Here is a 45,439-nt window from a genome sequence, read left to right on the forward strand (position 1 = left end):
TCGGTACGACAAACTCGCCGTCCGCTACGAAGCGACCGTGCTGGTCGCAGCCATCAACGAGTGGCTGTGACCAGCACTTTCACAACAGACCCTAGCCGAGCTCACCGCCACCCGCAAGGTCATCGACGGCCTTACCCCGCCCGACCACGAAACGGCCTCCGTGGAGACCGGCACCGTCTACCAGCACATCGTGACCACGTTCAACGAGCACCCCGAGAAGGTGTTCCGCGTCCGCGACCTGCACGAACACCTCGGCCTGCCCACCGACGAGCCCTCGATCAACGTCACCCGCTCCCGCCTGGGACGACTCACTCGCCAGGGCTTCCTCACCCAGCCCGGACGCGGCCGCTACCAGAAACGGACTTAACGCCCTCTGAGATCGCTTTGGCGGGTAGGACCGCCCACGACGTCGAACCTAGCGCGGCGCGACGGGAGAGGTCAGGGTCCGGGTGGTGGTCCGGACATGGCTCCTGTCGCGCGCGGTAACGTTTGATCCGCTTGATGGCCCGTCGGTAACGTTCTTCACCGGCCGTGACACGTCCGAGTGTGCTCCACCGTACGGGCGAAAAAGTCGGCGCCCGTTGAACGGGCGCCGACTTCATGTTCATGATCGGTGGTCGCCGCCAGTGCTTTACTTAGCGCTGTCTACCGGCCTTGGCATAGCGACGCCAGGCGAGTGACGATCCTGCGACCACAATGAGTACTCCGCCAGTCCACAGCCACGCCGTTACTGTTCTCCAGTTCGATGTCCATGGGAGCATCAACAGCATGACGGTGAGGAAAACGCAGGCGCACCATATGACTACCCCCGCCCTCCTAGACTTTTCTGTCATGGCTACACCAACCTCCGCCTCCCGGTCGTCACTTGTTCATCGGGCCCCTCGTGCTCTTCCCTTTTAGCGCAGTCCCGGGAACGAGGGCATGAGCGGGCTGAGTAGGCCGCCACCCACCCCAGACATAACCGCACTTTGCGTATCCACGCCCAGAGCCGCAGCAGTCCCGCCAGCAGCGGCACCACCCCACAAACCGGCAGTCACAGATCCAGCCGCTATACAGCCGACACCAGCGGTTCCTGCGCAGGCGGCGCCCACCGCCAGAGCCGCAGCACCCACTGCCGCTGTGGTGGCTACCCCAACCGCGAACGACTTCCAGTCGAGTAGGCCGGAAGGATCAGCGTTACTGACGAAGTCGCCGTCGGCGTAGAGGTATGCGTTGGTTTCCTGCCCCGACGGGTCGGGCTGGGTGAAGCGGCCGAGAGACGGGTCGTAGTAGCGGTGGCCCATCTTGTACAGGCCCGTCGGATCCAGGTAGGCGCCGGTGTAGCGGTGGGGCTGGGGGACTGTTTCGGTGGTGGTGCCGCGGGGCAGGCCGGTGGGGCCGTAGGTGTAGGTGTGGGTGCGCTTGCCGGTGGCGTCGGTGAGGCCGAGGACGTTGCCGGTGGCGTCGGTGAGGTAGTAGTAGGACTTCCCCCCAGTCGTCATGGAGTTCAGCGTGCCCGCCGGTTCGCGGATGAATCCGGTGTCGACCCCGTTCGTCGTGGTCGAGGCGAGACCGAGTGCGGTGTGGTGGAACCAGGTCGGACCCAGCTTGGTGCGTTCGGAGTTGTCCGTGCCTGCGTGGACCAGGTCGTAGGACTTGCCGCCCGTGGTGATGGAGGAGAGCTGGCTGTGGTCCGTCCAGGTTTCGTTCGTGCGGGCGGTGGTGCTCGCGCCGGCGGTTTCGTTGCCGAGCTTGTCGTAGGACCAGCCGGTGGTGGAGCCGTTCTTGGCGGTCAGTTCGCTGGCGTCGTCGTAGGTGTAGGTGGTACCGCCGGGGCAGGCGTTCTTGCTGCCGTCCTGGGAGGTGAGGTTGCCGGCCTTGTCGAAGCAGTACAGCCACGACGCCTTGCGGGTACCGGCGGAGTCGGCTTCCAGGGCGTAGTGGAGGCGGTCCTGGGAGTCGTAGTCGTAGGTGGTTTTCAGCTTGGTGAGGTTGTCGGTGCGGGTGCGGATCTTGGTGGTGTCCTTGCCCGCGGTGTTTTTGTAGTCGTAGGTCAGGTCGATCAGGGTGGTCGTGCCCGAGGTGGTCTTGATGGCCTGGGGGCGGCCGTTGTCGTCGATCGTCACCGACTGCGTTGTGCCGCCGGGGTAGACGGTCTTGGTGCGCTTGTCGTTGTCGTCGTAGTCGAAGTCGGTCTTCTTGCCGTCCGGGGCGGTCAGGTGGTCCAGGCGGCCGGCCTTGTCCCAGGTGTAGTCGGTCTTGCCGGTCGGGTCGGTGTAGTGGTCGACCTCGCCGCCGGGGGTGTAGGCCAGCACCGTCTGGGCGCCGTTCTGCAGCGTGCGGACGCTTTCACGGTTGAGCTCGTCGTAGGTCCAGCCCGTGCTGCCGGAGGCGTCCGTGCGCGTCCTGACGTTACCGTCGCCGTCGTAGGTGAACTTAACGGTGGAGTTGGTGGAGGAGACCTCGCGGACGCGGTCGCGGTTGTCGTAGACGTAGACCGTCTTGATGCCGCGTTCGTCGGTGGCGCTCTCCACCCGGCCGAGCGCGTCGTAGGTGTAGGTCGTCTTGCCGAGCGGCGCCGGTGGCGTGACCGTTTTGAGGTTGCCCTTGGTGTCGTACTCGAAGGAGGTGACCTTGCCGTTTGCGTCCTTGGCGGTGCAGCGCTGGCCCTCGAAGCCGCCGCAGGTCGGGGTGTCCTTGTTGTAGGTGTACTCGCGGGTGCCGCCGGCCGTGCCCGAGGTGGTGACCGACATGGTGTTGCCGTTGGTGTCGTACTTGAAGGTGTCCTTGCGGCCGTCGGCGGTGGTGAAGTCGTTGGGCAGGTCGGTGCCGGCGATTGTCTGGTACGCCGTCACGGACGCCGTGGCGCCGAGCGGGAGCTTTTGGGAGAGGGCGTTGTTGCGGCCGTCCCAGCCGTAGGTGGTGGTGTTGCCGCCGGTGCCGTCCGCTCCCGTGCCCATCGCGTCGGTCGCGCTCTGCAGGAGGTGGCTGGTGTACTTGGCGTGGCGGGAGTGGCCGAGTGCGTCGGTGGCCTTGGTGACCTCGCCGTCCGCGTTGTGCGCGTGCTGCGTCGCGTCGCCGTCGGGGTCGGTGACCGTGGTGGTGCCGGCGTCCTTGGGGGTGGCGGCCGTGTAGTCGTAGCGCCAGGTCGGACCGGTGTGACCGGTGTTCGTCGCTTCGGTGGCGCGCTGCATGGACCTGACGCGGTTGTGGGCGTCGTAGGTGAACAGCGTGACGGTGCCCTCGGGCGTGGTCACCTTGGTCAGGCGGCGTGAGGAGTCGTAGGCGTAGGCGGTGGCCTTGCCGTCGGTGTCGGTGACCTTGGCCAGGTTGCCCCCCGGGTCCAGGTCGAAGACGGCCGTGCGGCCTGTGTGGTCCTTGGCCTGCCACTGGCTGGCGTCCGTCTTGACCAGGTCGATCCAGCGGCCGGAGCGGGTCTCGGTCAGCTTGAAGCCCTTGTGCTCGCTGCCCTCGTCGTGCTGGTCGACGGTGATCGTGCCGTCGTTCTTGTCCGTGACCTTCGTCAGGGTGCCGTGCTGGTTGTAGGTGTCACGGCTGCCGGACTTTCGGTCGGTCAGGGTGTAGGTGCCGTCCGTGTTCTTCTTCAGGTCCTTGGAGTAGCCGGCCGGGGTGGTGTAGCCGCCGGTGAACGTCTCCTTGAAGCGCACGGCGTCGCCGGTGGCGTCGTAGACGACCACCTCACCGTCACCGGCCTGGAGATAGCGCTCGTAGGCCTGCCACCAGCGCTGCGACACCTTCCCCCACGGCGCTTCGAGGGAGTTGTAGGTGCGGGTGAGCTGGAGTTTCTGACCCACGCCGGCGATGTCGAAGTCGGTGGCCGCCAGCATCAGGTTGCCGTTGGAGAGGTTCACCCGGGCCACCAGGGCGTCGTTCAGGCGGGTGTCGAGGATGCGGTGCCAGGGCACCTCGCCCTGGCCCTCGGGCACGTACGTCATCTCGGCGGCCTCGGCGCCGGCAGCCCTGCGGGCGGCTTCGCTCGTGCCGGTGGTCCGGGCCTTCTGCGCCGCCCGCCACGCGGCGATCTCGGCGGACGGTTCGGCCTCCGCCTTCGATTCCGCGGGCTGGGTCACCCCGGCCGGCGTGGCCGGGGCCTCGACCTTGGTCGGCTTCGTCCACGGGCTCTCCGGCTGCGGTAACTCCGGTTTCGCCGCCGCCAGGCCAGGGGCTGCGGTCATCACCACGGCGGCGGTGGTGATCGCCGCGACAAGAGCGGTTCTGTGTGTTCTCCGGGCACGCCACAACGGCGCGCGCACAGCACGCGAGTGCATCAGCTTCCCCCACAGGAAGTCGGAAATGAGGCAGACAGCCAGAAGCGGTGACACCAACGGTCACCGCTGTCACACAATCTGTCACACGAAGCACACAAGCCGGCGCTCCTTGCCCTCGAACACATGATCCATGCGGGCCGGAATCAGCCCCGCCGCTTCCGAGAGGCAAATGCGGACAACATCACGCGAGTCATCTCGCATAACGATCGGAATTTTTCATTCCGCGCGATCTTCCATTGACGCATTGACCGGAAAAGTTCGAAAGACATTCCAATCGACGCGCTTTTCGCGCTCAGTGATGCTTTTCGGCCAGTTTGAAGCCCGGTCGGCGAGCACGCAGACAGCGCTTGCCATGCCTGAGCGGCGGTTTCGATGGCGGACGCCTGACGGCAAGTTGTCTCAGAGGTCGCACCGACCGCACGGGCGTTCCGCAAAACCCCCTTCACCGCGGGCACACTTGCGGCGTTCGGTCCGTCCAGCCGCACCGACGCCCCGCGCCGACCCTCGTGAAGGACTCCCCCGCCATGAGCGAACCGGGCAGAGCCCTGCCCTCCCGCCCCTCCCCCACCCAGCACCATCCCCGCGCACAGCGACCGGCCCGCGCCGTCCGCCGCGTCGGACGCCTCCTGTGCTGGAGCCTGGCCACCGCCATGACCAGCGCCGGCACCGACCTCCTCTTCAACCCGCAAACCCACTGGTGGAACAGACTCTGGCCACTGCCCTGGTACCTCACCTGCGCCGCCGCCCCCACCTGGGCAACCCTGCGCGCCCACGAGAAAACCACCCGCCAACCGCCCGATGACGACCCCTCCGCCGACGAGTTCCAGCAAGCCGCCTGACCAGACCGCCAAGACCGAAACCAACACGCTGCCCGACAGTGGCCGAAGCCGGCGACCACCTAGATCAGGACCTGTTCGGCCCGGCAGTGGCGATCGAGGAGCCAGTGTGGGAAGTAGCTGCCCTGCCTCAGCTTGGGAACGGCAAGCTCGACGGCGCCGTCCCTCGTGTCCCACTCGCGCGGGCGACAGCCGTTGCGGTGGTTAACCCTCTCGTCGCTGACCTGCCCATACTCTGCGTTGCAGAGGGCGTCGGCCTCGCCGACATGAGCGCGCCGGCGAACGTCTTGACCATCGCGCGCAGCAGATCGGGACTCGCCGCGGCGAGATTCTCCTCGGCGAGGGCGTGCAGGGGCAGACTGTCGGATGCGGTCATCGTGCTGATCTCCTTCAAAGACTTGGTCGTCTTGAAAGATCAGCCGCTGGCCATTCACATATCCGGGCCCTCACTCCGACGCCGGGCCAAATGCCCGGATCAGGTGGGAACCCGTACACCACTTCCCAGGACGCAACCCCGACGTGGCGGGCGGAGCTGCGCCAGAAGAGAATCGGGGGCCGCACGGCCGTGCGACTGCGGGCCGGGCTTCCACAAGCCGGGCCGCGCAGGCGAAATCGCAGATCAGGGCAGGTCGTCAAGGGGCACTGAGCGCGCCGACTACTTCCTTGTGACACCCCTGCCAGACGCACCGGGCCGCAGGTCGCACCCTGAGTCGTGCTCTGGGCCACCTCCTGGGTCGCGCCCCGGGTCCCGTCCTAGGTCGCATCCTAGGTCGCGCCGGATGCCGTCCCGGAACCCCACAAAACCCCAGCTCAACACCACAATTTCCGGACGGCCCGGCACGCCGACTACTTCCCTGGGCGGCTCCCTGGCGAAGCACCGGCCCGGTTCCGCCGGTCCCCGGACCGCACCGGCCGTGCAAATGCTGCGCCCCGCACCGGCCGCGCCGAATCCGCCGACGACGACGGCCAGGAGCACGAGCTGCTGCCCGGCGCGGCCGGGGAAGTGCACCGCCTCGCACGCGCGCGTCACACACGCCTTGGGCCGGGCCGGAGCGCGGCACCGGGGCGGTGAAGAAAAACTTGTTGACCGTCGCAATGATCGGGCGAGGACCCACCGCCGCCCACTGGGCACCGGAACCGACCGCGCCGAGATGTCCCGCACGCGAGACACCGATACGGTGCCGGCGCCGCGCGCGGCTCGCCGCCGAACGCCTCACTGCCGTCCCGGCCGCCGGGCCCCGCGTCCTCGGGGCCGGCCCCGCCGCGCCGGACGGTGACCGCGGCTGTGACGGACGCGGTGACACCGTGCTGTGACAGCCGCCGGCCCGCCCCGTACGGCCACGCGTCACCACACGCAGGCGGCACGCTCGCCCCGCAACACGCCTCGGCGCCGCCCGGCCCGGCTCCCCCGTTATGTTTTCCGCGGCTCCGCAATGGGGCCGCTGGCCTCCGGGCCCGGTATGACTGTGTCCCCCTGTCGAAGGCATGACCTGGGGGGTGGTGTCACCGGGCCCGGGAGGTGCCGTCGGAGACGCTGATCAGAGGTCCGGCCACCGCCCGGTCCGGCGCAATGCCGGACAGCTCGCGGGCGGCAGGTCTGCATAACGTGGATGCGCGCGTACGACACCACTGCCGAGGCCGGCACCGGCAACGTCCCTGGAAGGGTGCGATGTCCGACACGGAAGACGTAGGTGTGTTCCTCGGCCTGGACGTCGGCAAGAGCGCTCATCACGGCCATGGGCTCACCCCGGCCGGGAAGAAGGTCCTCGACAAGCAGCTGCCCAACAACGAGCCGAAACTGCGGGCCGTCTTCGACAAGCTGACCGCCAAGTTCGGCACCGTCCTGGTCATCGTGGACCAGCCCGCCTCCATCGGCGCCCTCCCGCTCACCGTGGCCCGCGACGCGGGCTGCAAGGTCGCCTACCTGCCGGGACTTGCCATGCGCCGGATCGCCGACCTGTATCCGGGCGAGGCGAAGACCGACGCGAAGGACGCCGCGGTGATCGCGGACGCGGCCCGCACCATGCCGCACACCCTGCGCTCGCTGGAACTGACCGACGAGATCACCGCCGAACTCACCGTCCTCGTCGGCTTCGACCAGGACCTCGCGGCCGAGGCCACCCGCACCAGCAACCGGATACGCGGCCTGCTCACCCAGTTCCACCCCAGCCTCGAACGCGTCCTCGGCCCACGGCTCGACCACCAAGGCTGTCACCTGGCTCCTGGAGCGTTACGGATCCCCGGCCGCCCTGAGAAAAGCCGGACGCCGCAGACTCGTCGAGCTCATCCGGCCCAAGGCCCCACGCATGGCCCAGCGGCTGATCGACGACGTCTTCGACGCGCTCGACGAACAGACCGTCGTCGTGCCCGGCACCGGCACCCTCGACATCGTCGTGCCCTCCCTGGCAGCCTCGCTCGCCGCCGTCCACACCCAGCGCCGGGCCCTGGAAGCCCAGATCAACGACCTGCTGGAGGCGCACCCTCTTTTCCCGGTCCTGACGTCGATGCCCGGCGTCGGCGTCAGGACCGCCGCAGTCCTGCTGGTCACCGTCGGCGACGGCACCAGCTTCCCCACCGCCGCCCACCTCGCCTCTTACGCCGGCCTCGCCCCGACCACAAAGTCGTCGGGCACCTCCATCCACGGCGAACACGCACCCCGAGGCGGAAACCGGCAGCTCAAACGCGCCATGTTCCTCTCCGCCTTCACCTGCATGAACGCCGACCCCGCCTCCCGCACCTACTACGACCGCCAGCGAGGCCGCGGCAAAACCCACACCCAAGCCCTCCTCCGCCTCGCCCGCCAACGCATCAGCGTCCTGTTCGCCATGCTCCGCGACGGCACCTTCTACGAACCGCGCACGCCCACGGACGTCGAGCTCGCCGCATGACCCCAGCAAGACCAAATGACCCCAAAACCGACAGGGGTGCCTTGACGAAGGACATAGAGGCACCCCCCCAGCCAGGTCGTCCTGATCAGCCGCAAGGGCGACCCGAATCCAATGATCAGGAATCTCCGACTGGCTGCCAAGGCCGCTCTGGCCGCCCCGCCATCCGAGCCGGAACCAGGCCGGGCGATGACCATGCGCGTGAGCTTCCCCCGCTGTGCGGGAGGCGCTGACTAGCTGGTCAGGAGGGGTTGGCGGGGTTTCAGGTTCACCGGTTCGGCCGTTGCCTGGTCGGCGTAGTGCTTCTCCTCGAACTCGATGGGGACTCCAGAAGGCGCCTCTGACCAGCAAAGACAGCGAACCGCGACTGGAGCGCTGAAGGCGGCGCACCCCGCCGCGCCGATTACCGGGGCACCGTCGATCAGGGCACGGAGCCCGGCCGTGTCGGGGCCGATCCCCGCCTCGGGCGGCCCCGCGGTCACCGGTTCCGTCCGGCCCGGACGGCCGGGACGTCGCTCCGGCGGACCCGCTCCGGTCGCCGTCCGCCCAGTGTCTCCCTAACGTGATCGCGTACTCGAGCGTGTGCGCCAGCCGGGCTGGCGCACACGCACCGGGTGGACGACGGGTTCCGTCGTCCACCCGGCCGCTCCGGCCCAGGGGACGGTCATGCTGCTCGCACGGACGATGGGCGCCGCTTTCGGCGCTGCGGGGAAAAGCGGCACCTTCGTGCCGGCGGCGCCCCCGGTGCGGGGCGAGTTCTCCGGCGTGCTGACCTACACGGCGGGCGAGTACCGCATGGTGCAGTACGCCCTGATGGCAACCGCTCTGGCATTGTTGGCGGGTTCCTTGCACGCCTTCGTCACCCGGAGTGAAACGGCCCCGCGCTACCGGGCGGCGAGCGACGCCAGCGCCCTGCTCCAGCTGCTGGCCTTCCTCGCCTACGTGGAACTCTTCATCAGCTGGAAGACCTCCTTCACCCTCCGGGGGGAACGGTATGTACCGGTGGCCGACACCGAGTTCGACGGTGGGATGCGGTACGCGGACTGGTCGGTCACGGTGCCACTGCTCGCCGTGGAACTGCTCGCCGTGTGCGCCGTCGCCGGACGGCGGATGTCCGTGCTGCGCAGCACGGGCGTGGTGGCATCCTTCCTGATGGTCCTCGCCGGTTTCCTCGGCGCCCAGGTACTCGACAACGGCAACCGGGTGCTGTGGCTGGTGGTGTGGGGCGCGATCAGCACCGTGTTCTTCCTCGTGCTGTACGCGGTGCTGGGCTACGCGGTGCTGGCAGGCCGCGACGAGCTGCCGCCGGAGGCGTACACCGTTCTGAAACGGGCGACCGTCCTGCTGCTGAGCGTCTTCGGCGCCTACCCGCTGATCTACCTGATCCAGCAGTCCGTCGGCCCCGAATCCCACCTGGTGGCCTGGGCTCTCGTCACCCAACTCGGCTTTTGCGCGGCCGATGTCGCCGCCAAGGTCTGGTTCGGCATGCTGATCCACAAGGTGGCCAAGCTGCGCACCGCCGACGACATCCGCAGCGGCACCGGGACCCACCCGGAGGAGGTGTGGATCTCGCACGTCAAACGGGCCGATGCCTGGCCCCCGGTGGCGGCGGCCCTGACCGGGCACAGCGCCCGCCCCGCCCCGCTGCCGGTGCGCGAGGGTGGCGGGGACGGCACCGGCGGGGACCACGGCCGCGGTGGCACCGGCACGGCCCGGTGACACCCGGTGGCCGCTCCCGGCCCGACGGCCCGCGTCCTGGTGCCGGCCGACCGGATCTCCACCGGTGCGGTGGCGGCTGTGCTCGCCGTTGGCCTGGTGGCACCGCAGGTGTGGTGGCGCTGGGGGGTCGCGGTGTTCCTGATCGGTCTGGTGGTCGGCCTGCCGCACGGCGCCGTCGACCACCTGGTGCCCGGCTGGTTCCAGCGCGGCTCCCGGCCCGCGGCCAGGCACCGGACGGTCGTCCCGCTCGGCTACGCCGCAGCGGCAGCGGCCGTCCCCACCGTCGCCCTGACCGCGCCGGCCTGCGTGTTCTGTGTCTTCCTGGCAGTCTCCGCACTGCACTTCGGCTACGGCGACGCCCGGTTCTGCGCCCTGCGCGACGGTCCGACGGATCCAGCTCCGCGGGCGGTGCACGCCCTCGCCCACGGAACGGTCACCGCCGTACTGCCCCTGGCGCTATGGCCCGAGCAAGTGCGCCCAGTGGTGCGGCAGCTCGCCCCCGGCGCCGACTGGCTGCTGGCCGCGCCGGTGCGGACGGCCACTGCGGTACTGGCCGGAGCAGCCGTGGCGGTCTGCTGCGGGACGGCACTGCGCGACGGACGGCACCGGCAGGCCGCCGAACTGTTGCTGCTCACCGCGCTGTTCGGCCTGGTACCACCCCTGGTGGCGTTCGGCGCCTACTTCGGCGCCTGGCACTCGGTACGGCACATCGCCCGGCTGCTCCTGGCCGACCCCGCCAACGCACCGGCACTGCGGGCCGGGCACACCGCAGCGGTGCTGCGCAGGTTCGGCCGTCAAGCGGCCGCCCCCACGGCCGCCGCGCTGGCCGCCCTCGCCTCCCTCACCGCCCTACCCCGTGCCTTCCTGACGGACGGCCGGACAGCGGCCGGCGGAGTGGTCCTGCTGGCCGCCCTCACCTTCCCCCACCTGATCGTCGTGGCCCGCCTGGACCGTGGTGAGGGGCGCCCGGAGCCGGGGCCCGGACGCCCCTCACCACCGCGCGCCGCACGGCGCGCAGCGGCCGCCCGATCACCGTCCGGCCGCTGCCGGGACGACGGGTGACGCGAGATCTTCCGAGGTGCACCAGGGACTCAGAAAGCTGATGTCTGGCAGCGGCTCTCCTGCGGTGACGGGGCGAAGAGCCCGCGCGCTCATGACTGGGCCGGGGCCAAACCGCCCGCCGACTTCGTCCTAGACCCCGACCCGCCCACCCATCATCACTGGTGATGGCCCACCGCAGCCTGCCCGACCCCGCCGAGCCCGAAGAGGACAACGTCGGCCCCGGGCACAGCCCGTCCGGAGGCGCTGTCACGTTGCTGCGGGGGTAGGCGTCTGATGGTGTGTTGCGGCGTGGTGGAGCCCGGTTCCGGGCTGTGGTCAGGCCGTGGCGGCGGAGCCGACGACCCCGGTGATGTGCTTCCAGATGGCGAAGCGGACGATCAACTCGGCTCGGTAGTCGTGTGCGGGCATCAGGTGGCGGCGGGGCCGGAAGTGGGGTGAGATGCCGCTGAACGCGGCCAGGAACCGGTGTGCTCCGCCCACGGAGCGGAAGCCTTTCATCGCCCGTTCGCGTTGCCGGGTGGGCTGGTGGCTGTTCTCCGCCCGGTTGTTCAGGTACTTCGACTGTCGGTGCTCGACGCAGGGCATGACCTCGCGGAGGGCCGCGCCGTAGGAGCGGAGCTTGTCGGTGACGGCCACCCGCGGTGGCGTGCGGGTCTTCTTGAGGAGCCTGCGGAAGAAGCATCGGGCTGCGGCCTTGTCCCGCCGGTTCTGCACGAGGATGTCGAGGACGTGCCCGTCCTGGTCGACGGCCCGCCCCAGGTACTGCAATCGCCCGTTGATCTTGATGACGACCTCGTCCAAGTGCCACTTGTCCCCGAACTGGGGCTGTCGACGGCGCAGCGCGCCTGCGTAGGTCTGCCCGAACTTGCTGCACCAGCGGCGGATCGTCTCGTAGGAGACGACGATCCCGCGCTCGCGCATCAGTTCCTCGACCTCGCAGAACGACAGCGGGAAACGGAAGTACAGCCACACACAGTGGGAGATGACCTCGACCGGGTACCGGTGACCCTTGTACGACGGCGACGCGCTCCTCACGGACGCCCCTTCCCAGGTTGATCAACCCGAAGGTCATCCCACCGGTCAGCCAACGTGACAGTGCCCGCGGTCGCAGTGGTCGCCGGTTCGCGGTCAAGCCGCATCGAGCCGCCGGTGCCGCCGGCTGGAAGTGCGGAGCGTGCTTGCCGCCTGTCTACCGCCGGAGATCAGGCGCAGGTGCCGACGTCGGGCGTGGCGGGGTGGCTGTGTGGTGCGGGCGAGCCATTCCTCGATGCGGCTCGTGGTGTACAGCAGTACGGTCATGACCGGCAGCAGCAGGCACGCGGTCCAGATCACCGGCTCCTCCTTCCGGGGAGGCGACCTGTAGGCGGGTGCCCTGGCCGGGTCCGGCGATGGCATGCAGGTGTGAAGATGCTGCACCTATTGCCCAGTTGACCTGATGGTCGCCGCCGCGGCGGCTTCCACGAGCAGTAGTTGCCTGTCGTCCCGCTGCTGTTGGCGGTTGCGACGGGAACGCCGTGCGCCTGCTGGACTTGGGCAGCGACAAGTCGCACTCAGGCAGTGTCTTTCAGATCATCCCGCGGACGCCGTGGTGCGCCACTCCAGGTCACGCGGGGCCGTCACCCGAAAGTGGGTGACAGTTCCCCGCACCATCACCGTCTGCCGGACGTGTACGCGCAGCGGTGCAAGCGGACTACGGCCTCGGGCGGAGGCTCCGGCCTGGCCGCTGCCCGTCGCCTTCGCACCGGGCGACGGGCCCCGCTCCTTGCCTGTGCCGCCTGGGAGCGGCTCAGAGGCAGGGCATGCTCATGTAGAGTGCCTGCTCACCCTTGGAAGGGGTGCCTTCGTAGAGGGTGGTGTCGAGTCCGCAGAAGGCGAAGCCCATGCGTCGGTATGCGTGGATCGCGGGCGCGTTGATATTGGTGACCTCCAGCCAGAGGTGGCCGGCGTCCCGCTCGCGGGCGAACTTCTTCGCGAGTTCCATCAGCGCGCGGCCTACTCCCCTGCCCCGGTGCGGTGGGGCGACTACGATGTTCTCGATGGTCAGTCGGCGGTTCCAGCCGGAGTAGGAGACGGCGGCGAACCCGGCCAGGTCACCAGCGGCGCCGTGGGCGACGAAAGCGCGGGAGTCCGCGTCGTCCTCGTCGTCCGGCTCGTTCTTAGGGAACACCTTGGTCAGGGGCGGCTCCACCGGGATCTCCCGCAGCGCGAACGCCTCCTCGGTGACGGTCACCCGGAAGACGGTGTGGGTGGTGAAGGAGTCGTCCAGGGCCCTGATGGCCTCGATGTCCCCGGCGGCGGCGATGCGGTACCGATAAGCTGTGTCGCCCACAGTGGTCATGGCACGACGCTACGACCGCTCCCACCACGGCAGGACGGGTTTCGGCCGGTCACGCCCGTGCCTGCCAGATTCAAGGCTCCAGGTCGCCGGGCACCTCACATCCCCCACGCCCGCGGCGGTTTCGTTCCGGCCCCGGGCAGGACGCCGCATGAAAGAGCCTGTGCCAAACGCCCTCGGCGGCCCAGGCCCTTACGTCCAGCCAACTCCTGGGAGCGCGCGCAGCCCTGGTAGAAGATCGTCGATGCTGGTCTTGTGCCAGTCTCCCCCGCTTCAGCCAGGGCAGGGTGTTCACCCGGGCAGCGAGGGTGATGCCCCGGCTTGCCGGCGGGCGTGGCACCTTTGTGGCCCGGTTTGAGAAGGTGGCCGGTACCGCCTCCTCCACGCGGGTGAACTCGATCGGCATCCGGCCGGCTGGCCGCCCGGGGCCGCTATCTCTTGAGCGTAATCAAAACCCTGATGCGCTCCGTGGCGGTCTCCGCCCTGGCACTGCTCCCCCTGAGCGCTCCCACCTCGGCCGCCGGCGAGAGCGGCGCGGCACGCGTCGGCATCGGCTGCCCGTCCGGCTACGTGTGCATCTACCCGGAGATCGACTTCGGCGGGCAGCCCTGGGTGCGGCGTGCCTCGGATGGCAGTGTGAAGGATCTGCCCTCCGCGATCCGTGACCGCGGCAGCTCGATCCGCAACAACTCCGACCGTACCGCCCGCGTGTACGAGAAGCGCAACCACGCCGGCCGGTGGGTGTGTGTGACCCGCAGCGGCGGCTCCATCCACGACCTGCGCGGCTACAACCTCAACGACCAGACCCGCTCGTTGAAGATCAACCGCAACGACTGCGGCTGAACACCTCGGCGAGCGGATACGAGGAAGACCCCCGACCCTGAAACAGCAGGGTCGGGGGTCTTCCTCGTGGAGCGCCGGGCAGGCCTTGCACCTGCATTTCCCCGCAGGAAGCGGGGCGTCTTTCCTTGGACCACCAACGCACAGCCCACCACCGGTAAACCTGGCGGCGTTCTCAAGATCCACTCTACCGCAGTCTCGGCCCTGTTCTCGTATAGCTGCGGCGAACGGACGTGTAGCGCTACGTGATGCTCGGGGCCTGGCCGGCGTGAGGGCCGGTGGTACAGCGGTTGGCGGTAGCGGCCATCCCGCTTCCCTGTCGGTTTATCGAACTACCGGCCGCTCACGGCCTGCCAGGGTGGTGCCGCAGTAAATACCGGATTTACTGCGGCGGAGCCCCTACCGTGATCATCGCGACCTGCGGCGGACCACTGCGGCCGTCAGGGCGAGGTGTACGCATTTACTGCGGCAGGGCCGGAAGGGCAGGGCGGGCGTGGCGATCGAATCAGTGATCGAACTCGGAGCAGGGGGCGTGCTTCGGTTGCCGCGCGCCCGCGTCGTGCCTATGTCCGCCGCTCCGGCCACGTACACCGCGGCGGTCGATCGGTACCTCACCGGCGCGGGCATCGCGAAGTCCTCCGCGCGGATCTACCGGATCTCGCTGACGACGTGGGGGTGGATGTTCGCCGGCGAGCGCGCGCCGACCGGGCCCGCCCGACGCGGCGCGAAGCCGCCCCTAATCCCCATCGATGCGATTGACAACCCGATGCTGCCGGAGGTCCTGGCCGAGCTGGCGGCGGCACGGGCGGACGAGATGGACGGCGACACCGTCAACCGGGAGCTGTCCATCGCGCGCAAGGCGATCGGCTGGTGGCAGCGCCAGGGCTGGATCGCCTGCGACCCGACGATCGGCATCGAGCGGCGCCCGGCGCCGCCGGACCGCACGAAGGCCCTCTCGGAGAACCAGATCGCCGCCCTTTGGCACCTGGACGTCGCGCTGCGGGAGAAGACGCTCTGGAAGATGCTCTACGAGCCGGCGGCCCGGGCGGAGGAGATCCTGTGCCTGGACGTCGAGGATCTGCACCCGGGCGACAAGCGTGGCCGGACCCTGGCCAAGGGCGGGGCGACCGAGTGGATCCACTGGCAGTCCGGCGCCGCCCAACTGCTGCCCCGGCTGATCGCCGGCCGGAGCCGCGGCCCGCTGTTCCTCACCGGCCGCAAGGCCCCAGTTGGGACGCCGACGTTGGACGTGTGCCCGGAGACCGGCCGGGCCCGGCTCTCCTACCGCCGGGCCGAGGAGATCTTCGAGGAGCACACCCGGCTGCTGGCCAACCCCCTCGCCTCGCCTGAGGACATCGAGGACCTGGACGGCTGGACCCTGCACCGGCTCCGCCACAGTGCGCTCACCCACGACGCCGAGGGCGGCACCTCCACCCCGATGCTGCTGGCCCGCTCCCGTCACGCCTCCGTCCGCTCCCTGGAGCGGTACGCCCGCCCCGGTGTGGACGCGGTCGCCCGGCACGTCGCCGAGCGCGACCCGGCCGTCCGCCACCGTAGGTGAGCCCTCGAAAGTTGGCCTCGCGGCTATTTGCTCCCTGGTGTCCGAACCAGGGCTACTGGACCGTGATCCAGGTCTTGTGGCGCTCTTGATTGCGCTTGCGTTCGTTTCCTGTCTCCTCGATCACACGCTCTCTTCCCGACGGACGGAGAAGGCGCCCGCGGCAGCCGCCAGGACTGCCGCCTCCGCGGCCCGTTCCGGGAGTTGCGGGTCCGGATCGGCACGCAGGAGCACTAGCTGGTGGTAGAGCGGCGCCGTGGCGGCGATCAACAGGCTCCGCGCGTCTGTGTGCTGTGCGGGGAGTTCACCGCGCTCGATGGCGCGCTCGACGAGGATCTCGCACTGGGCGTACCGGTCCGTCCACAACTGAGTCTGGGCCCGCGCAGCCTGTTCGGAGTGGAACGAGGCGGCCATCAGGGCGACGGCGAGCGATGGTTGTACGACCAGGGATTCCTGGATCTCCTGGTTGAGGGCCGTCAGATCGCCGCGCAGGGAGCCGGTGTCCGGCGGCTGCCAGTCGATCTCGCCGGCGGCGTCGATGACATCGACGAGTAGGCCGCCGACATCGCGCCAACGCCGGTAGACCGTGGCGCGGTGCACTCCGGCCCGCGTCGCGACACCCTCCATCGTGAGTCCTTCGTGACCGCCTTCAGCGAGTTCGGTGCGTACCGCATTGAGAACCTGGGCGCGGATGCGGGCGGTGCGACCGCCCGGACGGCGGTCCGACGTCGTGTCCAGTGGGTCTGTCATCGGCAATCAGTATCCGGTTGATCAAGGCGGCAGGGCTGTGCCAGCATCTTAACGCGACAGTTGTCGCTCCAGGTCCGCTAGAGAGGAACCGCCTCCGCGATGCCGCCCGTTCCCGCTGACCCCACCGTGCTCCACCCGATGCCCGAGCACCCGCGCGTGGTTCTGCTCAAGCCGCTGGTGACGTCGCCGTTGATCGAGGTCGGTGACTTCTCCTACTACGACGATCCGGACGACCCGACCGCGTTCGAGACGCGCAACGTTCTCTACCACTACGGTCCCGAGCGACTTGTCATCGGCAAGTACTGCGCGCTGGGGACGGGCATCCGGTTCCTCATGAACGGCGCCAACCACCGTATGGACGGTCCTTCCACCTTCCCGTTCCCCACGATGGGGGGTTCTTGGGCGGAGCACTTCGACCTGATCACCGACCTGCCCGGCCGGGGCGACACGGTCGTCGGCAACGACGTGTGGTTCGGGCACGGCGCCACAGTCATGCCCGGCGTACGGATCGGCCACGGCGCGATCATCGCCGCCGGCGCCGTGGTCACCGGCGACGTCCCCGACTACGGCATCGTCGGCGGCAACCCGGCCCGGCTCATCCGCACCCGCTACGACGCTGCGGACATCGCCCGGCTCCTCGCCGTGGCGTGGTGGGACTGGCCCGTGCAGTCCATCACCAGGCATGTACGGACGATCATGTCGGGGACCGTCGCCGACCTGGAGGAGGCCGCCGCGCAGATCGACCAGCCCTGACGCCGCGTCCTCGCCACACCGCCCGCACCCGTCCCGCGCCAGAAACGAGTGATCGCCCATGTCCCGTCGCCGCGCCCATATCGCGATGGTCGGCGTCCCCATCGTCAGTCATGTCCTGCCCAGCCTCGCGCTCATCCGTGAGCTGGTGGCCCGCGGGCACCGGGTCACCTACGCCAACGACCCGTTCGTGGCCGACCGGATCGAGTCCGCCGGCGCGGAGCTGGTGCCCTGCACCTCCACGTTGCCCGTCGCGGACAACGACTGGCCTGCCGATCCCATCGCCGCGGCGAGCCTCTTCCTCGACGACGCCGTCCAGGCGCTCCCGCAACTGCGCGCCGCCTACGACGACGATCCGGCCGACCTGTACCTCTACGACATCGGCGCCTATGCCGCGCGCGCCCTCGCCGAAGCGCAGGGCCGTCCCCTCGTGCAGCTGTCCCCGACGTTCGTCGGCTGGGACGGCTACCAGGAGGAAGTCGCGGCGCATCTGCGGAAGCTGCCGGGCGCCGACGCGTACCGGGACAGGTTCGCACGGTGGCTCGCCGACTGCGGTGCGACCACCACGGACGTGGACACCTTCTCCGGCCCGCCCGCCCGGGCCCTCGCCCTGATCCCGCGAGCGATGCAGCCGCACGCCGATCGAGTCGACACCGACACGGTGACCTTCGTCGGCCCCTGCTTCGACACCCGAGCAGACACGGACGGCTGGACCCGCCCGGCGGCCGCGGACAACGTGCTGCTGATCTCGCTCGGCTCCGCGTACACACGCCAGCCCGCGTTCTACCGCCAGTGCATCGCGGCCTTCGGCGACCTGCCCGGCTGGCACGTCGTACTCCAGATCGGCAAGTACACCGACCCCGAGGAACTCGGCACCATCCCGTCCAATGTCGAGGTGCACTCCTGGGTCCCGCAGCGGGCGATCCTGGAACAGGCCGACGCCTTCGTCACCCACGCCGGCATGGGCGGCTGCAGCGAAGGGCTCCTCGCCGGCGTTCCCATGATCGCCGTGCCGCAGGGAGCCGAGCAGTTCATGAACGCCGACCGGCTCGTGGAACTCGGCGTCGCCCGCCGTGTGGACACCGCTGACGCCATCGCCGAGACCCTTCGCGCGGCGCTGAACGACCTGGTCACGGATCCAGAACGCGTCGACCGGTCCAAGCAGTTGCAGGCCGCCGCCCGAGCCGAGGGCGGCACCCGGCGCGCTGCTGACCTTATCGAGAACATGCTGGCCGCCGCCGAGGGCCCCGCGCTCTGAGCACGGCCGCTTCCCTTCCCCGGCTGGCGCCGTCCTCATCCGAGGATCTGTACCTGCAGGGCAAGCGCGGGGAAGATCACCGTCAAGGGCGGGGCGGCGGAGTGGATCCAGACGATGTACGCGCAGCGGCGCACCCGCCCGGCCATGCCTCCACCGTGCGCCCGGCTCTGGTCAGGTGGATGTCGTGGCGCCCTGGCCCTCGGGAGCGCGCGGGCGGGGCACCGTCGCTGCTGGGGGCAACTCCAGGCCCAGGTCGAGGCGGCTGTTCATGTCCAGCTCGAACCTGCCGTACGGGTTCACGTGCGTCCAGAACAGCGGCGACAGCGCCCGCCGGTCTGCATCGGTGAGCGTGTCGGCCCACTGCGGGTCGGCGAGGACCTGCTGCATCAGCAGCGTGTTGACGTGGACCAAGGCGGACTGGAGCAGGTGGAGGGCGAGCATGGACACCTCCTGGGACTCCTTGTCCTGCCCGGCGAGGTCGCCGTCCTTGCCGTAGAAGAGGTCTTTGTTCGCGCTGTTCCAGTTCTCCACGACCTGCAAGCCCTCGTGGATCTCCTGCCGCAGCTCGACGTCGGCGAGGTAGTCGCAAACGAAAGCCGTCCGCACCGCCCGCCCGAGTTCCTCGATCGCCTGATAGGTGGGGTGCTTGGGCCCGCCGCGCGTGAAGCGGCGCAGGACCTGCTCGGCCTCCGCGGTGCCCAGGCGCAGGGCGGTCGTGTACTTCACGATCTGGTCGTACTGCTGGCGGATCAGATCCCAGTTGATCATCTTGGTGGACAGTACGGGCGCAAGGTTCGGCCAGTTCTCGTCTTCCCCGGCTGCCGGCCGGTACAGCTTCGCGGAGCCGATGTTCTTCAGCCTCGGCATCAGCTTGAAGTCGAGCATGTGGGCGAAAGCGAAGCCGACGATGGACGCGCCATGGGTGTCGGTGTACTGCCGGTCTACTTCCATGTCGGTGCAGTGCCGCAGCACGCCCTCGATCATCGAGGCCACCTCGGAGGCCGAACAGGACTTGAGCTGGGAGTAGATGCACACCGACTTCCGCTCGACGTGCCAGTAGATCATCACGCCCGGGCCTCGGTAGCGCTGGTGCCACTCGGTCATCAGGTTCGAGGACCAGGCCCCGAACTTGCGGCTGTCGGAGGCGCAGGCGGTGCCGGTACCCCACCACATCTCGTCGCGAGCGGCGAAGGTGGCGTTCACCAGCTTCACCAGCGCGGCGCGCATGTTGGCCCGGTTGACGAACAGGTGCCGCACCCTGCGCAGCGTCGCCTCAGACTCGCCGTGCTTGCCGGTCACCGCGACCCGCTTGATGCCCATGTTGGTGCCCAGCCCGAACAGCACCAGCAGCAACCGGCGCCGCAGCACGTCCTTGGACAGGTTCTCGCGGGTGGCGACCGAGGTGAACTCGGCGATGAAGTCCGTGTCGAACTCGGCGTACTTCAGGATGTCCAGCAGGTCGATGGTGCCCCAGCGCCGTTCGATCTCCGCCTTGATCGCCACCAGCGACTCCGGCTCCTCCTGCTTGCCGCGCGGGGAGACCCTGATCCACGGCTCGCCGTGCTTCTTGACGATCGCGACCCCGCCCGTGGTGCCCTCGGCCAGGGCCTGCTCAAAGCGGTCCAGCGACGCCCGCAGCTTGCTCTGGAGAGCGGTGATGAATTCGCCGGCGTCCTGCGGCTGGCCCAGGGCGGCGTAGTGGACGTCTCGGTTGTCCTCGAAGTCGGCGGGCAGATCGTCCTCCGGATTACGCCACCAGTTGGCGCCACGACCCAGATCTCCCGCCGTCGCAGCGCGTCCCGCAAGCTGACCAGCACGCACAGCTCGTACGGGATGCGCTCGACGCGGCCCTTGTCGCCGACGACCGCCGCCCACCACTGCTCGGGCACCACTCCGTCCAGCGGCACTGCCTCGGCCGCATCGAAGAAGGCGCCCTCCTTCAGCGGCTGCTCCAGGTACCGCTTGAGCAGGTCGATCGCGTCCATCACCGGCCGGTAGGCGGTGTTGTTGCACTTCAGCTCCAGCACCTTCAGCAGCGGCGACAGCATCCGCCGCCAGTGCGCCAAGTACGACGACCGCAGCACGGTACGCACCCGCGCCTTGTAGCGGGCCTCGTTCGCCGCGGCCTCTGCCGCCAGCGCCTTGAGCGTCTTCTCCCCGCCGACCACCGGGAAGATCACCCGCCGCACCGTGCCGGACGGTTCCGACAAGGCCGCCTCCGCGACCCGCAGCAGCATCGCCTCCTTGCCGCGGACCTTCTTCAGCTCCGCCCCCAGCTCCTTCTCAACCTTCCGCTCCGCGCGGGTGTTGATCTTCAGTACGAGCTGGATGAACAAATCCACCAGCGAGTCGGTGATCTCCGTCTGCCGGACATGGCACAGCGTGGCCAGCAGCGTCAGCCGCCGCGGCGGCTTCATCCGCTCCAGGTTCGCCGGGTACTCCTTCGACGCACGGGCCCGCCAGGCGTCCACCAGCTTCTCCGACACGTCCGCGAACAGGTCCGCAGGCAGGTTCAGCCGCCGCACCCGCTCCAGCTTGTTCACCTCCGCAAGCAGGCTCTCCAGGCCCGGGGCGCCAGGGTCCGTCTTCAACTCGGTGAAGTGCGACCGCCCGCCCCCAGCCACCGCGCCCTCGCCGTCCGCGCCGTGCTCGGTGCCGTCACCCGCGATCAGATCTTCCAGCCGCGATCGGGTCGTGTGACTGAGCCGGTCCAGCGTGCTGCGACAGAACCGCTTCTCGAAGTCCTTGATCGCCTTGCCCACCAACCGCCGCACCTGCCCGGGCGCCGGCGGCTCGATATGGTCATTGCGGCACCGTGCCACCACGGCTGCCGCAAGCCGGGCACGGGACAGCTCCACCGGGCACAGCTCGGTAGCCAACCACGCGGCCAGCCGGTCCTGGTCCTCCTCGGTGTTCGCCCGGAACCCGTACGCCGCCCGAATCTCGCCCCGGTGTCGCTGAATCGCCTTGCTCTGCCAGTCGTAGTCCGCCCACGCCTCTGCGGGAACCTTGACCTGCTGGGCTACGTACTCCACCGCGGCGGTCGGCACCTCCTGGGCCGACTCGGGGAACCGGGCCTCCACCTCGAAAAACTTGAGCAGCAGCGCGAACCCGAGCCGAGTCGCCCCGGACTTGTTCCGCACCCGCTTCATGTCGTCTTCCAGCAGCGTCCAGACCTCGATCAGGTCCTCCGGCTCCCAGTCCTGCCGCACCCCGTACTCCTCGCCCCACGCCCGAGATCACTCGTTCAGCTCAACGAGGCGCCAGGCAAGGGGAAACGACGACCACAGCAGTCACACAGCGCTACATGTCCGTTCGCCGTAGCTATACGAGAACAGGGCCGAGCAGATAGGCGCGGGCACTCGCCCGCGGCTCGACCCGGCCGAAACGTCCCGCGATCCGGGCCATGGCCTGGTCGAACATCGTCCGCCAGCGGGCAGGGTCTACGCTATGGCCCGCGGCCACCGCACGATCTTCGTTTGTCCACACACCAACCGATGATCACGCGGTGGTCGTACCCCGTTCCCGGCCGGGTACGGCCGCAAGATCGCGAAACCAGACTGGAGTATTAAGACGTCGTTTCTTATGGCTGTCAGAGCGGCATGAGAGCCTCCGGCCATGAGCTACGACCTTGCTGTCTGGGAAGGCGAGAGGCCGGTGGATGACAAGACCGCCGGCCGAGTCTTCAGCGACCTGTACGACCGCTACATCGACAGCGAGGTGGAAGAGCCTCCGTCCGAACGCATCGCGGCCTACGTCGTCGCGCTGCTTGAGCGGTGGTGCGACCTCACCGAGGACGACGATGACACCTCTCCTTGGTCGACTGGGCCGTTGATCGACGAAGCCAGTGGTCCGCTGATCTACTTCCCCGTGCGGTGGAGTATGGCCGAGGAGGCGTCGGCCTACGCGGCAGCCGTCGCGCAGTCCATGGGGCTGGTCTGCTTCGACGTGCAGCAGGACCGGCTCAGGCCGTGAGCAGGGTGTTCAGGCGGCGGTAGCCGATCAGAGTCGCTGCTATGCCGACGAAGGCGAGGAAGTGCTCGGCCTTGCGCTCGTAACGACGGTGGAGCCTTCGGCAGCCGGCCAGCCAGGACACGGTTCGCTCGACCACCCAACGGTGCCGGCTCAGCCGTTTCGAGGACTCGATGCCCTTGTGGGCGATGCGGTGGCGGATGCCGCGCTCGCGGAGCCACCGGCGCAGGTGGTCGTAGTCGTATCCTTTGTCGGCGTGCAGTTTCGCCGGGCGCCGGCGGCGGGGCCCGCGGCGGGAGCGGATGGGCGGGATGCCCCGGACGAGCGGCTCCAGGCCCTGGCTGTCGTGCATGTTCGCGCCGGAGATACCCAGGGACAGCGGCAGTCCGTTGCGGTCGCAGATCAGGTGGATTTTCGATCCGGGGGCCTGACCCCGGAAGTTGGACACGGGGTTATGCGGCTTGCGTCAGCGTAGTTGATGTTCGGTCGAGCGCGTGTTCGTAGGTGATGGGGCTGCGGTGTCCCAGGCGGCTGTGGCGGCGGACGGTGTTGTAGCGGTGCAGCCAACGGAAGAGTTCGAGGCGGGCTTCGCGCTCGCTTGACCAGCTCTTTCGGTTCTGGAGGGTCTCGCGTTTCATGGTCGCGTTCCAGCTCTCCGCCGCGGCGTTGTCCGCGCCGGAACCGACGGCGCTCATGGACTGCCGGACGCCGGCGCGTCGGCAGGCATCGGCGAAGGCCCGGCTGGTGTATTGGGCCCCGTGGCCGGTGTGCATGATCGCTCCCGCGAGGCTGCCGCGGGTCCGCTCGGCGGTGGCCAGGGCGTCGACGACCAGCTCCGCGCGCATATGGTCGGCGATCGCCCAGCCCGCCAGCCGCCGGGACGCGAGGTCGATCACGGTCGCGAGATAGCAGAACTTCCCGCCGCCGACCGGCAGATAGGTGATGTCCCCGACGTACTTGGTGTTCACCTCGGTGGCGGTGAAGTCCCGGCCGATCAGGTCAGGGGCCTTCGCCGCGGCCGGGTCCGCAACGGTGGTCCGGTGCTTCCTGCGCAGCCGAAACCCGGCGATGCTGGCGGTCTTCATCAGCCGGGCGACCTTCTTGTGGTTCACCGACTCGCCGCCCGCCTCGCGGAGCTCGGCGGTGACCCCGGGGACGCCGTAGGTGCCGTCCGAGGCGGCGTGGACAGCGGCGATCTTGGCGGTCAGCTTCTCGTCGGCCGCCTGCCGGGCGGCCCTGGCCAGCGAGGTGGCCCGCCAGTAGCAGAAACTCAATCGAGCGATCCCGAGGACCTGGCACAACCGCTTCACGCCGTGCTCGGCGCGCAGATCGGCGACACACTGGAAGCGGTTCACCAGCGCGTCGCCCCGGCGAAATACTTCGCCGCCTTCTGCAGGATGTCGCGCTCTTCTTCCAGCTCACGCACCCGCCTGCGCAGGGCGACGAGCTCGGCCTCCATCCCCTCGGCCGCCACCGGCGCGGCCGGGCGCGGCGCGGTGTGGCCGCCCGTCCGCCGGCCGTCGGCCGCGCGCATCCAGTTCCGCAGTGTCTCGGTGTTCACGCCCAGGTCCGCGGCGACCGACTTGATCGTCGCTCCGGGCCGGGACCGGTACAACGCGACCGCGTCCGCCTTGAACTCGGCCGGGAAGTGCTTCATCGCCATCAGTACAGGACTCCAGTCCTCAGATCCTCAAGATCCAAGTGTCTCTGGTGTCCGAGATCCGGGGTCAGTCTCCCCGAGTTTGCCGCGGTCGGTCGGATTCGGTCCCGTCAAAAGCCCCCTTTTGCCGCCCGCAGACTGACCGAGTCGATCGCACACCGCGACCAGTCCAACTCGCCTCGTGCTCCGAGTTCGTCGAGGATTACCCGGTGGAGCCGGGCCCAGACCCGGTCCCGGCTCCACTGGGCGAACCGCCGGTAGACCGTCTGCCAGGCCGGCCCGAACACCGGCGGCAGTTGCCGCCACGTGCAGCCCGAAGTCGCCACGAAGATGATCGCGGCCAGGGTTTCGCGGTCACCCGCCCGACGCCGGCCACCGCCCTGCGGACGTATCACCTCAGTCGGTGGTACCACCCGCCGGAACAGCACCCACAACTCGTCCGGCACCAGTCGCTCCACAAGATCCGCCATGCACGGATCAACGAACGATCACGCCATAAGAAACGACGTCTAAGTCCCAGTTCCTCGCCCACTGTCCTGACCTGCACCGGACCGTCCGCAGCCCGTACGATCGCCAGGATCTTGCGGTAATCGCCGGGCAACGCGGCCTCATCAAGGCCCTCGCCGCGGTGCGGGATCAGCAGGACGGCCCTCCCCGCCACCCGGGCGGGCGCCGTGGAGGCGACCCCGGCGGCTTCCGCTTCGGCCCGGTCCGCTTCGGCCAGCCGGTTCAGGACCCGCTCGGCAACCAGCAGTTCCTCCCGCTCGGCCCGGACCTCCTGCAGCCGCTTGGCCAGCTCCTCGGCGAGGGCGTCCAGTTCACTCCGGCGAGCGATGATCCGCTCCAGGTCTCCCATACCCTGCACCCTCCCGCGATCTCACCGCGTACCGCCCCGGTCACGGATCGTAGGAGCGGTCCCGCGACGAGCGCAGCAGAACCCGAGAACCGCCTCAGCCGACAGGGGCAGACGGTCTTCACCGTGGACACCCGCCGCCGACCAGCACGAGCACGGCAACTCACCCGCACACCAGCCCACCTCACCTGCACGTTTCACGATGCACGGGGCTCAATGAGGTGGACGGGCTACAAACAGCCGTCGGCCTAGAGGGCCGGAGCCACCCGGTGGAGGCGCCGGAAACAGAAGCGGGGGGTCGGGCTGGTTGAGTACTTGTCGATCGAAATCGTCAATAACGACAGAGAGCAGCGGTCCGTGCAAAATCTCCGTCGTGAGGCTGTGGCCGACGCGCCGGGCGATGGACCTGAGAGACGCCGCTACCGGGCCCAGTCCGTCCGCGACGAGTCCGTGTATCTCGTCGGCGTAGCCGTGCGGGCTACGGCCTTGAGTGCTGGGTGGGTAACCGGGCTCGAATCGCTCGACCACTTCGCCGTCCACAACGCTGGAGAACAGCGTCAGCCCTTTCGCTGTCGTGAGCAGAACGAGGCATTCAGTCTGCGCCGACAGGTCGCGCATGATAGCATACGTGGACCCGATAGGGTTTTCGAACTCGATACAGAAAGCCCACTCGCCCAAAACACCGGCACGCAGCGAGGTGCCCGATCGGGGAGCCTCGGGGGCCTCTCGTGCAGGCACCCAAATGAACCTGTCCGCGTCGGCTCCGTAGATGCCGACGACCTCTTCTGCACTCCTGCGTAAACTAACAGTCAGGCAGAAGTTCTGCGACATTTCCAAAGTCCAGGAACCGGCCATTTTATTCCAATCAATACTTATGGCCTCGCCCGCTCCGGCATTCATAGCCGCGAGCGGACGAGGTCGGTTGTGCAGTCAGTCGACGATCACGATTCCGTCGCCGCTCTATTCGCCGGTTTTCACCTTGTCGAAGAAATCGGGGATATTCACCCAGAAGGAGTCATCCTCAATCAGTCGCCAGTCCTGGATGTGGCGGGAGTACACGTTGCCGGCGAGCTCATTCAAGTCCTGAGGCACGTGGCCGCGCACGCAGGGTTCCTTGCCGGTGACGGGCCTGGACGGATCGGAATCATACACCTGGTATTTGCCGTCATCCTCGAGGAGCGGAGTGATTTCGGCACAGAGTGCCCCGTCGGTGCCACCTTGCTTGGTTGAGGCGAAGGGATACTCGTCGCAGGAGTCGTTGGGCACTATGTCGGGCCTGCGGACGAACGGGACAGTGCTCTTGGAGCCGCAGGTGTATTCGCGCCTTTCCGGGCCGTTGAGGGCGCGCTGCATCGACTTGCGGTAGCCCCACCCGTCGGGAAGAGCGTGCTGCCCGAAGCCGTAGGTTACGGCTGCGCCGCCGTACGTGCTGATCGGCAGCTCCATGTCGGGCGGCGTAATGCTGGGCAGCGCGCATCCAGTGCTCTCGTTGCCTGTGTCGGTGAGATGAGTGTTGCAGCGCACGTAACGCGGCATCGTCCATTCCACGTTGGGCTTTGTGGGTGTCGACCCGGTGTGCGTGATGTACAGATGGTACTTGATCTCGGTAAAATCCTTCTTGCCGACGGCGGGAACGTCGGAGTAGGCGACCGTCCCCTCAGTCAAATCGTTCGCGTTACTCAGAGTTTTAGCGCCAGCCCAGGGGCTTCGTTGCGTCGTCTTGCAATTCAGATCGCACGAGACGTCAGCAGACACGTTGAGTTGCTTCACGGCCGCGTTTGGGTCACGGCTTCCGTCAAACTCCACCTTCATTCTCTCAGACCACGTGCCTTTACGCGGGTCCAGCGTGGCGGTGGTGTTGACGTAGAGGTTCGCCGTGCCGAGGACCTGGTTATCCTCACCGCGAAGGGTGAACTCCACCGTCATTTCCTCGAGGCAGTGAGCCTTTTCCATCTTGATCAGGTGGCGAGTTCGAGGGCGACGGCGGCTCGGACGACGGTTGTGATCCGGGTAGTGCTGCAGCGGAGCTTCCGCAGGAGCCGCCAGGACTTGAGGATCGCCATGGCGCGTTCGCCGAGGCTGCGGATCTTCGTGTGGTCCCGGTTGTGAAGTCGGCGCCGGCCGCGCAGGTTCTTGCCCCGGAACGGGACGCGGACAGCAAGACCTGCGCCCTGGTACGCCTTGTCGGCCCAGCACTTGATGTCCTCCGCGGCGAGAGCGGCGGGAATGCCGTGGGCCCGCGCCGCGGTCAAGTCGTGGGTGGCTTCCGGCCGCGCGTCCGAGACCCAGATCAGACGTCCGGCTGGATCCGCAAGGACCTGCACGTTCATGCCGTGGTGCTTCTTCTTCCCGGAGTGGTACGGGCGGTCGGCGGCGATGTCCCCCAGCCTTCGGCCGGGAGGTACCCCCAGTCGATCGGCAGCACGGTGCCGTCGAGGATCACGTACGCCTTCTTCCGCGCGGTCGTCATGGCCTGTTCCAGCGTGGGTGCGAGGGCGGCCAGGAGGTCGACGGCCTCGCGTATGTAGCGGTAGGCCGTGGCGATCCCGATGCGGAAGCCCGCGGCGGGGCGGGCGTTGGGGGTACCCCCGGCCGGAGGCTGGGGGAGTGTCGCCGCAGCGCAGGTGGGCCAGGACGAGCAGGGCCTGCCGGCCGCAGGTCAGGCGCCGCCACCGGGAGCCGATCCGACGGCGGTGACCTGTGAGGAGACCGGAGAGGTGTCGCACCGTGCGGCTGGGCAGATCGATGCCGGACGGGTAGACAAGCACGCGAAAGTTCCTGGCGGACTGGTGATCTTGGTCGTGAACCCGTCTACCAGGGGCTTTCTTCATGCCCGCCGCCGGGGTCACCCGCCCAACCACCCGTCAGGTTGGAAACGGCTCACTGGAGAGCCGGATGACAGGGAAACCGTCATGTCCGGTTCGGCGGGAGGCCGCGCGGAACAGGACTCGTCCACGGCGAGCACCTCACCGCGCGGCCGACCCAACCGGCTGGCTCATGCACCACCGCCGCCTCGCCCACGACTACGAAACCCACCCTCATCGATCCGAAGCCATGATCCACGTTGCCATGATCGACCTCACAAGCCGACGCCTCACCCGAGAATCCACCCCGAACTGGCGCGACACCTGAACCTCGAACCAAACAACCCTGCCGGGACAAAACGCTCTTTAAGCCGCGAGTTCCGCCGCGTCTACGGTGAGTCTCCCTACGCGTACCTGATGACCCGGCGGATCGAACGGGCCATGATGCTGCTGCGCCGCGGGGGTTCGGCTGATGGACCCTGGTCGCACCGTTTTCGAGGGGCACGTCGCAGTACTCCGGCTGATCGTCGAGGTAGTTGGTTCCCCGGCTACGGACGATCGTCCGCCCGAGGGGGAACACACGGGAGGAACCCGCTTCCTCACCTCCTGAGCCTTGCGCGACGAGTTGTGATGGGTGGCTGAGCGGTGGTCAGGCGGGTCACACCATGGTCGACTCCTTTGTGTCCGCCCGAGCAGCTGCTGCCGATCCGGGGGCGGAGGTTGGCTTGGGACCGCCTTCGCTGAGGCCGTACCGCGCATGGAACGTGCGCAGGAAGCCGGGCGCGTACCAGGCCGAGTTCCCCAGCAGACGCATCGCGGCGGGGACGAGCACGCCGCGGACGGCGAGGGCGTCGATGAGGATGGCCAGTCCGCTGCCGAGGCCGAACATCTGTATGAAGCTGAGTTTGGAGGTGCCGAAGGCGAAGAAGCTCACCGCGAGCAGGAAGGCGGCCGCGCTGACGATGCGCCCGGTGTGGCCGAGGCCATTGACCACGGCGGTCTCGTTGTCCGCTCCCTGGTCGTGGAGTTCCTTGATCCGGCTGGTGACGAAGACCTCGTAGTCCATCGAGAGGCCGAAGCCGATGCAGAACATCAGCACGGTCATCGACAGCTCCATCGGCTGGGCGGTGAAGCCGAGCAGTGAGGAGAGGTTGCCGTCCTGGAAGATCCAGGTCATCACACCGAGGGTGGCACCCAGGCTGATCAGGTTGAGGATCAGCGCGCGCAATGGCTGCACGACGCTGCCGGTGAACAGGAAGAGCAGCAGGAAGGTGGTGAGGACGACCAGGGTCACGGCCAACGGGAGCTTGTCGGCGATGGATTTCTTGGCGTCGACCAGTACGGCGTCGTTCCCGCCGACCAAGGGGTCCGTCCCCGGGGGCGGAGTCACCGAGCGCACCTGCTCGACCAGGCTTTCGGCCGCCTCCGACTTCGGCGTCAGGCTGCTCATCACATTGATCCGTTGTGCGTCGGGCCGGCCGAGGGCGGAGTTGGCCGGGCCGGTCGCGGCGGGCCGGCCCGCGCTGTAGGTGCCCGCGCTGGTCTCGACGCGCTCGACGCCCTTGAGCGCGGCCAGTCGCCCCGCGTACGAGGCCAGTGGGGCTTCGGCCACGGAGGTGTCAATGGTGATGTAGACGGCCGAGTCCTCGCTGCCGCCGAACTCCTCCCGCAGGACCTGGGAGACCTGGCGGCTCTCGGCGTCCTCGGGCAGCACGCGTTCGTCCGTCGTCCCGAAGGTGACGTTCAGCAGAGGACTGGCTGCCAGCAGCAGCACGGCGAGAACGGGCACCGCTGTGAGCACGGGCCGCCGCATGGTGGTGCGCGCCAGCCGTCCCCACACGGGTGCCTGAGCTTCGGAGCGCCGCGACTTCGCCCACGGCATCCGCCCGCCGTTGACCCGGTGCCCCAGAACCTTCAGCAGGGCCGGCATCACGAACAGGGTGCTCAGGGCGGCGATGGCGACGACGCCGACCCCGGTGAAGCCGAGCGAGCGCAGGAAGTACTGCGGGAACACCGTGAGGGCTGCCAGGGCCGCCGCGACGGTCGCTGCGGAGAAGGCGACAGTGCGGCCCGCGGTGTGCATCGTCCGTCGGACGGCGTCGTCCACGCTCACCCCGGCCGCGATCTGCTCCCGGAAGCGGCTGACCATCAACAGGGCGTAGTCGATGCCCAGTCCGAGGCCCAGGGCGGTGGTGAGGTTGGTCGCGGTGTCGGCCACGTCGGTGACGCTGCCGAGCAGGAAGAGTTGGGCGAACGAGCCGATGATGGTGATGACGGCGATGGCGAGCGGCAACAGCGCCGCGACGACGCTGCCGAAGACGATCAGGAGCAGCACAAGGGTCAGCGGTATGGCGATCGCCTCGGCGAGGATCAGATCCTCGACCACCTGGTTCGACAGGTCGGCTCCTACAGCGGCGCCTCCTCCGGCCCGGACGGTGAGGGTGTCCTTGTAGGAGCCGCTGTAGGTGTCCAGGATCGCGATGGCGCTTTCCCGCTGCTCGGTCGTGTCTCCTTTCACGTGGGCGAGCACCGTGGCTTCACGGCCGTCCTCGGAACGCAGGTCCGGGCTGTTCGTCTCCCAGAAGGAGACGACGTTGCTGAGCCGCTCGTCCTTCTTGAGCTCGCCCACCAGGTCCTGGCCGTTCTCCTCGGCGGCGGGGGTGTCGATGCGGCCGTCGGAGGAGCGGACCAGCAGGACGAGGTTGGTCTCGCCGCCGAACTTGTCGGCGATGACGTTCGCTGCCCGCGTGGAGGGGGAGGCGGGATCGTCGAAGCCGCCTCCCTTCAGCTTGTCGAAGGCGCCCGCGCCCACTACGCCCATCAGTGCCACGGCCAAGGCGGCCACGATCAGCACCAGTCGGGACCGGCGGATCGCCAAGTCGGCCATACGTTCGAACACGAGTGGATCTCCTTCAGGGTTCTTCGAGGAAAGACGAGAGGTGGCGGCCGGGCGAGAAGCCGGCGGAACGCGTCGCAGAGCCCTCTTCGCCCCGGTAGAGGGTGCGCGATGCCGCGCTCGTCGCCGCCGGGAACGACGCTAATAAGGCAGCGTGTTTTTGAGCAGAAGGAGATTTACCTGACACTGTCAGGTTTTTCGGGCGGGCGTAGTCCTCTGATGACTCGTCCCGTCAACCGCCTTAGGATCGCCGCATGTTCGCCGAAGAGTCCGCGACGGTCCTGCCGTCCCTGCGCCAGCGACGCCGAGCCGTCGCTACTCGAGAGATCGTGGACGCCGCCGAGCGCCAGATCGCCGAGCACGGGCCCCACGCCCTGTCCCTGCGAGCGGTCGCCCGCGACCTCGGCATGACCGTGCAGGGGCTCTACCACTACTTCCCGAACAGGGACGCCCTCGTCACGGCGTTGGTGACCAAGGCGTACGACGACCTGGCCGATGCCGTGACGGCAGCCGTCGACGCAGCGGCCGACGAACCGGCTGCACGGCGGTTCCTGGCCGCCACCGAGGGCTATCGCCGCTGGGCCGTCACCCACGTCGAACGATTCCAGCTGCTGTACGGTGCACCGCTGCGCCATTACGAGGCACCTGCCGAGGGTCCGACCACCCAGGCGATGCGCCGACTGAGCATGGTCTTCCAGCGAGAGATGTTCGATGGGTTCACCACGGCACAACTCGCCGCAGCCGACACCCGGGCGCTCTCGCCAGCTCTGCAGGCGCACCTGGAACCCCTGTTTCCGCATGGCTTGGAAACCCTGCCGCCTTCCGCAGCCGCTCTCCTCCTCGGCACCTGGGGGCACATGCACGGCATGGTCGTCCTGGAGGCCTTCGGGCACACCTCCTTCATCGGCGAACACCAAGCGGAGATCTTCCGCATGGCCATGCGAGACCTGCTGGAGGACATCCATCGGCGGATCCCCACGCAGTCCCCGGGGACACCGGCTGCCCCTTGAGGGGCGGCGCTGGAAGCGCGGCGGCCGCGTGGGCGGCTGCCCCTTGCCGCGCTCGTCGCGGTGGTCCCGGGCCACGACTTACCGCCCTCCGTAGGCCTCGGCGCCGGCGCCGGCGGCCTCACCGCCGCAGTGCTCGTCGTGCTCGTCGTCCATCCGCGCCTGTCGGGCGCCGCGCGTGGCAGCTTTCTCCACTGGTCGTTGTGCACACCTCAGGACCTGATGGCGGACCTCCAGACCCCGGACGACCGCGTGGCGCACGTCATCCACCTCTCGCAGATCGCCCGCCGCAAGTATGCGGGCCCGCGCCTCGCCGGGCTCATCACCGGTGCATTGCTCGTTGTCCTCGGCGCCGCACCGCTCGCCGCCCTCGTCGCCTGAACCCGCCCAAGGAGAACCGCATGGCAACCGACCTCGACCCCACCACCGCCCGCCGCGCCGGACACTGGGTGATCGGCACCTTCCACGGACACCACGGCGGCACCAACGTCCTTGCCCTCGCCGCCCGCAACGACTCCGCCCCGCTCCCGTACGGCTGGGAATGCGCCTGCGGTATCGGCCAGCGCCTCCCCGCCGAGGACGGCGTATGGGACAGCGCTTGGCGCCACGTCCACCCACCTCGCTGGCGCGCGTGGGCCCGCCGGGTGCCACTCCTGCGCCCCCTCGTCCAGCCCACGGCACGTCTCCAGCACCCCCGGACGGCCTGACCGGTGACCGACCGTGCAGTGCCCGCCGACCTGTACGCCGCGCTGCAAGTCTGCTTCCGTGCCGGCCTCGGCCCCTCCGGCCCGCCGTGCCACCGCGCCCGGCGGCCTACCGCCGCAGTGTCTCCAGCAGGCTCCCGAGCTGCCGCACCGGCTCCGCTCCCGCCACTCGCAGGACGACCGTGTCGGCGCCGGCCGCCGCCAGTTCGCGTACGTGGCCGACGGCGTCCACCGGGCGGCCGGAGACGGTGAACACCTCGTCCACCGGGCGGCCGAGCCAGGCGGCCTGACCCTCCGTGTGCGGGCGCAGCGCCTCGGCGGCGCGGGCGGGGTCCTCGTCCACGCAGGTGAAGGCGAGCACCGTCATCGTGTGCTCCGCGTCCGCGCCGCCCTTGGCCACCAGTTCCCGGGCCGCCGTCACCTCGGCGGGGCCGTGCCCCTCCGCGATCACCGTGCCGTCGGCGACCCGCCCGGACAGCTCCAGCGAACGCGTCCGCACCACTCCCGCGACCACCGGCGGCACCTCGGCCGGCGGGTGCACCAACCGGATCCCGTCCAGCCGCACCTCCCGGCCCTCCAGCTCGACGCGCTCCCCCCGCAGCAGCGCCCGCACGGAGGTGATCGTCTCCTCCAGCAGCGCGAGCGGGGAGCGCGGGGCGAGGCCGACCGCCGTCATCCACTCCCGCACCCCGTGCCCGACCCCGGCCACCAGCCGGCCCGGGAACACCCGCGCCAGCGTGGCCAGTTCCATCGCTAGCAGCGCAGGGCTGCGCAGCGGCGCCGGGGTGATCCCGATGCCGACCCGCAGCCACTGGGATTGGCTTGGGGCCTCTCGCGATCGTGAGGACCTCAGTCCTCCGGATCACGCGGGACGAGGCGGGAGAAGAACTCCTTCGCGGCCTGCCCGTCGAGTTCCCCGTTCGTGGTCGCGGACCTCCGCAGCGCTTCGCCCGTCACCTGGGCAGGGATGCCGAGCTGCTTGTCTGCCTCGCCCATGATCTCGCCGAGGTACCACTGGGCCGAGGTCGGGAAGTGCTGGATGAACCAGCTGACCATCTTCGCCAGGGGCACCGACAGGATGAGGTCGAAGTCCTTGAGCTGGCCGCCCCGGCGTTCGCTGACGCGCAGGGAGGTGGCGAAGTCCTCCAGGACGGCGTGGCGGATGGTCGGTCCGAGGGCATCGGTGGGGATGATCCGCCTGAGGCTGTCTGCGACCTCGAAGGCCAGTTGGTCGGCCACCTCCCGCACGCTCGGCTCGTTGCGCTGCCGCAAGACCCACCGCTTGCGGATGTCGGGCCGTTTCCACAGGAAGCTGAAGAAGGTCTCGCTGAACCGGTCGCGGATCTGAGCCGCCCCCGGGGCGAGACGGTGCCGGTCGCCGGCCGACATGGCATCCCTCAGACCTTCGGAGGAGCGGCGCCGGGCCTCGACCCAGTCCTCGGCGACCGGGCGTGACCACTGGGCTCGTCCGCCGACGACCGCCTGGGGCAGCGGCACGTCGTTCTCGCCCCGGGAGATGTAACCCCGCAGTGTGGAGGCCGTGATGCCGCCCAGCGCCGCCATCTCGGGTACACCGAGCAGCCGGTCGCCTGCGAGTTCGGGACTGGCCAGGTCGACGACGCACTTCTCCAGCGGCAGGGGATCGTCTTGCTTCTGGTGGTGCTGCGCCCACCGGGTCAGGTCATCGAGCCAGTCATCCGGTGTCGCGGTGGCCGGATCGAAGGTGGCAACCTTGTGCACGTGTGCACGGTCCGGATGGGCGCGGCCGTCGAGCATGTCGTCGGCGTGGACGGTGGCCGTGGCGCGTGCCTTGTGGCGGGCGTAGTCCTCGGTGACCGGGTCCCAGATCTGGCCGGGCCGGTACCAGGCTTCGCCGTCCCACCAGTAGCCGCCGGCCCGGAACAGCAGCGCAGCCCCCGTCCAGTAGCTGTGCAGGCTGGCGGTGTCCTCGTCGCGCAGCAGGAGCACGGTACGGCCGTGGTCGGGGTGGTGGCGCACGGCCCAGCCCAGGTGGTGGGCGATCGGGTCGGTGGTGAAGGCCAGCCATCCTCCCTCGCGGGAGGTGTCGCAACGGCCCCACATCCCTTCGCCCTTGTTGCGGCCGACGGCCTCGATGGCGTCGGGGCCCTCGACGAGCGGCAGGTGCGAGTCGTCGACGAACGGCAGACCGGGCACCGGGTGGTCCGTCCGCAGCCCGTTGGCGAGCGGACGAATGTCGTAGACCAACGTGTTCCCCTTCTCGACTTCACTGCTGTAGATGGCTACAACGCTATTGATGCCCAGTAATACACGACTGGAAAGCAAGTCGGTACAGCCATTTCGAGACAAGTTACACAGCAGCGAGTTGCGCGGCTCCTGTGCCGATCGGTCCACCGGCAACTACGCCGCGCACACCGCTGCGTTGACCGGTCCACCCCATCCCGGTCCTGGCCACCAGAGCGTTTCGATGCGCGAGGGGCGGTCAGAACTGCGTAGAGCTCAGAAGTCGCTCAAAAGGCACTCATCCTGCGGCAGACGAGCCCACCCTGCAGGCATGGCCATCGGCTGGGGAACGATTCCCACCTGGGTGAGCGGACTCGGCAGCACAGGAGCGCTGTGGGTCGGCGCCGTCACCCTGCGGCGCGCGCAGGACAAGGAGCGCCGCTCCGAAGCCGACGCCGTGGTCTGCCGCGACGAGCGCGGCGACTGCTGCGGGTACGGCCGCACCACGACTCACTGGATTGCCAGCACGACCAATGGCGGCGGACGCCCCGTGTACCACGTCTTCCTGGTCAGGTACAACCCGGCAGGAAAACCTTGTCAGACCGCGGCGGCCAGCGTCTGTTGGACCAGCAGAGCAAGATGCTGGGGATGAGGGAGCGCCTCTGTCATGGACAGTTTCCTCCCGTCGAGAGGGCGGCCGCTGGGTGTGACGTCGGCCAGGGGCATGAAGTACCAGGTGCCATCCGAACGGTGGAATTCCCACACGATGCCGTCGCGGTCGGTCAGCTCGACGTGGCAGCCGCAGCCGTCTGTGTAGTCCCGGGCTGCACAGACCGCCTCGGCGGGCGGTCGACAGCACAGGCCCGTACGTCGATGGCGCCGGCGGCTTCCTGGCCCGCCGCACCCAGTGTGCTCTGCGCGGTGCACAGGCGTTCGGCCTCCCCCACTCCGTCGTAATCGGGTTCTGTGATGTCTCCGCGCTCGGCCATGACGTCCAGGAGCCTGTCGGGTTTCTCGAGCGCCGTACCGGCCGCGGTGATCTGGGTGAACAGGGCGGAGGCGGTCACTGCGACCTGCTGCGGCGTGTACAGCGCCCAGGGGTCCTCCAGCGCGGCCGCGAGCCCTTCGGCCGCTTCGGGCCCCGCGACCGCCAGAGCGATGGTCTGGCCGGGGTCTTCGGGGCCGTGCTCGGCGAGCAGGCGCACTTCCTCGCACACGTCGTCGATCAGGCCCCGGTCGTCCGGCTCCTCGTAGCGGCGCCACAACGGCTGTTGTGCCTGGACCGGCTGCGTCCTCGCTCTCACCCTCATCTTCTCGTCTGCGGCCATTGCTGTCGTCCTCCTCAACGAGCCGGGGCAGTGAGGATGACCCTGCTGCGAGCGAGTGCTCTGGCTGGACGGCCGGGCCGCGCGGGCTGGGCGGGCGGCCGCCGCGGAGGAAAGCGCGCCGCTCTCCTCCCCCGGCCCGGCGGCGGGCCGTTCCCCTGCGGCACCGACGACGCAGACTCCGTCCCGCAGCACGGGATGTGCGCTCCGCCTGCCCTGGATGCGGGGTGCGCGGGGTGGGAGCGGCCGCGCTGAGTGCGTTCGGCGCCGTGTACCATCCCTTGCCCGGTTCGGGTGGGAGATGCCCTGTTCGGGCCCGGCCTGCCGGCCTCTGGTGTCACAGTGGGCGCAGCGCACTCCGCCCGCTGTCGCAAGGGATAAACCGTGTTCCAGGACCGCTCCGCACCCGCCGACGGCTTCACCCTCAAAGACGTCCTCTTCATCGTCGACCGCATCGCCCAGTGCCACGAGAAGGCAGCGAAGGCGCTTCGCGGGATGATCAGAGCGCAGAAGGACGCCGAGCTCGCCTGCACGCGGCTCCGTGAAGCCGGCAGCGCGGTGGCGCAGTTGTTCCGGGGCTTCACCTCGGGCACTGACCGCGCCAGAACCTGAAGCCCTGTGGCGGAGGAGGACCAGCTCGAAGGCGGGCGTGGATGGACGAGTGGGGCATGTTCCCGGTCCTGGACCACGTCCTCTCTCTGAGCTCCGCAGGGCAGCACGGACCCACCTGCGCGTTGATGCGGATGACGGGCGCAGACGTCATGGCCAGCAGGTATGTATGTGCCGTTGAAGGCGCTGCCTGCCCTTGCATGGCCGGGCAGGACGGTGAACTGCACGGTTGCTTCGGAGGGTGTCCCGGCCCTCAGCCGGGCACATCGGTACAAGGACAGGAGCCACTTTGCGCGGGCTGCACCGCTCCCGGCGTTCCGGGAGACGGCGCTGGTCCTGCGGGCGTCAGGTGGTGGTGGGCCAGGTCCGCAGCAGGGCGGCGATCTTCCCTGCGGTGCAGGCGGGGTCAAGGAGCAGGTCCTTGAGGGCGATGGCGTCCTCACGGGCGGGTTTGACGGTGATCCCGGCGGCCTCGAGGTACATGACGCCGGTGGCGGCGGCGACGGCCATGTTGGAGCGCTCCAGCCAGCGGCAGCGGCCCAGGGTGTGCACCAGGGCGGCGGCCTTGGCGTAGGGGCCGTCGTAGACGGGCTGCTCGAACAGTTCGGCCCGGTGGCGGGCGACCGCTGAGACCGGGACGCCGTAGTCGTCGGGGGCCGGGTCGTTGACCCCGGCGGCCTCGGCGACCTGCAGGATCCACGGGACGTCGATGTGCAGGTCCATCAGGCGGCGCGCGCTCCCCGGGGCGTGTGCTGGGTGTCCTCGGCTTCGTCGAAGATCGTCTGGTGTTCGGTCAGGAAGCGGGCAGCGGCGTCGACCGCGCGGGCGCGCAGGCCGCTGGCGTCGTCCTGCACCAGCCGGGCGAGGTAGTCGCCGATGCTCAGTCCCAGGTCGGCGGCGCGCTTCTTCGCGAGTTCCGCGACGTCCTCATCCACGCGTGCGCCCAGTTGTGTCTTTGCCATACCCGCATGGTAACAGCTGTTACCGCACTGTTCGGGCGGCCGTGCCGCAGCGGCGGCCCCTACGACGGGCGCGAGGCGGCGGCCGAGGCCATCACGGGCAGGATCGGTGCGGGCGAGGCGGCCGTCATCATCACCGTGGTCGCCGCGGTGACCGTCCTCGCCGTCCTCCAGCGCCCGATCCCCCTGGTGCTGACCCTGCTCGCGGGCGCCGTGGGGCTGCTGCTCGTCGGCCGTCGCGCGGCCCGGATCCTGGCCGTCGTCGCCGAACTCGCCGCCACCGGCGGCGGTCGCGGGTGAGCCACAGGGCGGCCGAGCCGGTGGCACTGGCGCGGCTGCACGGCTGGTCGCGCGCGGCGAAAGGACGGCGCACCCTCGCTGCCCTGGCGCGGCGGGCCGACGCCGGGAAACTGCCGGTCTCGGTGCGCACGCTGCGCCGGGCCCTGAACGGGCGGCTCCCCACCCTGCGCACCGTCCAGGCGTTCGCCCGGGGCGCAGGCGCCGACGAGGCGGAGGGCGCGCGAGTGTGGGCGGCGGCCGCAGCCGCCGTACGTCCCGAGCCGTGCGGAAGCCGGCCGCGTACGTGCCCGGACGCGGCATCACCACTCTGGCGGGGGTGGCCGCGGCCATGGGGAAGGTGAGGGCGGCGGCGGGCAAGCCGAGCCTGCGCCGACTGGCCGACTCGCCCGAGGCCGCGGGCCGCCTCTCGCGCAGCGCCCTGCACAACGCCCTCACCGGCTGGCGGCTGCCCAGCGAGGAGCTGCTAGCCGGCTTCGCCGCGGCTGGCTTTGTCCATGAGAAATGGCTCTGGTCCGCTTCGTGTGGTCGCGTACGCAGGGTGACTGTTGATCTTCGTGTGATGGCGGTCGAGTTCGCCTGAAAATCGCTGGGCTGGATGGTGGTGTGGTCGACAGTCCTTCGCCGTGAACACAGTGCGGCCGTAGTTGGATGAGCTGCTGTTCTCCTCGGTGGAGGGCGTGTTGGTGGAATCGGTTGAGGTGACCGGCACGGTCCTCCGGGTCGATGCCCGTACGACCGCAGGGCAGGTGGCCTGTCCGGGGTGTGGATGCTGGTCTGGGCGAGTACATGGCTCCTACCTGCGATTTCCTCACGATCTACCGACGGCGGGTAAGTTCGTCGTGGTGTCGTTGCGGGTGCGGCGGTTCGTCTGCGAGGAGGAATCCTGCGAGCGGAAGACCTTCGCCGAGCAAGTACCCGGCCTCACCCTCAGGTTCGGGCGACGGACCGAGCGGCTGCGGGCGACGCTGGTGTCGGTCGGCCTTGCGCTCGCAGGCCGGGCCGGCGCCCGGATGACGGACGCCTTCAAGGTTCCGGTCAGCCGGAACACCTTGCTGAGGCTGGTCGCCTCGCTTCCGGACCCCGCCATCGCAGCACCCCGCGTGGTCGGCGTGGACGAATACGCCCAGCGCAAGGGCCGTGTCTACGGAACCGTGCTGATCGATGTCGAGACACGTCGCCCGGTCGATCTCCTTCCCGACCGGGAAGCGGACACGCTCGCGGCCTGGCTCGCCGAGCGGCCCGGCATCGAGATCATCTGCCGCGACCGTGCTCTCTTCTTCGCCGAGGGTGCCACCCGTGGCGCCCCGCAGCCCTTTCAGGTCGCCGACCGGTGGCACCTCTGGCACAACCTGGGCGAAGCCGCCGAGAAGTGCGTCTACCGGCACTGCAGCTGCTTGCGCCCCATGCCGACACAGCCGGAAGAACTCCAGGAGGAGCCTGAGCCGACCGCGTTGTCGCCCTGGCCGACAGGGCACCGATTCGCCGAACGCACCCGCGCCAAGCACGCCACCATCCACGCTCTCCTCGCCGCCGGTCACAGCAAGCGGTCCGTCGCCCGGCAGCTCGGCATGACGCTCAACACGATCCTGCGCTTCTCCCGTGCCACCACCCTGGAGGAGATGTTCACCGGTCAGTGGCAAAACCGCGCAACCACGCTCGACACCTACAAACCCTACCTCGATCAGCGCTGGCAGGAAGGCTGCACCAACGCCTGGAAACTGTGGGAGGAGATCAAGAAACAGGGCTATCCCCACGGCTACGCCGGCGTCCGCGACTACGTCAGCAGGAATCTTCGCAGCAAGCCCCAACCGGTTGACCCTCGCCCGCCATCGGCCCGCGCCGTCACGCGTTGGCTCCTCACCCACCCCGACGCCCTGCCCGAAGGCGACCGGCTCCAGCTCAAAGCCGTCCTAGCCAACTGCCCCGAACTGACGACACTCTCCGAGCACGTGCGTTCCTTCGGCCACATGGTCGCTCACCTCCAGGGCCACCAGTTGCCGACCTGGATCGAAGCGGCCATCTCCACTACCGAACGGGACTGCTGCATGATCGGGTGACAGCGGGGTCTATGCAGCCAGAGCTGCGGGTGGGGTCATGATGGTCTCGTACTCGACGGGGGTCAATCGGCCCAGGCGTCTCTGGCGTCGGCGCCGGTGGTAGGTCCGCTCGATCCAGGTGACGATCGCGATCCGCAGCTCCTGTCGAGTGGTCCAGGTGCGGCGGTCCAGGACGTTCTTCTGCAGCAGCGCGAAGAAGCTCTCCATGGCGGCGTTGTCGCCGGCGGCCCCGACGCGGCCCATCGAGCCGACCAGGCCATGCCGAGTGAGTACGGCGGCAACCTTCCGTGACCGGAACTGACTGGGTTCAACCAGTGGATGCAACACCGGCTTATGTGATCGATAGTAGATGGTCGTTGAGGGCTTCGGCGGGTGTCTTCCAACCGAGGCTCTTACGAGGGCGACTGTTGAGGGTGGCAGCGACCGCCTCGATATCCTCCGCCGCCCATCGAGAAAGGTCCGTGCCCTTCGGGAAGTATTGGCGCAACAAGCCGTTCGTGTTCTCGTTGGTGCCGCGCTGCCAGGGACTGTGCGGGTCGGCGAAGTAGACCGGGACGCCGGTCTCGACCGTGAACTGGGCGTGCGCCGACAGCTCCTTGCCCCGGTCCCAGGTCAACGACCGCCATAGTTGCCCGGGCAGGGTGCAGACTGTGGCCGCAAGCGCATCTTTCATCGTCACCGCGCCATAGCCGGCCAGTGGCGGTCCGTTCTTGGTACGAGGGACGATGCCGTAGCCGTCCTGGCGGGGCAGGTGGACAAGCACTGTGAATCGGGTCGTGCGCTCGACCAGCGTGCCGATCGCCGATCGCTCGAGTCCGATCAGGAGGTCGCCCTCCCAGTGTCCTGGTACGGCGCGGTCGTCGGCTTCCGCCGGTCGTTCGCTGATCAGTACCTCGGGCGTGACGTGGGCCCACGCCGTCCTTTTGGACCGGGCCCGGGGCACCCGCAGGGCTCTGCCGGTGCGCAGGCAGGCAACGAGCTCACGCTTGAGCGCTCCACGGCCTTCGATGAACAGCGCCTGGTAGATCGCCTCATGGCTGATCCGCATGGACTCATCATCGGGGAAGTCGACCTTCAGCCGGTTCGCGATCTGCTCCGGACTCCACGCCATGACCCATTGGCGGTCGCCGCGGTGGGGCTTGTTCCTCCCCTTCCACCGCGGGCCCTGCGGCCCCAATACCGTCCCGTCCGGGCGGCTGACCTGGCCGGAAAGCCTTTCCTGCACGTAGTCCCGCAGCCGGTCGTTCGCGGCCAGCTTTGCTGTCTTCGGGCGCTGGGCCACGAGATCGGCCTTCCACTGCGCGACCGACGCCCGGTAGTCCAGCCGACCACCGCGGGTCGCGGCGTTGCGCCGCAGCTCCCGGGATACCGTTGATGGATCGCGGCCGAGACGTCGCGCGGTCTCCCGGACTCCGATGCCCTGTGCTTTGAGGATCGCGATCTCTTCACGCTCGTGAAAGGACAGGTACCGGCCGGACTGCGGAGCAAGATCCATTGGTGGCATGCCGCCACCGTGACGGAACCACCTGCAACCCGCCGCCTGGGATACGCCAACCGCAGTTGCCGCCTCCTCGGAGAGCACCCCCTTCGCGATTTCCCTCCAGAACTGACGTTCCACTTCCCGCCGAAGCGCCGGCGCACCCGGGGACTTCATCGGCGACCGTCCGGTCAACGACGCCATCCACCCTGCTGGCCTGCCCATCAACACCTCCGAGGACGAGGTGTTGCGACGACCGATTGAATCCGCCCTGCGAGCCGCGGTCCGAATGCACGACGCAACCGGCCACCTGGCCGCGGCGGGCGACGGCGGATTCCAGCGCGGTCGCGGCGAGGCGGGACTCCATCCGGGCGTCGATGGAGTAGCCCACGATGCGGCTCGAGTACACGTCCTTGACGGCACACAGATACAGCTTGCCCTCGTCGGTCGCGTGCTCGGTGATGTCCGTGAGCCACAGCCGGTTCGGCCCGTCGGCGGTGAAGTCGCGCCGCACCCGGTCATCGTGGACCGGTGGTCCAGCTTTGGCGTTCTTGTTCCGGCCTCTGCGTTTGCCGAACGCGCTCCGCCAGCCGTTGTTCCGGCAGATCCGCCAGGCGGTCCGCTCGGCCATCGGCTCACCGGCGGCCCGGGCCTCGTCGCGGAGGAAGCGGTGGCCGAACTCGGGATCGTCGCGGTGAGCGTCGAAGAGGGCGTTGGCCCGGTGTGCCTCGGCGAGCTCGGCGTCGGTGACCGGCCGGTCCAGCCACCGGTAGTAGGGCTGGCGGGCCAGCTTGAGCACCCGGCACGTCACCGCCACCGGCACCCGATGAGGGGCAGCGGCGGCGGCCAGCTCGCGGACGAGCGGGTACATCATTTTGCCGGCAGGTTCGCCTGCGACAGATATGCCGCAGCCCTTCGCAGAACCTCGTTCTCCTGCTCCAGCAGCCGGATGCGCTTGCGGGCCTCGCGCAGCTCGGCCGACTCGCCCGACGCCGTCGCGGGCCTGGCGCCCTCGTCGGTTTCAGCGCGGCGCAGCCACTTCGACAACGTGATCGGATGGACGCCGAAGTCGGCGGCAATCTGTTCCAGCGTGACGCCGGGCTCGCGGTTACGCGCGACCCGCACGACGTCCCCGCGGAACTCCTTCGGATACGGCTTGGGCACTGCAACATCCTTCCAGGCCGTTTCTCAGCAAGCCAGGTCAGGTGTCACCCAACCCTGCAGCAGTCCCGATGCGGGTGCTGATCTTCTCGGCGAAGATTTTGTCCCGGGGGACGCCGTGCCCGGCGAGGGCGTCGAGCTGGGAGTCGAGTTCCTGGCCGAGGGTGGAGCAGCGGGCGTAGCCGATGCGGATGTCCGCGCTCGGCAGGGCCGGATCGACCGGTGCGGGTGTGCGAAGCGGAAGAAGATTCCGTGGTGAGGCAACGGTCTCGGCTTCGTATGGACTCTTTTGAACATCTAGGAGGGAGGTGCTCATGGGGGTTCGAAAGCAGGTCGGGGACCAAGAGTTCCACGATTTCGTCGTCGGTTGCTGGCCGCGCCTGATGCGCACGGCATTTCTGCTCACGGGTGAGCAGCACGCTGCGGAGGATCTGGTCCAGTCGACGCTGGAGCAGGTCTATGTGGCCTGGCACAGGGTCGCCTTGGCCGACGCCCCTGAGGCGTATGTGCGACGAGTGATGATCAACGCGCATGCCCGCAGATATCGAAGGAAGCTGCGGGAGTTCCTGTTGCCCAGGGGCGGGGACGCAGGCCTGACACACGAGGTGGCCGACACCGGTGACCGGATCGCCCAGGCCGACGACCGTCACACGCTGCTGAAGGCGCTGGCCCAATTGCCGGCACGGCAGCGGGAAGCAGTGGTCCTGCGTTACTGGGAGGACCTCACTGAGACACAGACGGCCGAGGCGATGGGCTGTTCGGTCGGCACGGTGAAGAGCAACGCAGCCAAGGGGATCGCGAAGCTGCGCGCCGTTTCGGGACTGGCGGAGAAAGTGACGCAGGGAGGACGGACGTGAAGAGCGCGGACCGGGAGACGAGCCACAACATGACACAGCACGACATCGCCTTCCTGCTGGCCGAAGCCGCCGACGAGGTGAGGATCGGCACAGCCCCCGCCCAGGCACTGATTCGCGGCGGCCGCCGCCGCAGGGCCCGTCGCTGGGCGGTCGTGGCGACCACCACCCTGGTCGTGGCCGGCTCCACGGGGGCTCTGGCACTGAACGGGCTGTCCGGTGACGGGGAACGGGGGGTGTCGTCGGCGAGCCAGCCGGTCGCCAGCGCGGAGGCATCCGAGCCGCACATGCGGACGACCCTGGCGAGCGGCACCGACGCGGGAGTGCCGTGGAGGGTGTACATCGACGTGTGGAAGGCTCCGGCGGACACGGCGGAGGCCCAGGCCACTCTGGCGGCCATGGCGAAGTTCGGCGAGCACCCGCAGGACGTCTCCACAGCCTCCGACCTGGTGGGCAAGGTCGCGCACTTCGTGCACCGGGTCACCGGTGAAGAGGCGAAGACCACTCAGATCGGGAACTTGGTGCTACCCGAGGACGACGTCCTGACCGGCGGCGAGCACGGGACCGTCTCGCTCCCGCTGCTCCCAGGGGACGGCACGGCCGCCCCGCGCCTGGTGTTCGGCCAGGTCGCCAAGACCGCCCGGGAGGTCACCTGCACCTGGAAGGACGGCACGTCTACCAAGGTCGGCCGTACGTCCGCGGACACCGAGGCGAACGCCGGCGTTCCGGTCATCCACAGCCTCAAGCACTCCCCCTACGACTGGTTCGCCATCCTGGCGCCGAAGTCCACCGAGTTGGAGGGGATCAAGGTCACGAAGTAGATCAAGCGGGAGACTAGTAATGCTTCGTTACGTTGGGTGGTCTTGGCTGATGGTGGGCAGCCTCCCAGGGTGAAGCTGGGGGAGGTGGAACGGCTCCGGGGTGAGTTGGCGGAGTTCGTTGCCGATGTGTTCGGGTCGCTGCCGCGGCGGGATCAGCGGCGGTGGGGCGAGTGTTATCTGCGGGGCCTGATGCTCGACGGCCGGCGCAAGTCGATCCAGCCGATGGCCGAGCGGCTGCCGGACGGGAACATGCAGGCTCTGCAGCAGTTCGTGAACCAGTCGCCGTGGGATCCGCTGCCGGTCAGGCAGCGGATCGCCGAGCGGCTGTCCGAGGTGATCGGGCCCGAGGTGTGGGTGGTCGACGATGTGTCGTTCCCCAAGTGCGACACCGCGTCGGTGGGGGTGACCCGGCAGTACTGCGGAGCGGTCGGCAAGCGGGCGAACTGCCAGGTCGCGGTCAGTGTCCATGCCGCCACCGACACCGCGTCGTGTCCGCTGAACTGGGAGTTGTATCTGCCACGCGAGTGGACGGATGCACCGCAGCGGTGCCGCAGGGCAGGAGTGCCCGACGAGGTGGTGCACCAGGAGAAGTGGCGCCTGGCGCTCGGCCTGCTCGACACGCTCGGCGAGTGGCGGCTGAAGGCTCCGGTCGTGGTCGCCGATGCCGGCTACGGCGTCAGCACCCCGTTCCGGCTCGGTCTTCACCAGCGCGGGCTGTCCTATGTGCTCGCGCTGACCGGGAAGGAAGTCGCCCACCCGGAGAATGCCGAGCCGTACCAGCCCGCTTACAGCGGGCTCGGCCCGCCGACGCTGCCCCGGTATCGCACTCCACCACGAGCCATCTCGGTCCTCGCGGCCGAAGCCGATGCCGGCCGGTTCGCCGAGGTGACCTGGCGTCAGGGCAGCAAAGGCGCGATGACCTCCCGGTTCGCGGTCCTGACGGTGCGGCCCGCGGGTAAGCAGTCCCTGGCCGCGGCCCAGGAGGCGGGCGGCGTCCGCGACCGATGGGACGGCGTCCTGCCCACCCAGACCCTGCTGGTTGAGTGGCCGGACGGCCAGGACGCACCGACCGGCTACTGGATGTCGAACCTGCCCGCTTCGACCCCGGTCGCCGACCTGGTGCGATGGGCGAAGATGCGCTGGCGGATCGAGCACGACTACCGCGAGCTCAAGCACGGACTGGGCCTGGACCACTTCGAGGGCCGCACCTGGCGCGGCTGGCACCACCACGTCACCGCCGCCCAGGCCTTCCTCACCCTCAGGCGGCTCGACCCAAAAGTCCGCACATCGGCCTGACCCTCTACCAGGTCCTCGACGTTCTTCAGGACCTGCTGAGGTGCTGGGCCGGTGCCTGCACCACCTGCGGACGCCCCCTGCCCGACCCTCGAAGCCGCCGCAGACAGCCCAGAACCTAACGAAGCACCACTAGGGTCTGTTGTGAAAGTGCTGGTCACAGCCACTCGTTGATGGCTGCGACCAGCACGGTCGCTTCGTAGCGGACGGCGAGTTTGTCGTAC

At 68.9% G+C, this 45,439-nt stretch carries 39 protein-coding genes, 1 tRNA gene and 10 pseudogenes; 23 read left to right on the top strand and 27 right to left on the bottom strand.

Features of this window, described 5'->3' with window-relative positions; all coding sequences use genetic code 11:
* Window positions 1–160: 160 nt before the first annotated feature.
* On the top strand, window positions 161–367 hold the full coding sequence (locus ACIQ8B_RS31280; protein ID WP_403551509.1) for a hypothetical protein: 207 nt from the start codon (window positions 161–163) through the stop codon (window positions 365–367).
* A 529-nt stretch (window positions 368–896) separates the two neighbouring features.
* On the opposite strand, the gene ACIQ8B_RS31285 is transcribed toward ACIQ8B_RS31280, so the two are convergent.
* On the bottom strand, window positions 897–4,175 hold the full coding sequence (locus ACIQ8B_RS31285; RefSeq protein ID WP_403551511.1) for an RHS repeat-associated core domain-containing protein: 3,279 nt from the start codon (window positions 4,173–4,175) through the stop codon (window positions 897–899).
* A gap of 617 nt (window positions 4,176–4,792) precedes the next feature.
* Between ACIQ8B_RS31285 and ACIQ8B_RS31290 the strand changes: the two genes are divergently transcribed.
* Entirely contained in the window at window positions 4,793–5,107 is a 315-nt protein-coding gene (locus tag ACIQ8B_RS31290; protein WP_403551513.1) for a hypothetical protein, read from the top strand.
* Between the two features lie 65 nt (window positions 5,108–5,172).
* Here ACIQ8B_RS31290 and ACIQ8B_RS31295 read toward each other — a convergent pair.
* Window positions 5,173–5,480 (bottom strand): annotated as a pseudogene (locus ACIQ8B_RS31295) (transposase); the annotation flags it as partial.
* A 1,293-nt stretch (window positions 5,481–6,773) separates the two neighbouring features.
* Between ACIQ8B_RS31295 and ACIQ8B_RS31300 the strand changes: the two are divergent.
* The 3 genes and pseudogenes from ACIQ8B_RS31300 (at window position 6,774) to ACIQ8B_RS31310 (ending at window position 10,770) form a co-directional block, all read left to right on the top strand.
* A pseudogene (locus ACIQ8B_RS31300) lies at window positions 6,774–7,992 on the top strand (IS110 family transposase).
* Between the two features lie 663 nt (window positions 7,993–8,655).
* Window positions 8,656–9,708, top strand: a complete 1,053-nt coding sequence (locus ACIQ8B_RS31305; protein WP_403551515.1) for a bacteriorhodopsin — start codon at window positions 8,656–8,658, stop codon at window positions 9,706–9,708.
* Window positions 9,709–9,714: 6 nt separating this feature from the next.
* Entirely contained in the window at window positions 9,715–10,770 is a 1,056-nt protein-coding gene (locus tag ACIQ8B_RS31310; protein ID WP_403551517.1) for a Brp/Blh family beta-carotene 15,15'-dioxygenase, read from the top strand.
* 315 nt (window positions 10,771–11,085) lie between these two features.
* Here the strand turns inward: ACIQ8B_RS31310 and ACIQ8B_RS31315 are convergent, their stop codons facing one another.
* The 3 genes from ACIQ8B_RS31315 to ACIQ8B_RS31325 all read right to left on the bottom strand — a co-directional run bounded on the left by ACIQ8B_RS31315 (window position 11,086) and on the right by ACIQ8B_RS31325 (window position 13,108).
* Complete coding sequence (locus ACIQ8B_RS31315) at window positions 11,086–11,805, bottom strand: IS6 family transposase (RefSeq protein ID WP_403551519.1); 720 nt, start codon at window positions 11,803–11,805, stop codon at window positions 11,086–11,088.
* A 93-nt stretch (window positions 11,806–11,898) separates the two neighbouring features.
* Window positions 11,899–12,102 (bottom strand): hypothetical protein, encoded by a 204-nt coding sequence (locus ACIQ8B_RS31320; protein ID WP_106416025.1) that lies wholly within the window; start codon window positions 12,100–12,102, stop codon window positions 11,899–11,901.
* A gap of 454 nt (window positions 12,103–12,556) precedes the next feature.
* Window positions 12,557–13,108: a GNAT family N-acetyltransferase gene (locus ACIQ8B_RS31325; protein ID WP_403551521.1), complete on the bottom strand. Its 552-nt coding sequence runs from the start codon at window positions 13,106–13,108 to the stop codon at window positions 12,557–12,559.
* A gap of 435 nt (window positions 13,109–13,543) precedes the next feature.
* On the opposite strand from ACIQ8B_RS31325, the gene ACIQ8B_RS31330 reads away from it, so the two are divergent.
* Window positions 13,544–13,948, top strand: coding sequence for a peptidase inhibitor family I36 protein (locus tag ACIQ8B_RS31330; RefSeq protein ID WP_403551523.1), 405 nt, complete (start codon window positions 13,544–13,546; stop codon window positions 13,946–13,948).
* Window positions 13,949–14,015: 67 nt separating this feature from the next.
* Here ACIQ8B_RS31330 and ACIQ8B_RS31335 read toward each other — a convergent pair.
* Window positions 14,016–14,088, bottom strand: a tRNA-Gly gene (locus ACIQ8B_RS31335).
* A gap of 422 nt (window positions 14,089–14,510) precedes the next feature.
* On the opposite strand from ACIQ8B_RS31335, the gene ACIQ8B_RS31340 reads away from it, so the two are divergent.
* Entirely contained in the window at window positions 14,511–15,506 is a 996-nt protein-coding gene (locus ACIQ8B_RS31340) for a tyrosine-type recombinase/integrase (protein WP_403551525.1), read from the top strand.
* 120 nt (window positions 15,507–15,626) lie between these two features.
* Here the strand turns inward: ACIQ8B_RS31340 and ACIQ8B_RS31345 are convergent, their stop codons facing one another.
* Window positions 15,627–16,253: a TetR/AcrR family transcriptional regulator gene (locus tag ACIQ8B_RS31345; protein WP_403551527.1), complete on the bottom strand. Its 627-nt coding sequence runs from the start codon at window positions 16,251–16,253 to the stop codon at window positions 15,627–15,629.
* 99 nt (window positions 16,254–16,352) lie between these two features.
* Here ACIQ8B_RS31345 and ACIQ8B_RS31350 point away from each other — a divergent pair, with 99 nt between their 5' ends.
* Window positions 16,353–17,006, top strand: a complete 654-nt coding sequence (locus ACIQ8B_RS31350) for a CatB-related O-acetyltransferase (protein WP_403551529.1) — start codon at window positions 16,353–16,355, stop codon at window positions 17,004–17,006.
* A 58-nt stretch (window positions 17,007–17,064) separates the two neighbouring features.
* The gene (locus ACIQ8B_RS31355) at window positions 17,065–18,261 is read left to right on the top strand and encodes a macrolide family glycosyltransferase (protein WP_403551531.1); all 1,197 of its coding nucleotides are present in this window, start codon (window positions 17,065–17,067) and stop codon (window positions 18,259–18,261) included.
* Between the two features lie 171 nt (window positions 18,262–18,432).
* Here the strand turns inward: ACIQ8B_RS31355 and ACIQ8B_RS31360 are convergent, their stop codons facing one another.
* Window positions 18,433–19,764, bottom strand: coding sequence for a transposase (locus ACIQ8B_RS31360; protein ID WP_403551533.1), 1,332 nt, complete (start codon window positions 19,762–19,764; stop codon window positions 18,433–18,435).
* Window positions 19,704–21,473, bottom strand: a complete 1,770-nt coding sequence (locus ACIQ8B_RS31365; protein ID WP_403551535.1) for a DUF4158 domain-containing protein — start codon at window positions 21,471–21,473, stop codon at window positions 19,704–19,706. Before ACIQ8B_RS31365 ends, ACIQ8B_RS31360 begins: the two co-directional genes overlap by 61 nt.
* A gap of 406 nt (window positions 21,474–21,879) precedes the next feature.
* On the opposite strand from ACIQ8B_RS31365, the gene ACIQ8B_RS31370 reads away from it, so the two are divergent.
* Window positions 21,880–22,236: a hypothetical protein gene (locus ACIQ8B_RS31370; RefSeq protein ID WP_403551537.1), complete on the top strand. Its 357-nt coding sequence runs from the start codon at window positions 21,880–21,882 to the stop codon at window positions 22,234–22,236.
* Here ACIQ8B_RS31370 and ACIQ8B_RS31375 read toward each other — a convergent pair.
* The 7 genes and pseudogenes from ACIQ8B_RS31375 to ACIQ8B_RS31405 form a co-directional block, all read right to left on the bottom strand.
* A pseudogene (locus ACIQ8B_RS31375) lies at window positions 22,226–22,657 on the bottom strand (IS5 family transposase); the annotation flags it as partial. The gene ACIQ8B_RS31370 and the pseudogene ACIQ8B_RS31375 overlap by 11 nt on opposite strands.
* Before the next feature lie 28 nt (window positions 22,658–22,685).
* Window positions 22,686–23,896, bottom strand: a protein-coding gene (locus tag ACIQ8B_RS31380; RefSeq protein ID WP_403551539.1) for an IS3 family transposase whose coding sequence is annotated in 2 segments (ribosomal slippage) — window positions 22,686–23,599 and window positions 23,599–23,896 — 1,212 coding nt in all. Because the reading frame shifts where the segments join, the coding sequence is not laid out codon by codon here.
* A gap of 72 nt (window positions 23,897–23,968) precedes the next feature.
* Window positions 23,969–24,363: pseudogene (locus ACIQ8B_RS31385) on the bottom strand (transposase); the annotation flags it as partial.
* On the bottom strand, window positions 24,285–24,749 hold the full coding sequence (locus ACIQ8B_RS31390) for a hypothetical protein (protein ID WP_403551541.1): 465 nt from the start codon (window positions 24,747–24,749) through the stop codon (window positions 24,285–24,287). The gene ACIQ8B_RS31390 and the pseudogene ACIQ8B_RS31385, both read right to left, overlap by 79 nt.
* Before the next feature lie 210 nt (window positions 24,750–24,959).
* Window positions 24,960–25,646, bottom strand: a complete 687-nt coding sequence (locus ACIQ8B_RS31395; protein WP_403551542.1) for a DUF6461 domain-containing protein — start codon at window positions 25,644–25,646, stop codon at window positions 24,960–24,962.
* 60 nt (window positions 25,647–25,706) lie between these two features.
* Window positions 25,707–26,666, bottom strand: coding sequence for a hypothetical protein (locus tag ACIQ8B_RS31400; protein WP_403551544.1), 960 nt, complete (start codon window positions 26,664–26,666; stop codon window positions 25,707–25,709).
* 38 nt (window positions 26,667–26,704) lie between these two features.
* A pseudogene (locus tag ACIQ8B_RS31405) lies at window positions 26,705–27,514 on the bottom strand (transposase family protein).
* Window positions 27,515–27,734: 220 nt separating this feature from the next.
* Here ACIQ8B_RS31405 and ACIQ8B_RS31410 point away from each other — a divergent pair.
* A pseudogene (locus tag ACIQ8B_RS31410) lies at window positions 27,735–27,878 on the top strand (IS5/IS1182 family transposase); the annotation flags it as partial.
* A gap of 38 nt (window positions 27,879–27,916) precedes the next feature.
* Window positions 27,917–28,012, top strand: a pseudogene (locus ACIQ8B_RS31415) (AraC family transcriptional regulator); the annotation flags it as partial.
* 196 nt (window positions 28,013–28,208) lie between these two features.
* Here the strand turns inward: ACIQ8B_RS31415 and ACIQ8B_RS31420 are convergent.
* A complete protein-coding gene (locus tag ACIQ8B_RS31420) occupies window positions 28,209–30,449 on the bottom strand; it encodes an MMPL family transporter (RefSeq protein ID WP_403551546.1) in 2,241 nt (746 codons plus the stop codon).
* Between the two features lie 251 nt (window positions 30,450–30,700).
* Here ACIQ8B_RS31420 and ACIQ8B_RS31425 point away from each other — a divergent pair, with 251 nt between their 5' ends.
* From ACIQ8B_RS31425 to ACIQ8B_RS31435, 3 genes are read left to right on the top strand one after another with little or no spacing between them, the layout of a single operon-like run.
* Window positions 30,701–31,456: a TetR/AcrR family transcriptional regulator gene (locus tag ACIQ8B_RS31425; protein WP_403551548.1), complete on the top strand. Its 756-nt coding sequence runs from the start codon at window positions 30,701–30,703 to the stop codon at window positions 31,454–31,456.
* 60 nt (window positions 31,457–31,516) lie between these two features.
* Window positions 31,517–31,834, top strand: coding sequence for a Pycsar system effector family protein (locus tag ACIQ8B_RS31430; protein ID WP_403551550.1), 318 nt, complete (start codon window positions 31,517–31,519; stop codon window positions 31,832–31,834).
* A 20-nt stretch (window positions 31,835–31,854) separates the two neighbouring features.
* Complete coding sequence (locus ACIQ8B_RS31435) at window positions 31,855–32,160, top strand: hypothetical protein (protein ID WP_403551552.1); 306 nt, start codon at window positions 31,855–31,857, stop codon at window positions 32,158–32,160.
* A gap of 106 nt (window positions 32,161–32,266) precedes the next feature.
* Here ACIQ8B_RS31435 and ACIQ8B_RS31440 read toward each other — a convergent pair.
* Window positions 32,267–32,968: pseudogene (locus ACIQ8B_RS31440) on the bottom strand (LLM class flavin-dependent oxidoreductase); the annotation flags it as partial.
* A 38-nt stretch (window positions 32,969–33,006) separates the two neighbouring features.
* The gene (locus ACIQ8B_RS31445; RefSeq protein WP_403551553.1) at window positions 33,007–34,383 is read right to left on the bottom strand and encodes a helix-turn-helix transcriptional regulator; all 1,377 of its coding nucleotides are present in this window, start codon (window positions 34,381–34,383) and stop codon (window positions 33,007–33,009) included.
* 307 nt (window positions 34,384–34,690) lie between these two features.
* On the opposite strand from ACIQ8B_RS31445, the gene ACIQ8B_RS31450 reads away from it, so the two are divergent.
* Window positions 34,691–35,011, top strand: a complete 321-nt coding sequence (locus ACIQ8B_RS31450; RefSeq protein ID WP_403551555.1) for a hypothetical protein — start codon at window positions 34,691–34,693, stop codon at window positions 35,009–35,011.
* A gap of 130 nt (window positions 35,012–35,141) precedes the next feature.
* Here the strand turns inward: ACIQ8B_RS31450 and ACIQ8B_RS31455 are convergent, their stop codons facing one another.
* Window positions 35,142–35,687, bottom strand: a complete 546-nt coding sequence (locus ACIQ8B_RS31455; RefSeq protein ID WP_403551557.1) for a hypothetical protein — start codon at window positions 35,685–35,687, stop codon at window positions 35,142–35,144.
* 381 nt (window positions 35,688–36,068) lie between these two features.
* Between ACIQ8B_RS31455 and ACIQ8B_RS31460 the strand changes: the two genes are divergently transcribed.
* The gene (locus tag ACIQ8B_RS31460) at window positions 36,069–36,296 is read left to right on the top strand and encodes a hypothetical protein (protein ID WP_403551559.1); all 228 of its coding nucleotides are present in this window, start codon (window positions 36,069–36,071) and stop codon (window positions 36,294–36,296) included.
* A 342-nt stretch (window positions 36,297–36,638) separates the two neighbouring features.
* Here the strand turns inward: ACIQ8B_RS31460 and ACIQ8B_RS31465 are convergent, their stop codons facing one another.
* Together ACIQ8B_RS31465 and ACIQ8B_RS31470 are read right to left on the bottom strand one after the other, a co-directional pair.
* Window positions 36,639–37,016 carry a fic family toxin-antitoxin system, toxin component gene (locus ACIQ8B_RS31465; RefSeq protein ID WP_290010673.1) on the bottom strand — a complete coding sequence of 126 codons (378 nt, stop codon included), beginning with the start codon at window positions 37,014–37,016 and terminating at the stop codon, window positions 36,639–36,641.
* Window positions 37,016–37,255, bottom strand: a complete 240-nt coding sequence (locus ACIQ8B_RS31470; RefSeq protein ID WP_290010671.1) for a hypothetical protein — start codon at window positions 37,253–37,255, stop codon at window positions 37,016–37,018. The genes ACIQ8B_RS31465 and ACIQ8B_RS31470 overlap by 1 nt, the downstream gene beginning before the upstream one ends.
* Window positions 37,256–37,261: 6 nt before the next feature.
* On the opposite strand from ACIQ8B_RS31470, the gene ACIQ8B_RS31475 reads away from it, so the two are divergent.
* From ACIQ8B_RS31475 to ACIQ8B_RS31485, 3 genes are all read left to right on the top strand, one after another.
* Window positions 37,262–37,552 carry a hypothetical protein gene (locus ACIQ8B_RS31475; protein ID WP_403551562.1) on the top strand — a complete coding sequence of 97 codons (291 nt, stop codon included), beginning with the start codon at window positions 37,262–37,264 and terminating at the stop codon, window positions 37,550–37,552.
* 262 nt (window positions 37,553–37,814) lie between these two features.
* Window positions 37,815–38,132 (top strand): hypothetical protein, encoded by a 318-nt coding sequence (locus ACIQ8B_RS31480; protein ID WP_403551564.1) that lies wholly within the window; start codon window positions 37,815–37,817, stop codon window positions 38,130–38,132.
* Between the two features lie 64 nt (window positions 38,133–38,196).
* A complete protein-coding gene (locus tag ACIQ8B_RS31485; RefSeq protein ID WP_403551565.1) occupies window positions 38,197–39,609 on the top strand; it encodes an ISL3 family transposase in 1,413 nt (470 codons plus the stop codon).
* A gap of 9 nt (window positions 39,610–39,618) precedes the next feature.
* On the opposite strand, the pseudogene ACIQ8B_RS31490 reads toward ACIQ8B_RS31485, so the two are convergent.
* The 5 genes and pseudogenes from ACIQ8B_RS31490 to ACIQ8B_RS31510 form a co-directional block, all read right to left on the bottom strand.
* Window positions 39,619–39,912: pseudogene (locus ACIQ8B_RS31490) on the bottom strand (IS3 family transposase); the annotation flags it as partial.
* Between the two features lie 28 nt (window positions 39,913–39,940).
* Window positions 39,941–41,113: an IS30 family transposase gene (locus ACIQ8B_RS31495; RefSeq protein WP_403551568.1), complete on the bottom strand. Its 1,173-nt coding sequence runs from the start codon at window positions 41,111–41,113 to the stop codon at window positions 39,941–39,943.
* Window positions 41,055–41,960, bottom strand: a complete 906-nt coding sequence (locus tag ACIQ8B_RS31500) for a DDE-type integrase/transposase/recombinase (protein ID WP_403551570.1) — start codon at window positions 41,958–41,960, stop codon at window positions 41,055–41,057. Before ACIQ8B_RS31500 ends, ACIQ8B_RS31495 begins: the two co-directional genes overlap by 59 nt.
* Window positions 41,957–42,250, bottom strand: a complete 294-nt coding sequence (locus tag ACIQ8B_RS31505; protein ID WP_403551572.1) for a transposase — start codon at window positions 42,248–42,250, stop codon at window positions 41,957–41,959. The genes ACIQ8B_RS31500 and ACIQ8B_RS31505 overlap by 4 nt, the downstream gene beginning before the upstream one ends.
* Before the next feature lie 67 nt (window positions 42,251–42,317).
* Window positions 42,318–42,455, bottom strand: a pseudogene (locus ACIQ8B_RS31510) (recombinase family protein); the annotation flags it as partial.
* A gap of 106 nt (window positions 42,456–42,561) precedes the next feature.
* Here ACIQ8B_RS31510 and ACIQ8B_RS31515 point away from each other — a divergent pair.
* From ACIQ8B_RS31515 to ACIQ8B_RS31525, 3 genes are all read left to right on the top strand, one after another.
* Window positions 42,562–43,104, top strand: coding sequence for a SigE family RNA polymerase sigma factor (locus ACIQ8B_RS31515; protein ID WP_403551574.1), 543 nt, complete (start codon window positions 42,562–42,564; stop codon window positions 43,102–43,104).
* Window positions 43,101–43,922 (top strand): hypothetical protein, encoded by an 822-nt coding sequence (locus ACIQ8B_RS31520; RefSeq protein ID WP_403551576.1) that lies wholly within the window; start codon window positions 43,101–43,103, stop codon window positions 43,920–43,922. The genes ACIQ8B_RS31515 and ACIQ8B_RS31520 overlap by 4 nt, the downstream gene beginning before the upstream one ends.
* Before the next feature lie 69 nt (window positions 43,923–43,991).
* Window positions 43,992–45,218 (top strand): IS701 family transposase, encoded by a 1,227-nt coding sequence (locus ACIQ8B_RS31525; protein WP_403551578.1) that lies wholly within the window; start codon window positions 43,992–43,994, stop codon window positions 45,216–45,218.
* The last annotated feature ends 221 nt before the right edge of the window (window positions 45,219–45,439 follow it).

Source organism: Streptomyces sp. NPDC096105, from assembly GCF_044763335.1.
In the GTDB taxonomy this organism is placed as follows: domain Bacteria; phylum Actinomycetota; class Actinomycetes; order Streptomycetales; family Streptomycetaceae; genus Streptomyces.

Excerpts from the sequence above, each read along its gene's own strand:
- ACIQ8B_RS31500 (WP_403551570.1), bottom strand. The coding sequence starts at position 41,960 with ATGATGTACCCGCTCGTCCGCGAGCTGGCCGCCGCCGCTGCCCCTCAT.
- ACIQ8B_RS31455 (WP_403551557.1), bottom strand. The coding sequence starts at position 35,687 with ATGGCCGCAGACGAGAAGATGAGGGTGAGAGCGAGGACGCAGCCGGTC.
- ACIQ8B_RS31355 (WP_403551531.1), top strand. The coding sequence starts at position 17,065 with ATGTCCCGTCGCCGCGCCCATATCGCGATGGTCGGCGTCCCCATCGTC.
- ACIQ8B_RS31425 (WP_403551548.1), top strand. The coding sequence starts at position 30,701 with ATGTTCGCCGAAGAGTCCGCGACGGTCCTGCCGTCCCTGCGCCAGCGA.
- ACIQ8B_RS31475 (WP_403551562.1), top strand. The coding sequence starts at position 37,262 with ATGGTAACAGCTGTTACCGCACTGTTCGGGCGGCCGTGCCGCAGCGGC.
- ACIQ8B_RS31435 (WP_403551552.1), top strand. The coding sequence starts at position 31,855 with ATGGCAACCGACCTCGACCCCACCACCGCCCGCCGCGCCGGACACTGG.
- ACIQ8B_RS31390 (WP_403551541.1), bottom strand. The coding sequence starts at position 24,749 with ATGGGAGACCTGGAGCGGATCATCGCTCGCCGGAGTGAACTGGACGCC.
- ACIQ8B_RS31370 (WP_403551537.1), top strand. The coding sequence starts at position 21,880 with ATGAGCTACGACCTTGCTGTCTGGGAAGGCGAGAGGCCGGTGGATGAC.
- ACIQ8B_RS31340 (WP_403551525.1), top strand. The coding sequence starts at position 14,511 with ATGTCCGCCGCTCCGGCCACGTACACCGCGGCGGTCGATCGGTACCTC.
- ACIQ8B_RS31515 (WP_403551574.1), top strand. The coding sequence starts at position 42,562 with ATGGGGGTTCGAAAGCAGGTCGGGGACCAAGAGTTCCACGATTTCGTC.
- ACIQ8B_RS31450 (WP_403551555.1), top strand. The coding sequence starts at position 34,691 with ATGGCCATCGGCTGGGGAACGATTCCCACCTGGGTGAGCGGACTCGGC.
- ACIQ8B_RS31285 (WP_403551511.1), bottom strand. The coding sequence starts at position 4,175 with ATGACCGCAGCCCCTGGCCTGGCGGCGGCGAAACCGGAGTTACCGCAG.
- ACIQ8B_RS31395 (WP_403551542.1), bottom strand. The coding sequence starts at position 25,646 with ATGAATGCCGGAGCGGGCGAGGCCATAAGTATTGATTGGAATAAAATG.
- ACIQ8B_RS31465 (WP_290010673.1), bottom strand. The coding sequence starts at position 37,016 with ATGGACCTGCACATCGACGTCCCGTGGATCCTGCAGGTCGCCGAGGCC.
- ACIQ8B_RS31305 (WP_403551515.1), top strand. The coding sequence starts at position 8,656 with ATGCTGCTCGCACGGACGATGGGCGCCGCTTTCGGCGCTGCGGGGAAA.
- ACIQ8B_RS31290 (WP_403551513.1), top strand. The coding sequence starts at position 4,793 with ATGAGCGAACCGGGCAGAGCCCTGCCCTCCCGCCCCTCCCCCACCCAG.
- ACIQ8B_RS31470 (WP_290010671.1), bottom strand. The coding sequence starts at position 37,255 with ATGGCAAAGACACAACTGGGCGCACGCGTGGATGAGGACGTCGCGGAA.
- ACIQ8B_RS31345 (WP_403551527.1), bottom strand. The coding sequence starts at position 16,253 with ATGACAGACCCACTGGACACGACGTCGGACCGCCGTCCGGGCGGTCGC.
- ACIQ8B_RS31325 (WP_403551521.1), bottom strand. The coding sequence starts at position 13,108 with ATGACCACTGTGGGCGACACAGCTTATCGGTACCGCATCGCCGCCGCC.
- ACIQ8B_RS31350 (WP_403551529.1), top strand. The coding sequence starts at position 16,353 with ATGCCGCCCGTTCCCGCTGACCCCACCGTGCTCCACCCGATGCCCGAG.
- ACIQ8B_RS31495 (WP_403551568.1), bottom strand. The coding sequence starts at position 41,113 with ATGCCACCAATGGATCTTGCTCCGCAGTCCGGCCGGTACCTGTCCTTT.